53 protein-coding genes, 1 tRNA gene and 1 pseudogene are annotated in these 52,764 nt (G+C 63.4%); 36 read left to right on the forward strand and 19 right to left on the reverse strand.

Features of this window, described 5'->3' with window-relative positions; genetic code table 11:
- A pseudogene (locus tag L981_RS19705) lies at positions 1 to 315 on the reverse strand (tRNA (adenosine(37)-N6)-threonylcarbamoyltransferase complex transferase subunit TsaD); the annotation flags it as partial.
- Positions 316 to 389: 74 nt separating this feature from the next.
- Here L981_RS19705 and hemC point away from each other — a divergent pair.
- From hemC to L981_RS19735, 6 genes are all read left to right on the forward strand, one after another.
- Entirely contained in the window at positions 390 to 1,319 is a 930-nt protein-coding gene (gene hemC, locus L981_RS19710; protein ID WP_043619941.1) for a hydroxymethylbilane synthase, read from the forward strand.
- 4 nt (positions 1,320 to 1,323) lie between these two features.
- Positions 1,324 to 2,037, forward strand: coding sequence for a uroporphyrinogen-III synthase (locus L981_RS19715; RefSeq protein WP_043619945.1), 714 nt, complete (start codon positions 1,324 to 1,326; stop codon positions 2,035 to 2,037).
- Positions 2,038 to 2,139: 102 nt separating this feature from the next.
- Positions 2,140 to 3,423, forward strand: a complete 1,284-nt coding sequence (locus L981_RS19720; RefSeq protein ID WP_043619946.1) for a mitofilin family membrane protein — start codon at positions 2,140 to 2,142, stop codon at positions 3,421 to 3,423.
- Positions 3,424 to 3,434: 11 nt separating this feature from the next.
- Complete coding sequence (locus tag L981_RS19725; RefSeq protein WP_043619949.1) at positions 3,435 to 5,081, forward strand: heme biosynthesis protein HemY; 1,647 nt, start codon at positions 3,435 to 3,437, stop codon at positions 5,079 to 5,081.
- Between the two features lie 26 nt (positions 5,082 to 5,107).
- Entirely contained in the window at positions 5,108 to 5,590 is a 483-nt protein-coding gene (locus tag L981_RS19730; RefSeq protein WP_043619950.1) for a TerB family tellurite resistance protein, read from the forward strand.
- Position 5,591: 1 nt separating this feature from the next.
- Complete coding sequence (locus tag L981_RS19735) at positions 5,592 to 6,323, forward strand: glutamine amidotransferase (protein WP_371258898.1); 732 nt, start codon at positions 5,592 to 5,594, stop codon at positions 6,321 to 6,323.
- A gap of 23 nt (positions 6,324 to 6,346) precedes the next feature.
- Here the strand turns inward: L981_RS19735 and L981_RS19740 are convergent, their stop codons facing one another.
- Complete coding sequence (locus L981_RS19740) at positions 6,347 to 7,588, reverse strand: MFS transporter (RefSeq protein WP_043619952.1); 1,242 nt, start codon at positions 7,586 to 7,588, stop codon at positions 6,347 to 6,349.
- A 237-nt stretch (positions 7,589 to 7,825) separates the two neighbouring features.
- On the opposite strand from L981_RS19740, the gene L981_RS19745 reads away from it, so the two are divergent.
- Together L981_RS19745 and L981_RS19750 are read left to right on the forward strand one after the other, a co-directional pair.
- Complete coding sequence (locus tag L981_RS19745; protein ID WP_139108271.1) at positions 7,826 to 8,119, forward strand: YggT family protein; 294 nt, start codon at positions 7,826 to 7,828, stop codon at positions 8,117 to 8,119.
- 2 nt (positions 8,120 to 8,121) lie between these two features.
- Complete coding sequence (locus L981_RS19750) at positions 8,122 to 8,439, forward strand: DUF167 domain-containing protein (RefSeq protein ID WP_043619955.1); 318 nt, start codon at positions 8,122 to 8,124, stop codon at positions 8,437 to 8,439.
- A gap of 4 nt (positions 8,440 to 8,443) precedes the next feature.
- Here the strand turns inward: L981_RS19750 and ppa are convergent, their stop codons facing one another.
- A complete protein-coding gene (gene ppa, locus L981_RS19755) occupies positions 8,444 to 8,977 on the reverse strand; it encodes an inorganic diphosphatase (RefSeq protein ID WP_043619957.1) in 534 nt (177 codons plus the stop codon).
- A gap of 160 nt (positions 8,978 to 9,137) precedes the next feature.
- Here ppa and L981_RS19760 point away from each other — a divergent pair, with 160 nt between their 5' ends.
- Positions 9,138 to 9,737 carry a hypothetical protein gene (locus L981_RS19760; protein ID WP_043619958.1) on the forward strand — a complete coding sequence of 200 codons (600 nt, stop codon included), beginning with the start codon at positions 9,138 to 9,140 and terminating at the stop codon, positions 9,735 to 9,737.
- A gap of 33 nt (positions 9,738 to 9,770) precedes the next feature.
- On the opposite strand, the gene L981_RS19765 is transcribed toward L981_RS19760, so the two are convergent.
- From L981_RS19765 to L981_RS19775, 3 genes are all read right to left on the reverse strand, one after another.
- A complete protein-coding gene (locus L981_RS19765; protein ID WP_043619960.1) occupies positions 9,771 to 10,277 on the reverse strand; it encodes a GNAT family N-acetyltransferase in 507 nt (168 codons plus the stop codon).
- A 207-nt stretch (positions 10,278 to 10,484) separates the two neighbouring features.
- The gene (typA, locus tag L981_RS19770) at positions 10,485 to 12,311 is read right to left on the reverse strand and encodes a translational GTPase TypA (protein WP_043619962.1); all 1,827 of its coding nucleotides are present in this window, start codon (positions 12,309 to 12,311) and stop codon (positions 10,485 to 10,487) included.
- 201 nt (positions 12,312 to 12,512) lie between these two features.
- Positions 12,513 to 14,075 carry an alkaline phosphatase gene (locus L981_RS19775; protein ID WP_043619963.1) on the reverse strand — a complete coding sequence of 521 codons (1,563 nt, stop codon included), beginning with the start codon at positions 14,073 to 14,075 and terminating at the stop codon, positions 12,513 to 12,515.
- Positions 14,076 to 14,151: 76 nt separating this feature from the next.
- On the opposite strand from L981_RS19775, the gene L981_RS19780 reads away from it, so the two are divergent.
- The gene (locus L981_RS19780) at positions 14,152 to 15,645 is read left to right on the forward strand and encodes an amidase (protein WP_245281671.1); all 1,494 of its coding nucleotides are present in this window, start codon (positions 14,152 to 14,154) and stop codon (positions 15,643 to 15,645) included.
- A 159-nt stretch (positions 15,646 to 15,804) separates the two neighbouring features.
- Here the strand turns inward: L981_RS19780 and L981_RS35920 are convergent, their stop codons facing one another.
- Together L981_RS35920 and L981_RS35155 are read right to left on the reverse strand one after the other, a co-directional pair.
- Positions 15,805 to 15,894: a twin-arginine translocase TatA/TatE family subunit gene (locus L981_RS35920; RefSeq protein ID WP_192450990.1), complete on the reverse strand. Its 90-nt coding sequence runs from the start codon at positions 15,892 to 15,894 to the stop codon at positions 15,805 to 15,807.
- A gap of 162 nt (positions 15,895 to 16,056) precedes the next feature.
- The gene (locus L981_RS35155; protein WP_192450991.1) at positions 16,057 to 16,218 is read right to left on the reverse strand and encodes a hypothetical protein; all 162 of its coding nucleotides are present in this window, start codon (positions 16,216 to 16,218) and stop codon (positions 16,057 to 16,059) included.
- A 243-nt stretch (positions 16,219 to 16,461) separates the two neighbouring features.
- Between L981_RS35155 and L981_RS19785 the strand changes: the two genes are divergently transcribed.
- The 4 genes from L981_RS19785 to L981_RS19800 all read left to right on the forward strand — a co-directional run bounded on the left by L981_RS19785 (position 16,462) and on the right by L981_RS19800 (position 20,605).
- Complete coding sequence (locus tag L981_RS19785) at positions 16,462 to 16,965, forward strand: hypothetical protein (RefSeq protein ID WP_043620019.1); 504 nt, start codon at positions 16,462 to 16,464, stop codon at positions 16,963 to 16,965.
- A gap of 161 nt (positions 16,966 to 17,126) precedes the next feature.
- On the forward strand, positions 17,127 to 18,260 hold the full coding sequence (locus L981_RS19790) for a PspA/IM30 family protein (RefSeq protein WP_082006096.1): 1,134 nt from the start codon (positions 17,127 to 17,129) through the stop codon (positions 18,258 to 18,260).
- A 5-nt stretch (positions 18,261 to 18,265) separates the two neighbouring features.
- Positions 18,266 to 18,895, forward strand: coding sequence for an OB-fold-containig protein (locus L981_RS19795; RefSeq protein ID WP_043619967.1), 630 nt, complete (start codon positions 18,266 to 18,268; stop codon positions 18,893 to 18,895).
- 33 nt (positions 18,896 to 18,928) lie between these two features.
- On the forward strand, positions 18,929 to 20,605 hold the full coding sequence (locus L981_RS19800) for a flotillin family protein (RefSeq protein ID WP_043619969.1): 1,677 nt from the start codon (positions 18,929 to 18,931) through the stop codon (positions 20,603 to 20,605).
- A 116-nt stretch (positions 20,606 to 20,721) separates the two neighbouring features.
- Here L981_RS19800 and L981_RS19805 read toward each other — a convergent pair whose 3' ends face one another.
- Both L981_RS19805 and L981_RS19810 read right to left on the reverse strand, forming a co-directional pair.
- On the reverse strand, positions 20,722 to 22,125 hold the full coding sequence (locus L981_RS19805) for an RtcB family protein (RefSeq protein ID WP_043620021.1): 1,404 nt from the start codon (positions 22,123 to 22,125) through the stop codon (positions 20,722 to 20,724).
- Between the two features lie 767 nt (positions 22,126 to 22,892).
- Positions 22,893 to 24,449, reverse strand: coding sequence for a TROVE domain-containing protein (locus tag L981_RS19810; protein ID WP_043619971.1), 1,557 nt, complete (start codon positions 24,447 to 24,449; stop codon positions 22,893 to 22,895).
- Between the two features lie 209 nt (positions 24,450 to 24,658).
- Here L981_RS19810 and rtcR point away from each other — a divergent pair, with 209 nt between their 5' ends.
- Positions 24,659 to 26,263, forward strand: a complete 1,605-nt coding sequence (rtcR, locus tag L981_RS19815; RefSeq protein WP_043619973.1) for an RNA repair transcriptional activator RtcR — start codon at positions 24,659 to 24,661, stop codon at positions 26,261 to 26,263.
- Positions 26,264 to 26,389: 126 nt separating this feature from the next.
- Here rtcR and L981_RS19820 read toward each other — a convergent pair.
- Positions 26,390 to 26,479: transfer RNA gene (locus L981_RS19820), tRNA-Ser, on the reverse strand.
- A gap of 294 nt (positions 26,480 to 26,773) precedes the next feature.
- On the opposite strand from L981_RS19820, the gene rplU reads away from it, so the two are divergent.
- The 4 genes from rplU (at position 26,774) to L981_RS19840 (ending at position 28,792) form a co-directional block, all read left to right on the forward strand.
- Positions 26,774 to 27,148, forward strand: a complete 375-nt coding sequence (gene rplU, locus L981_RS19825) for a 50S ribosomal protein L21 (protein WP_034802644.1) — start codon at positions 26,774 to 26,776, stop codon at positions 27,146 to 27,148.
- 33 nt (positions 27,149 to 27,181) lie between these two features.
- Positions 27,182 to 27,451, forward strand: a complete 270-nt coding sequence (gene rpmA, locus L981_RS19830; RefSeq protein ID WP_043619976.1) for a 50S ribosomal protein L27 — start codon at positions 27,182 to 27,184, stop codon at positions 27,449 to 27,451.
- 127 nt (positions 27,452 to 27,578) lie between these two features.
- A complete protein-coding gene (locus L981_RS19835; protein WP_043619979.1) occupies positions 27,579 to 28,211 on the forward strand; it encodes a GNAT family N-acetyltransferase in 633 nt (210 codons plus the stop codon).
- Complete coding sequence (locus L981_RS19840; protein ID WP_043619981.1) at positions 28,208 to 28,792, forward strand: GNAT family N-acetyltransferase; 585 nt, start codon at positions 28,208 to 28,210, stop codon at positions 28,790 to 28,792. The genes L981_RS19835 and L981_RS19840 overlap by 4 nt, the downstream gene beginning before the upstream one ends.
- Before the next feature lie 43 nt (positions 28,793 to 28,835).
- Here the strand turns inward: L981_RS19840 and L981_RS19845 are convergent, their stop codons facing one another.
- The gene (locus L981_RS19845; RefSeq protein WP_043619983.1) at positions 28,836 to 29,696 is read right to left on the reverse strand and encodes an endonuclease/exonuclease/phosphatase family protein; all 861 of its coding nucleotides are present in this window, start codon (positions 29,694 to 29,696) and stop codon (positions 28,836 to 28,838) included.
- A gap of 136 nt (positions 29,697 to 29,832) precedes the next feature.
- On the opposite strand from L981_RS19845, the gene obgE reads away from it, so the two are divergent.
- The 10 genes from obgE to L981_RS19895 all read left to right on the forward strand — a co-directional run bounded on the left by obgE (position 29,833) and on the right by L981_RS19895 (position 40,207).
- Positions 29,833 to 30,855: a GTPase ObgE gene (gene obgE / locus L981_RS19850; protein ID WP_043619985.1), complete on the forward strand. Its 1,023-nt coding sequence runs from the start codon at positions 29,833 to 29,835 to the stop codon at positions 30,853 to 30,855.
- A gap of 1 nt (position 30,856) precedes the next feature.
- A complete protein-coding gene (gene proB / locus L981_RS19855) occupies positions 30,857 to 32,026 on the forward strand; it encodes a glutamate 5-kinase (protein ID WP_043619987.1) in 1,170 nt (389 codons plus the stop codon).
- Positions 32,019 to 33,302, forward strand: a complete 1,284-nt coding sequence (locus tag L981_RS19860; protein WP_043620023.1) for a glutamate-5-semialdehyde dehydrogenase — start codon at positions 32,019 to 32,021, stop codon at positions 33,300 to 33,302. Before proB ends, L981_RS19860 begins: the two co-directional genes overlap by 8 nt.
- 37 nt (positions 33,303 to 33,339) lie before the next feature.
- On the forward strand, positions 33,340 to 33,927 hold the full coding sequence (locus L981_RS19865; RefSeq protein WP_052201894.1) for a nicotinate-nucleotide adenylyltransferase: 588 nt from the start codon (positions 33,340 to 33,342) through the stop codon (positions 33,925 to 33,927).
- 102 nt (positions 33,928 to 34,029) lie between these two features.
- Positions 34,030 to 34,461, forward strand: coding sequence for a ribosome silencing factor (gene rsfS, locus L981_RS19870; protein WP_043619991.1), 432 nt, complete (start codon positions 34,030 to 34,032; stop codon positions 34,459 to 34,461).
- Between the two features lie 362 nt (positions 34,462 to 34,823).
- Positions 34,824 to 35,306 (forward strand): 23S rRNA (pseudouridine(1915)-N(3))-methyltransferase RlmH, encoded by a 483-nt coding sequence (rlmH, locus tag L981_RS19875; RefSeq protein WP_043619993.1) that lies wholly within the window; start codon positions 34,824 to 34,826, stop codon positions 35,304 to 35,306.
- Between the two features lie 159 nt (positions 35,307 to 35,465).
- Positions 35,466 to 36,860: a murein hydrolase activator EnvC gene (locus L981_RS19880; RefSeq protein WP_043619995.1), complete on the forward strand. Its 1,395-nt coding sequence runs from the start codon at positions 35,466 to 35,468 to the stop codon at positions 36,858 to 36,860.
- Positions 36,850 to 38,172, forward strand: coding sequence for a S41 family peptidase (locus tag L981_RS19885; protein WP_043619997.1), 1,323 nt, complete (start codon positions 36,850 to 36,852; stop codon positions 38,170 to 38,172). Before L981_RS19880 ends, L981_RS19885 begins: the two co-directional genes overlap by 11 nt.
- Before the next feature lie 246 nt (positions 38,173 to 38,418).
- Positions 38,419 to 39,633: a divergent polysaccharide deacetylase family protein gene (locus L981_RS19890; RefSeq protein WP_043619999.1), complete on the forward strand. Its 1,215-nt coding sequence runs from the start codon at positions 38,419 to 38,421 to the stop codon at positions 39,631 to 39,633.
- 52 nt (positions 39,634 to 39,685) lie between these two features.
- On the forward strand, positions 39,686 to 40,207 hold the full coding sequence (locus L981_RS19895; RefSeq protein WP_043620001.1) for an RNA pyrophosphohydrolase: 522 nt from the start codon (positions 39,686 to 39,688) through the stop codon (positions 40,205 to 40,207).
- A 76-nt stretch (positions 40,208 to 40,283) separates the two neighbouring features.
- Here the strand turns inward: L981_RS19895 and bfr are convergent, their stop codons facing one another.
- The 5 genes from bfr to L981_RS35630 all read right to left on the reverse strand — a co-directional run bounded on the left by bfr (position 40,284) and on the right by L981_RS35630 (position 47,198).
- Positions 40,284 to 40,775 carry a bacterioferritin gene (gene bfr, locus L981_RS19900; protein ID WP_043620003.1) on the reverse strand — a complete coding sequence of 164 codons (492 nt, stop codon included), beginning with the start codon at positions 40,773 to 40,775 and terminating at the stop codon, positions 40,284 to 40,286.
- Positions 40,741 to 41,052: a (2Fe-2S)-binding protein gene (locus L981_RS19905; protein ID WP_034803108.1), complete on the reverse strand. Its 312-nt coding sequence runs from the start codon at positions 41,050 to 41,052 to the stop codon at positions 40,741 to 40,743. Before L981_RS19905 ends, bfr begins: the two co-directional genes overlap by 35 nt.
- A gap of 359 nt (positions 41,053 to 41,411) precedes the next feature.
- A complete protein-coding gene (locus L981_RS19910; RefSeq protein ID WP_043620004.1) occupies positions 41,412 to 44,780 on the reverse strand; it encodes an error-prone DNA polymerase in 3,369 nt (1,122 codons plus the stop codon).
- Positions 44,777 to 46,360, reverse strand: coding sequence for a DNA polymerase Y family protein (locus tag L981_RS19915; protein WP_245281673.1), 1,584 nt, complete (start codon positions 46,358 to 46,360; stop codon positions 44,777 to 44,779). Before L981_RS19915 ends, L981_RS19910 begins: the two co-directional genes overlap by 4 nt.
- Positions 46,245 to 47,198, reverse strand: coding sequence for an ImuA family protein (locus L981_RS35630; protein ID WP_043620006.1), 954 nt, complete (start codon positions 47,196 to 47,198; stop codon positions 46,245 to 46,247). Before L981_RS35630 ends, L981_RS19915 begins: the two co-directional genes overlap by 116 nt.
- A 169-nt stretch (positions 47,199 to 47,367) precedes the next feature.
- Between L981_RS35630 and L981_RS19925 the strand changes: the two genes are divergently transcribed.
- The gene (locus L981_RS19925; RefSeq protein ID WP_043620007.1) at positions 47,368 to 47,802 is read left to right on the forward strand and encodes a metallopeptidase family protein; all 435 of its coding nucleotides are present in this window, start codon (positions 47,368 to 47,370) and stop codon (positions 47,800 to 47,802) included.
- Between the two features lie 281 nt (positions 47,803 to 48,083).
- On the opposite strand, the gene L981_RS19930 is transcribed toward L981_RS19925, so the two are convergent.
- A complete protein-coding gene (locus L981_RS19930) occupies positions 48,084 to 48,290 on the reverse strand; it encodes a DUF1737 domain-containing protein (protein WP_043620008.1) in 207 nt (68 codons plus the stop codon).
- Complete coding sequence (locus L981_RS19935; RefSeq protein WP_043620009.1) at positions 48,287 to 49,192, reverse strand: CoA ester lyase; 906 nt, start codon at positions 49,190 to 49,192, stop codon at positions 48,287 to 48,289. The genes L981_RS19930 and L981_RS19935 overlap by 4 nt, the downstream gene beginning before the upstream one ends.
- Before the next feature lie 125 nt (positions 49,193 to 49,317).
- Here L981_RS19935 and L981_RS19940 point away from each other — a divergent pair, with 125 nt between their 5' ends.
- The 6 genes from L981_RS19940 (at position 49,318) to L981_RS19965 (ending at position 52,738) form a co-directional block, all read left to right on the forward strand.
- Positions 49,318 to 49,572, forward strand: coding sequence for a hypothetical protein (locus L981_RS19940; protein ID WP_043620010.1), 255 nt, complete (start codon positions 49,318 to 49,320; stop codon positions 49,570 to 49,572).
- Positions 49,573 to 49,781: 209 nt separating this feature from the next.
- Positions 49,782 to 50,198, forward strand: coding sequence for a glyoxalase/bleomycin resistance/extradiol dioxygenase family protein (locus L981_RS19945; RefSeq protein ID WP_043620011.1), 417 nt, complete (start codon positions 49,782 to 49,784; stop codon positions 50,196 to 50,198).
- A gap of 155 nt (positions 50,199 to 50,353) precedes the next feature.
- Complete coding sequence (leuD, locus tag L981_RS19950) at positions 50,354 to 50,959, forward strand: 3-isopropylmalate dehydratase small subunit (RefSeq protein ID WP_034802725.1); 606 nt, start codon at positions 50,354 to 50,356, stop codon at positions 50,957 to 50,959.
- Between the two features lie 9 nt (positions 50,960 to 50,968).
- Positions 50,969 to 51,349: a RidA family protein gene (locus L981_RS19955; protein WP_034802728.1), complete on the forward strand. Its 381-nt coding sequence runs from the start codon at positions 50,969 to 50,971 to the stop codon at positions 51,347 to 51,349.
- 103 nt (positions 51,350 to 51,452) lie between these two features.
- The gene (locus L981_RS19960; RefSeq protein WP_043620012.1) at positions 51,453 to 52,292 is read left to right on the forward strand and encodes a MoxR family ATPase; all 840 of its coding nucleotides are present in this window, start codon (positions 51,453 to 51,455) and stop codon (positions 52,290 to 52,292) included.
- Positions 52,289 to 52,738 carry an NUDIX domain-containing protein gene (locus tag L981_RS19965; protein ID WP_043620014.1) on the forward strand — a complete coding sequence of 150 codons (450 nt, stop codon included), beginning with the start codon at positions 52,289 to 52,291 and terminating at the stop codon, positions 52,736 to 52,738. The genes L981_RS19960 and L981_RS19965 overlap by 4 nt, the downstream gene beginning before the upstream one ends.
- Positions 52,739 to 52,764: the final 26 nt, after the last annotated feature.

The following is a 52,764-nucleotide window of genomic DNA, read 5'->3' on the forward strand; positions in this document are numbered from 1 at the left end:
CGCCTTGCCGGTCATCAACCCGACGATCAGGCCGCCGATCAGACCGGGACCACTTGTCGCAGCAATGGCGTCGATGTCGGAAAGCGTGACACCGGCGCGGAGGAGCGCTTCCTCGATCAGCGTATCGAGCGCCTCCACATGGGCGCGCGCGGCGATCTCCGGAACCACGCCGCCATAGGCGCTGTGCTCTTCCAGCTGGCTTAAGACCACGTCGCCGAGGATATGGCCCTTGCCGTCGGAATCGCGCAAAATGACGGAAGCAGCGGTTTCGTCGCAGCTTGTTTCTATGCCGAGGATGCGCAGGGGCGGAGACATCAGGGTTTACTCAAAGATTGCGGTCGCACCGAAAGGTGGGTACACGGAACTCCGGTAACAATGGATAGCCTTTGATGCAAACAAAACCTTTCCGGATCGGCACGCGCGGCAGCCCGCTGGCGCTCGCTCAAGCCCATGAAACGCGCGATCGCCTCGCAGCGGCGCATGGTCTTTCGCCGGAAATGTTCGAGGTCGTCATCCTCTCGACCAAGGGTGACCGGATCACCGACCGCTCGCTCGCCGAGATCGGCGGCAAGGGCCTGTTCACCGAAGAGATCGAGCAGCAATTGCTGTCGGGCGAACTCGATTTCGCCGTGCATTCGTCCAAGGACATGCCGACGAAACTGCCTGACGGGCTCTGTCTTTCCGCCTTCCTGCCGCGTGAGGACATTCGTGATGCCTTCATCGGCCGGACGGCAAAAAAACTGATGGAACTGCCACAGGGCGTGACCGTCGGCTCATCGTCGCTGCGCCGCCAGGCGCTGATCCGCCGGCTGCGTCCGGATATCAATGTCATCACCTATCGCGGCCAGGTGGAGACGCGGCTGCGGAAGCTCGCCGAGGGCCAGGTGGATGCGACGCTGCTCGCCTATGCGGGCCTCAAGCGGCTCGGCATGACCGACGTTCCGACCGAACTTCTCGACCCCGACGATTTCCCGCCGGCCCCCGCGCAAGGCGCGATCTGCATCGAGAGCCGCATCGGCGACAGCCGCATCAACGACCTGCTCGCCGCCATCGACGATCAGCGCACCCACGAGGCGGTCGCCTGCGAGCGTGGTTTCCTCGCGACGCTCGACGGCTCGTGCCGCACGCCGATCGCCGGTCTCGCCACCTCGGACGGCACGCATCTCAGCTTTTCCGGCATGATCCTCACGCCCGACGGCCAGACCCATCATCGGGTCACGATCGAGGGCAAGGCCACCGACGCCGAAGCGCTTGGGCAAAAGGCCGGCGAAGAGATCCGCACCAAGGCCGGCCCCGGCTTCTTTGCAAGCTGGACCTGAAGCCATGCGCGTGCTCGTCACCCGGCCGCTTCCGGCCGCCGAGGCGACGGTACGCCGGCTGGAGGCCGCCGGACACCGGCCGATCCTGCTGCCCTTGATGCAGGCAACCCATCTTGCTGCCGCCGCCATCACCGCGCTTGAAGTGCCGCATGCGGCGATCGTGCTCACCAGCGCCGAAGCCATCCGGGTGCTCGTCTCGTCCGATGCAGACCTGTCACAACATCTGGCGACCCCGTGCTTCTGCGTCGGCGCGGCCACGGCGCAGGCGGCAGCCGGGCTCGACTTCACCGATCTGCGCATAGCGGAGGGAACCGGCCAGTCCCTGGCGAAACTGATCGGCGCGACCATCGACACGCTGCCGCCGCTTCCCCTGCTCTATCTCGCAGGAACGCCGCGCTCCGAAGGGCTGGAAATGGGCCTGAGGCAAAACGGCATCGAGCACCGGACGGTCGAGTGCTACCGCATGGAGCCGATCGTCCATCCGCGCGCCGCGATCGAAGATCTGCGGCAAAGCAACCGTCCCGACGCCGTGCTTTTATACTCGCGGGAGACCGCGCGACAGTTCGTTCGCCTGCTTTCCGAAGCCGGTGTCGATGCCGCTTCCTTTGCGCCGCGCTACCTCTGCCTCAGCCCCGTGGTGGCCGAGGCGCTGCCGGGTAACGTCGTGGCAGAGACCGCCGCAAAGCCCGATGAAGACAGCCTTTTCAGTCTTCTCTAACATCGAATTCATCCAAAAACGGAACGGAGGGGCTTTCCCTCACCGTTCCGGCTGACTAGGTTTGAAGGAAGAGCCGACAGGCACCAACGGTAAGAGGTCACCATGGTATCGGAAAACCCGCCGCGCCGCTCGAAGTCCGAGAAGGAACCGCTGACGATCGACCTCGAAGCGGAGAAAACCGTTGCGGAACCGGCCGGCCCGGAAGCAACCGGCGAGACGCTGGCAGATGCTGCGACCGAAAGCGCATCGAACAAGACCGAGACGGATGAACCGGTAACGGACAGCAGCGACAACAGCGCCGCCGGATCCCGCCTGGACGAAGAAATCGAGGAGCAGCGCGCCGATGCCGCCGCCGACGCGGCCGCGGCCGCCTTTGCCGAAGAACCGCCGCACGTCGTGACGCGTGACCCGGAACCGACGCCACGGCCCAAACCGGTCTCCAATTCTGGAGCGCTTGCGGCCGGCATCGTCGGCGGTCTCGTGACGCTGCTCGGCTTCGGCGGCCTGCAATATGCCGGCATCGTCCCCGGGCTCGGGCCGACCCGCGGCGTCGAGCAGAACATTTCCGGCGAGCTGCAAGCCCTGCGCGACCAGATCGCGGCGCTGCCCACGCCCGCAGCCGTCGTCGACAACACCGCGCTCGAAGGTCGTATCGCCGCGCTCGAGCAGTCCGCCTCCCAGCCGGCCACAAACGGCGCACGCAGCGCCGAGGTCGAGACGCTGAAGGCGGAAGTCGACAATCTCACCAAGGAGCTTGCAGGCCTGAAGACGGCGCTCGCCGACGCGCAGCAGGCGGCAACCGCCGAGAAAGCGGAACTGACGAGCCGCATCGAGACCGCCGAGCAGAAGCTCAACGAGCCAGTCAACGATATCCAGATGGCGAAGGCCGTTGCGGTCACCGCACTGAAGTCGGCGATCGATCGCGGCGGGCCCTTCCTCGCCGAACTCGACGCGCTGCGCAGCATCGCGCCGGACGAACAGGCCGTCGCCGCGCTCGCCCAGGATGCCCAGGTCGGCGTGCCGACCCGCACGGATCTGCGCCGCGAATTCCCGAAAACCGCCGACGCCATGCTCGACGCTCTCAACCAGCCCGATCCGAACGAGGGCATCTTCGACCGGCTGGTGTCCAGCGCCATGTCCGGCATCCGCGTGCGTCCCGTCGGCAGCGTCGAGGGCGAAACACCCGAAGCCATCATCGCCCGGATCGAGGACAAGCTGAACAATGGCGACCTCAAGGGTGCCGCTCTGGAATGGGATGGGCTGCCGGATGCGGCCAAGCCGGTGGGCGAGGCGTTCAAGGCCAAGCTCGACCAGCGTTTGCGGGTCGAAGCCGCGATCGATGCCGCCGTCGCTGCGACGATGGCAAAACCAGGCACGGATGGCTGAGGGAACCAGATATGATCCGCATTCTGATTTTCATCCTGATCGTGCTTGGTCTCGGCCTCGGCTTCGCCTGGCTCGCCGACCGGCCGGGTGAACTCTCGGTCGTCTGGCAGGGCCAGTTGATCGAGATGAGCCTGATGCGTGCCGCATCGCTGCTGATCTCGCTGATTGCCGCAGTGCTGATCGTCGTCTGGCTGGTGCGCACCATCTGGCTCTCGCCGCACACGGTCACCCGCTATTTCCGCGCCCGCAAGCGCGACCGCGGCTACCAGGCCCTTTCGACCGGCCTGATCGCCGCCGGCGCCGGCGACGCCAATCTTGCCCGCAAGATGACTGCCCGCACCCGCGGCCTGATCAGCGCCGACCAGGAACCGCTGATCCACCTGCTCGAAGCCCAGACAGCCCTGATCGAAGGCAAGTACGACGACGCCCGACGCAAGTTCGAGCTGATGGCCGACGATCCGGAGACGCGCGAACTCGGGCTCCGCGGCCTCTATCTGGAAGCCAAACGCCTCGGCGCCCATGAGGCCGCCCGGCAATATGCCGAGCGCGCTGCCGAAAAGTCGCCGCACCTGCCCTGGGCAGCCCTTGCGACCCTCGACAGCCAGAGCCAGGCGGGACAGTGGGACGATGCGCTGCGCCTGCTCGACCAGAGCCGTGTCGCCCATGTGGTCGACCGCAAGGAGGCCGACCGCAAGAAGGCGGTGCTCTTGACCGCCCGGGCCATCAGCAAGCTCGACGGCGACATGAAGGCGGCGCGCGACGACGCGCTTGCCGCGCTGAAGCTCGACGAACATCTGGTGCCGGCGGCGCTGACGGCCGCCAAGGCGCTGTTTCGCGAGGACAACCTGCGCAAGGGCACCTCGATCCTGGAGAAGAACTGGAAGCACGAACCGCATCCTGATGTGGCGCGGCTCTACGTGCGCGCCCGCGGCGGCGACACTGCGGTCGACCGGTTGAAACGGGCGCGCAAGCTCGAAGCCTTGAAGCCCAACAATGCCGTGGCGATGGCTGCCGTCGCCGAGGCAGCACTCGAAGCGCGCGAGCTGCTTCTGGCCCGCACCAAGGCGGAAGCCGCCGCCCGGCTCGACCCGACCGAGAGCATCTTCCTGCTGCTTGCCGACATCGAAGAGGCCGACACCGGCGACGAGGGCCGCATCCGTCACTGGATGGCGCAGGCGCTGAAGAGCCCGCGCGATCCCGCCTGGACCGCCGATGGCGTGACCTCGCCGACCTGGCTGCCCGTCTCGCCGGTCAGTGGCCGTCTCGACGCCTTCGAATGGAAGGCACCGCCGCATATGCTTTCGGCCACGGTCGACCACGATCAGTCGAATGCCGACGAGGCGATCCGCAGCCTGCCCGCCGTGGTGGAGGCGCATGTGCACGAGCCGGCACCCGCAGCCCGGCGCAGCGAGGCGCCCGTGATCCTGGAGGCCGAGCGCGAGGAACCGCGTCCGGCGCCGCAGCCGATCAAGGTCGCCGAGCGCAAGGCGCCGGAACCGGTCGCCGACAAGCCTCCGGTCAAGGCGGAAAAGGAAGAGGGCGCGAATGGCGAGCATATGCCCGATCCCTTCTTCGGCCGTCCGCCGGATGACCCCGGCGTGCGCGATCCGGCCGCCGGTGAGAAGGCGCCGGAAAAGACGACTTTCCGATTGTTCTGAGTTCTCAAGGGGCTGTGGCAAAATACATGTTAGAACGCTTACGGACGTTTCTCGATGGCCTGACCGGCCCGGCGAAGCGCATAGAGCATGGCGATCCGCGCGTGGCGGTCATCGCTCTCTGTTTCCAGGTGATGGAGGCCGACGGCCGGATCCTCGCGTCCGAGCGGCGCAAGATGCGCAAGGTCGTGAAGGAGCACTACAAGCTCGACGATGCCTCGCTCTCCGCCTTGATCGAAGCCGGCGAGACTGCCGAAAGCGAGGCGATCGACTTCTATCAATTCACCGCCGAACTCAAGCGCCACCTCTCCGAGGAGCAACGCGTCGAACTCGTGGGCATGCTCTGGGACGTCGTCTATGCCGACGGCGAGCGCAGTGAGATGGAAGATCACGTGATCTGGCGTATCGCCGATCTGCTCGGCGTTTCCGGTCGCGACCGGGTGCTGCAGCGCCAGGAGGCGGCGGCCAGAAGCGACACGGTCGAGAAAGCCGAGTCACAACAGGATAACTGAAATGCCGATGCCCGACGACAGCGCGCGAAAACCCGTCCTGATCATCCTGCATCAGGAGCGATCGAGCGCCGGCCGCGTCGGCCAGATACTCGAACAAAAGGGTTTCGGGCTCGACATCCGTCGCCCGGCGCTTGGTGACGACCTGCCGGAAACGCTGGAACGGCACAGCGGCACGATCGTGTTCGGCGGCCCAATGAGCGCCAACGACGAGGAAGAGTTCGTCCGCCGCGAGATCGATTGGCTTTCCGTGCCGCTCAAGGAAAACAAGCCCTATCTCGGCATCTGCCTCGGCGCGCAGATGCTGGCGCGCAACCTCGGCGGCTCGGTGGCCCCCCATCACGAGGGCATGACCGAAATCGGCTGGTATCCGTTGGTTGCGACCGAGGCGGGCAAGGCGCTGATGGACTGGCCGGCCATGGTCTACCATTTCCACCGCGAGGGCTTCGACCTGCCTTCCGGCGCCGAGCTTCTCGCAACCGGCGACACCTATCCCAACCAGGCCTTCCGCTACGGTGACAATGCCTGGGGCATCCAGTTTCACGGCGAGCTTACCCGCGCCATGATGCACCGCTGGGTCGTGCACGGCGCGCACCGCTTCGAGATGCCCGGTGCCCAGGTGGGCAAGGCCCATCTCGACGGCCGCATGCAGCACGACGGGCCGCTGCGCACCTGGATGGAAAACTTCCTGGAACTGATCTTCTTGCGCAATGAACGAAAGGCGGAAAGCGCGTAACGCGCCGTCCGCCCCCCACCCGTCTACTTGTGGTGATCGGGCACGTCGAGCGTGTCGATCTTGCGCAACTGCGGAAAGCCGAGCGCCCAAAGCCCTGAGACGAGCAGCGTGCCCATGCCGCCGAAGACGACGGCAAAGACCCCGCCGAAACCGGACGCCATCATGCCGGCGCGGAATTCGCCCAGCTCGTTCGACGCGCCGATGAAGACCATGTTGACCGCGTTGACGCGGCCGCGCAGCTCGTCCGGCGTCCAGAGCGTGATCAGGGTCTCGCGCACATAGACCGAGATCATGTCGGCAGCGCCCATGACGACGAGGGCGGCAATCGACACCCAGGGGGTTGCCGAAAGGCCGAAGATAACGGTGCCGAGGCCGAAGAGCGCCACGCCGACGAACATGTAGAAGCCGGCCCGGTGGCGGATCGGGTGGGCCGCCAGCCAGATGGCCATGCTGACCGCACCGATACCGGGTGCCGCCCGCAGCAGGCCGAGCCCCCAGGGGCCGAGGTCGAGGATATCGCGGGCAAAGACCGGCATCAGCGCCACGGCGCCACCAAGCAGCACCGCAAAGAGGTCGAGCGATATAGCACCGAGCACCACCTTCTCCGCCTTGATGTAGCGGAAGCCGGCGGTGATCGTTTCCCAGCTCTGGGCGGATGGCGCGGTGCGCGTCGCCGGCTTCGGAATGGCAAAGACCATGAATGCGGAGGCGAGGAAGAAGCCGAAGCCGATGGCATAGGGAAAGACCGCACCGAGCGCATAGATGAGACCGCCCGCGACGGGGCCGACGATCATCGCCGTCTGCCAGGAGGTGGAGTTCCAGGCGATCGCGTTGGGTAGGTCCTCCGGTGGAACGAGGTTCGGCGCCAGCGATTGCGATGCCGGCGCAAGAAACGCGCGTTCGATGCCGAAGACCACGAGAACCGCATAGACCGGCCAGGGCGAAAACAGCCCGCTGACCGTGAGTGCGAGCAGCGCCGCCGCGCAAAGCGTGCTGACGATCATGCAGACACCCATGATCATGCGCCGGTTGTAGCGGTCCGCCACGGATCCGGTGACGAGGATCAACACCAGCGACGGCAAAAACTGGAAGAGACCGATCAGGCCGAGATCGAAAGGATCGCGCGTCAGATCATAGATCTGCCAGCCGACGGCGACAGAGATGATCTGGATCGCGAAATAGGCGAGGAAGCGCGAGAAGAAGTAGCGACGATAGCCGACATGCCGAAAGGCGGCAAAACGATGCGAGGCATGGACGGCGGACATGAGGAAGTCGCTCCTGAAGCGGGTCGCGCAAAACTGGGTCGCGGTTTTGCGATAACGATAAGTGAAACGTCAATATTCAAAAGGCAGGCAGCGCATCTGAAGGATCGCGACACGCTTTCGTCGGCACCGACTGTCGAGCGGCCACACGTTAAACATGATCGCGCCCGATAAACCGGCGTACTTGCTCGTTTAGGTCTCAATGTCTACATGTCTGTCAATAACGATTTGGAGACCGGCATGCTTGCTGTTATCGGCACCTTGAACTTCATCATCAACATCGCGTGGTTTCTGGTCATCGCGTCGGCCATCTTTTCCTGGCTCTACGCGTTCAACGTCATCAACGTGAACAACCAGGCGATCAACATGATCGGCCGTTCGCTCTACCAGCTGACCGAGCCGCTCTACCGTCCGATCCGCCGCGTGCTGCCGGACATGGGTGGCGTCGACCTGTCGCCGCTGGTGGTGCTGGTGATCCTCTATTTCATCCAGCTCTTCCTCAACACCACGATCGCGCCGGCCCTGCTCGGCTGACGATGGCCAATCCGGCCGTAACCGCGCACGGCGACCACGTTCGCCTGACGGTGCGCCTGACGCCGAACGGCGGCCGCGACGCCATTGATGGCCTGGAAGCGGCTGCCGATGGAGAAGCACATCTGAAAGTGCGTGTCAGCGCGGTTCCGGAGAAAGGCAAGGCCAACCAGGCGCTGGTTGCCTTTCTCGCGAAGAAGCTCGGGCTTGCCAAGAGCAAGCTCTCCCTCATCTCAGGCGATACGCAGCGTAAAAAAATCCTCCGGATCGAGGGCGACCCGGAGGATTTGATGAGGCAACTTGCCGAGCTGGTCGGCAAGTAAAAGATTACTTGGCGCCCTTGGCGCGTTCGACAGCTTCGGCGATCAGCTGCTTGGCGACGGAAGCATCCTTCCAGCCGAAGATCTTTACCCACTTGCCGGGCTCCAGATCCTTGTAGTGCTCGAAGAAGTGCTCGATCTGCTTCAGCGTGATTTCCGGCAGGTCGGTGTATTCGTGCACCTTGTCGTAGCGCTGCGTCAGGTGAGCCGACGGAACGGCAATGATCTTTTCGTCCTTGCCGGAATTGTCTTCCATCATCATCACGCCGATCGGGCGCACGTTGATGACGCAGCCCGGAACCAGCGGACGGGTGTTGCAGATCAGAACGTCGATCGGGTCGCCGTCGTCCGAAAGCGTGTGCGGGACGAAGCCGTAGTTGCCCGGATAGGTCATCGGCGTATAGAGGAAGCGGTCGACAACCAGCGTGCCGGCTTCCTTGTCCATCTCGTACTTGATCGGATGGCCGCCGACGGGAACTTCAACGATCACGTTGACATCTTCTGGTGGATTCTTTCCGATGGAAATCGCGTCGATGCGCATGGATCTACTCCAGGGTCGGTTTGAGAAGTTTGCCCGTCGGATAAAGGGAAACATGCCGCGATGCAACATAACTTTCGTCCGTAGCGCAGATTCAACCGGTCGTTTCGCGCCTGTCGATCGATCGCCAAGGGTCTGCCAATCGCGTTTGAGGGAGTTTCGTATGAACGGAAGGGTTGCATGCCTGACGCTGGTGCTTTTGTCCGCCGGCCCCGTCTTGGCCAATGAGAGCGTCTATACCGACCTAGGCCGCGACACGTGCAAGACGATCGCCGAAGAAGAGGGCATGTACGCGCTGATGACCTGCCCCGGTCATGCGGACTACCCCGTCCGCTTCAAGGAAGCCGACATCCGCCAGAGCGTCTCGTTCGGTCACCTGAACCAACGCTATGCCGACGATGCTTTCGAGAGTTTCATTCCGTTCAACCACGCCGGCACGACCGTGGAGTGGCGGATTGCCAAGGATGGCAAGGCCGTCGCGACGATCCTGCGCTGGTTCATCGAGAACACCGACGCGTCCGGCGCTTCGGTTCCTGCACTTCAAGGGCAAGTGCTCGTCATCTCCAAGGTGGCCGAGAAGGATGACGGCAAGGGCTGCGTCGCCGCCTACGTCGATGCGCTTGCCAATCCCGATCCGAATGCGCTCGCCCGCAAGATCGCCGACGAGGTGGCACCGACCTTCCGCTGCGGCATCGACAAGCCCGCCTATCACGGCACGCGGGGCGACAAGGCGGCCGCCCCCAACAACCAACTGCCTGAATAACTCTTTGATTTCAGTGTTGCGAAGGCATCGCGCCTAGTTCCAGGCGAAGCCGACCTTCTTCAGGTGCTTGTCGCCGAAATCTTCCATGCCTTCGGCGATATCAGTGCCGCCGGCACCCTGGAAGAACTGGTAGGCATGCTCGCTGTCCTCGAGGCACCAGACGACGAGGCCACGGCAGCCGAGCGAACGCAGCAGGCTCTTGGCCTCGCCGAAGAGGATGCGCCCGAGGCCGATGCCCTGGTATTCCGGCCGAAGGTAGATCTCGTAGACCTCGCCTTCCTGCGGCAGCGCCTTGGCGCGGCTGAGGCCGAGCGTTGCATAGCCGGCGATGGTTCCGGCCACGTCGACGACGAGCAGCGTGGCAGGCCCGCGGGTCGCCTTGCGCCACCAGGTCTCGTCGCGGCGATTGACCATCTGAACGAGCGGACGATGGGGGATGAGACCGCCATAGGTCTGCAGCCACGAAACGCGGTGCACATCGGCAATTGCCGACGCTTCCTGCGGCTCCCCGGGCCGAATCTCTATCGAAACAGTCTTCATGACTCGCGACTCTAAACACACACAAGGCGAACAGGAATCCCGCCCGGATGCCTGCCTGCGTTAACCCACAGGCAACTTTAACGGCACCCAATGGAAGGTTAACGCCTTTTTAACTTTATCCGCAAGTCGCCCATCGGTGGCACACACAGCAAAAAACCCCGGATCGCTCCGGGGTTTTCTGAAAGTTATGGGATCGGTCAGGATCGATCAGGCAGCGCCGGCCGTGCGGGCCTTTTCGAAGCGCTTGCGATCGTTCGGGTCGAGGTGCAGCTTGCGCAGACGGATCGACTTCGGCGTCACTTCGACGAGCTCGTCGTCCTGGATCCACGAGAGCGCGCGCTCGAGCGTCATGCGGATCGGCGGCGTCAGGCGAACAGCTTCGTCCTTGCCGGCGGCGCGCATGTTGGTGAGCTTCTTGCCCTTGAGAACGTTCACTTCGAGGTCGTTGTCGCGGGTGTGGATGCCGATGATCATGCCGGCATAGACCTTCTCGCCGGCGTCGATGATCATCGGGCCACGGTCTTCCAGGTTGAACATCGCGTAGGCAACCGATTCACCGGCGTCGTTCGACAAGAGAACGCCGTTGACGCGACCACCGATCTCACCCTTGTAGGGCTGGTAGGCGTGGAACAGGCGGTTCATGATCGCCGTGCCGCGGGTGTCGGTCAGAAGTTCCGACTGGTAGCCGATGAGGCCGCGGGTCGGAGCGAAGAACACCAGACGGACGCGGTTGCCGCCGGACGGACGCAGCTCGACCATTTCGGCCTTGCGCTCCGACATCTTCTGCACGACGACGCCCGAATGCTCTTCGTCGACGTCGATGACGACTTCTTCGATCGGCTCGAGCAGCTGGCCGTTGTCATCCTTGTGCATGACGACGCGCGGACGCGAAACGGCAAGTTCGAAGCCTTCGCGGCGCATGGTTTCGATCAGAACCGCAAGCTGCAGTTCGCCGCGGCCCGATACGAAGAAGGAGTCCTTTTCCGAGGATTCTTCGATCTTCAGCGCAACGTTGCCTTCGGCTTCCTTGAACAGGCGATCGCGGATGACGCGGCTCGTAACCTTGTCGCCTTCGGTGCCGGCGAGCGGCGAGTCGTTGACGATGAAGGACATGGTGACGGTCGGCGGGTCGATCGGCTGCGCGGTCAGCGCTTCGGCGACCGACGGGTCGCAGAAGGTGTCGGCGACGGTGCCCTTGGTGAGGCCGGCGATGGCGACGATGTCGCCCGCATGCGCTTCCTCGATCGGCTGACGCTCGATGCCGCGGAAAGCGAGGATCTTCGAGATGCGGCCATTTTCGAGCAGCTTGCCGTCCTGACCCAGAACCTTGACGGCCTGGTTCGGCTTCAACGTGCCGGAATGGACGCGGCCGGTGATGATGCGGCCGAGGAAGGGGTTGGCTTCAAGGATCGTGCCGATCATGCGGAACGGGCCTTCGGCAACCGTCGGCTCCGGCACGTGCTTGAGCACCAGGTCGAGCAGCGGCGCCATGCCCTGGTCCTTCGGACCTTCCGGGTTGACGTTCATCCAGCCGTCGCGACCCGAACCGTAGAGGATCGGGAAGTCGAGCTGCTCGTCGGAAGCGTCGAGGTTGGCGAAGAGGTCGAAGACTTCGTTGATGACTTCTTCGTGGCGACCATCCGGGCGGTCGATCTTGTTGATCGCGACGATCGGCTTCAGACCGACCTTCAGCGCCTTGCCGACGACGAACTTCGTCTGCGGCATCGGGCCTTCGGAAGCGTCGACGAGAACGATGGCGCCGTCCACCATCGACAGGATGCGCTCGACTTCACCGCCGAAGTCGGCGTGGCCGGGGGTGTCGACGATGTTGATGCGCGTTCCCTTCCACTCGACCGAGGTCGCCTTGGCGAGAATGGTGATGCCGCGTTCTTTTTCGATGTCGTTGGAGTCCATGACGCGTTCGGCAACGCGCTGGTTTTCGCGGAACGAGCCCGACTGCTTCAGGAGCTCGTCAACAAGGGTCGTTTTCCCATGGTCGACGTGCGCGATAATCGCGATGTTACGAATGCTCATTTTTCGTCTCGGAAGGTTCAGGGCAAGCCCCGATGGGCCACGCCGCTTTTTCAATGGTCGCGCTCATACAGGTTTTTTTGCGATTGCGAAAGGGGGGCGCACGCATGAGCGTCGTGGGCAAATGCCGGTAGGCCATGGGTTTGCACTCGCCAGGGGTCTCGCGAACGCCGTTTGGAAAGCTGTTGGCCGCAACCGAATTCCTCATGCAATTGCGGCCGGATCGAGCGTCACGCGCCAGAGTTCCTGGTCCTGCCGGTCCATCAGCCGCACCGTCATTTGCTGCGTCTGGCCGTTGATATCGACGATGCCGAAGAACTGCAGGCCGGCCGACGGCGGCAGGTTGCTGTCGATGCCGCCGCCGGACGCCTTGATGAAGCGAACCTCCGGCCCGAAGGTCATGTCGAGCTCCTTCGGCCCGTAGGTGCCGGAATGCAGCGGCCCGGACACGAACTCCCAGAACGGCGTGAAATCCTTGAAGGCGGCGCGCGCCGGATCGTAGTGATGCGCGGCCGTGTAGTGCACGTCCGCGGTCAGCCAGACGAGATTGTCGATGCCGTTGTCGCGGATGAAGCGCAGAAGATCGGCAAACTCGCGCTCGCGCCCCGTGGGCGGACCGTTGTCGCCATTGGCGATCGCGTCCGAACCGCGCCGGTTGGTGTAATCGTCCCAAACGACGAGACCGATCGGCATATCGCAGGCAATCACCTTCCACGTGGCCCGCGAGGCAGCCAGCTCGCGCTTCAGCCAGTCGACCTGCCGCCAGCCGAACAGCGCGCCGCCGCCGTCTTCCTGGTTGGCGCCGCGATAGGATCTGAGATCGACGAAAAACACGTCGAGCAATGGGCCATAGGCGATCTTGCGAAAGATGCGGCCGGGCTGCGTCGCAACGTTGCGGATCGGCGTCATCTCGTTGAACGCCCGCGCCGCCCGCTCGGCATAGACGGCGACATCCTTCTCCGGATAGCGGGCATCGTCGCGAAGGTCGGTCGAGGCCGACCAATTGTTCAGCACCTCGTGGTCGTCCCACTGGTAGAATGTGGGGCACACGGCGTTCAGCTGTCGCACATGCTCGTCGAGCAGATTGTATTTCCATTGCCCGCGATATTCTTCCAGCGTGCGCGCCACGTCGCGCTTTTCATGCGTCACCACCCGGTTCTTCCAGGTGCCGCCATCGCGAAGCTTGATCTCGTCGGGGATAGGGTTGTCCGCATAGATCGTATCGCCGGAGTGAATGAAGAAATCCGGCTCGTGCTGGCGCATCGTCGAATAGGTCTTCATGCCGACATCGTCGATGCCCCAGCCCTGCCCGGCCGTATCGCCAGACCAGACGAAGCGGATCGAGCGCTTGCGCAAGGGGGCCGTGCGGAACCGGCCGGTGACCGGCTCGGAGACGCGGTTCACGTCGTAGAGATCCGTGGCGGTGAAGCGATAGAAGATGTCCTGGTCCGGCAACAACCCATCGAGCGAGCACTTGACCGCACAGTCCGTCTGCGGAGTCGCGGTCAGATCGGCAAGGCGAAAGGGGTTGGTGAAGCTCTCGGTGGTCGAATATTCGACCGACACCTTCGACGGGCGATCGGCCCGCGCCCAGATCATGCCAGACGACGTGTCGACATCGCCCGATTGCACGCCATGAATGAATTCCGGCCGACCGTAGCCGCGCGCATAGAAGGGAGTCGCGAGACCGGATGAGGCCACGAAGCCCGCGGCACCGGCGGAAAAGAGGAAAGAACGCCTTGAAAGCGTCTTGAGGATATCGGCCAAACAGACCTCCGATTCGGCAGCGCCACCGCGCGTGCCGGACCTTTGGTCATCTGGGTGTCAGCGACGTAACAGGGCCATGAAACTATTTGAACGGTTTGGCGACAGTTTGGTGAAGGTCGGCGCCGGCCGCGGCGACAATGGCACGATGGCAATCGCCACCAATGCTGCTATCAAGGTGACCGTCGTTGACCTCGGTGAACCCAGGCAACGACCCCGCCCCTGCCGCCGATGGCGGCCCCCTATTCGACAGGTGATCATCGTGCCCCACGCCGCCAACGTCTCCGTCCGCGACCGCCTGGAACAGATCCTGAGCCGGCTCAACGATCGCCGGCACGAGGAAAAGGCTTTCGTCCGCCTCTATGAAGAGAGCGCGCGCCGCGAGGCCGACGCAGCCGACCGTCGCCGGCAGGCGGGGGACAGCCTTGGGCCGCTCGACGGCAAGATCATCTCGATCAAGGACCTGCTGGATGTCGCCGGCGAACCGACGCTTGCCGGCTCCATCATTCGCCGCGATGCGCCGCCGGCCCAAAAAGACGCGCTCGTTGTCCAGCGGCTGCGTGCTGCCGGCGCCGTGATTATCGGCAAGACGCATATGACAGAGTTCGCCTTCACGGCGGTCGGGCTCAATCCGCACTACCCCGTTCCCGGCAACGCCGCCGACGAAAGCCTGATCCCCGGTGGCTCATCCTCTGGCGCCGGTGTCTCGGCGGCCGAAGGCACCTGCGACATCGCCATCGGCTCCGACACCGGCGGCTCCATCCGCATCCCTGCGGCGCTGAACGGCATCGTCGGCTTCAAGCCGACGGCGAACCGCATCCCTCTCGACGGTGCCTTTCCGCTCTCGCCGGTTCTCGATTCGCTCGGACCACTCGCCCGGACCGTTGCAGATTGCGTTGCAGCTGACGCCGTGATGGCCGGCGAGCAGCCAAAACCGCCCGTCGGCCGTTCGATCGCAGGCCTACGGATCGGCATCCCCCGCGGCAGGTTGTTTGAAGACCTCTCCCCCGAAGTCGCCGATGCCTTCACCGCAAGCCTCGACCGGTTGGAGAAAGCGGGTGCTGAGATCGTCGACTGCACCATCGACGACTTGATCGAGAAACTCGGCGAAGCGACACGCATCGGCTCGATTGCGGGCCTGGAGGCAAGCCGTGTCCACGCGGACTGGCTGGGCGACGAGACAGCCCCCGTCGATGACAAGGTCCAAGTCTCGCTTCGCCGCCGCATTTTGGTGCCCGATGCGGCAATCTTGGCCCTGCTGCAAACCCGGCTTGCGCTTGCAGCCGCCATGGACGAGCGGCTCTCGCCCTATGACCTCATCGCACTGCCGACGACGCCGATTGCCGCCGTGTCGATTGCCAGCGTCGACAACGACGCCAAAGAATACGACCGCGTGGAAAGTCTGCTGCTGCGCAACTGCCAGGTCGCCAACCAGTTCGATCTCACCGCCATTACCCTGCCGATGCCGGGCCTCGTGCGTCCGGCTGGACTGATGCTGGTGGGGAGAAACGGAACCGATGCGACGGTTCTATCCGTCGCTCTTTCGGCGGAAGCGTTGCTGCAGGAAAACTGAGCAGCAGCCGCTGGTCATGCCACGGCCCGTCGGCCTGTAAGCAGGCCGGGGCGGCAGTCGTTACGGACAAGGGTGCGGGAGTGACGATCGGGCCGTCCAAACAGGATCCGCAAAGCCTTGTCCTCTGCAGCCGCGCTGCCCGCATGCGGGCGCATCGCGTCAACGCTTCAGGGCGCGAAGGATCAGCCAGACGGGCACACCGATGACCAGCAAAATCACCACCCAATGCCAGATAGAAATTGTCATCATGCGCCTCCACCCCTTGCGCTAGCGACGCGCATTCCGAGCTCTCTCGAAAAGGTCGACACGTCGCCGGTTAGAACCGGGCGAAGATAGGATGTTTCCTCGCCGATTCGCAACCGATGGTGGATCAGCCCGGAGGGGTAGCCCGCCGGGGAGACGCGCCCTGCTTCAATGCATCGTTTCGCCGGAGATCTCGTCGCTCAGGATGCGGAAGGCATCTTCAAGGGCAGCGACCAGCACGTCGGTCAGTTCGTCGCCGTCATTGTTCGCGAGATAGAGGGCAACCATCGAATCGGATGGATCGCGGTAATGCTCGATATCGTTTGACATATCATTGTCCTTTATTCGCCGTGTCACATCCCGGCCATTGAGGTGACGATAGGCGAAGGGACTTGCGTAAAGCTGGATGCATGATGTCCGGCAAAGGGCATCCTGCACGCAACGTTGCGTTACTCTCCCTGCGTTCCCTAATGAGGTCGGCCGACAAAGGATAGAGGATAGCGACCTATTTCGCTCGCGCCGGGCGGCCGAGCACGCTAGAGCATGTCGCGGACGATCGGTGCGGGAATGAGCATGTCGAAGAAAACCAAGAGCGACGAAACCGCGGACGTGCAGCGCCTGAAGCTCGATTTCCCTGATATCCATGCGGATCTCATCGCCGGGCGCATCCCGTCGCTGCGCAAGGCGCTTATCGTGGCAGGGCTCAAGGACGAGCGCACGCGCCTCGACAAGCTCAAGAATTCCTGGACCAAGGCAAGCCCGGCCGAGCGTGAAACGTTCCTCAATTGGCTGAGCAGCAACGGCGCCGCGGACGGGCTTGCTCCGCGCGCTCAGATCGATCCACCGCTTGCATCGCCCCCGGCGATTGCCAGCGGTCGCTACCTGCTTCCCGAAACGATCGCCGAAATCCGCGCGATCATGAACCGCCGCCGGATGCGGGCGAACGACATCATGGCCGAGATGGGATTTGCCGGCGACGACCTGTCCCTCACCCGCGCCCTGTCGAAGGGCGCGAGCCTGCGGCTCTCGGTGATTGCCGCGCTGGAAACCTGGCTGCGCAACAACGCGGCGGAATAAAACCCACCGGTCAATCGTCCGCGGTCAACGCCCCATTTCTCCGCCGCTGCAACCCGCATTGCCGGCGCCGCGACCGTTGCGCGCGTTCAGCAAAAGAAAATTGCAACTTAAACCTGAGCAGATCCTTGAAAGCACGAAAGCGGTGCTTTATGTTATTGCTCATGGCTCAGAGCAACCACACGTCGATCTTGTGCTACGACCTCGCGCCGGACGCAGACGCCAGACACGCGCTGGAAGAAACCTTCGTGGCCTACGCCGACATGCTGGCGATGCTCGATGAACTCGCCGGCGAAAAGGCCGGCGCCAACCTCGTAACGCTGCATGAACTTGCCTACGAAACGGTCCGGGAGCGCACCGGGCTTCCGGCACGCATGGTCACGCTCGGATTGCGTGACTTCGCCGCAAATCGCGGACAGCAGGCCAATGCCGGCCGGCTGCCGCTGGACGACAAGCTTTTTGCAATCAAGGGACCGTCGGATCTGACCGTTGCCACCGTGCGCGGTCGCGTCGCGATCCCATACGACGTCGCCGGTTATACGTCCGGCACCCTGAATATCTTCGCCGCCCAGCTCGTTGCGCAGGACGGCGGCTATCAGATCCACATCGGCGTCACCCCGCATTCCGACCGAACGGAGAAGAAAATGATGACGAATGAAGGCATCCTATCCCGCATGGGCCGCTTGATCGCCGGTCTCGCCAATGCCGCCGTCGACAAGGCGGAAGGCAGCAACAAGATCGTGATCGTCGAGCAGGCACTCCGCGAAATCGACGTGGCCGCCGAAGGGGCCCGCGTCGATATCGGCCAGGCGCGCGCCGAGGAGTATCGCATCCTCAGCCGCCGCGACGAAATCGGCGCCGATCTCGAAAAGCTGGACGAAAAGATCCGGACCGCGATCTCCGCCGCGCGAGAGGACCTCGCCAAGGCCGGCGTCGCCCGCCAGATCGACCTGGAATCGCAGCTGGCCGCGCTGGACAAGGCGCTTGCCGGCGCCCGCACTGATCTCGAAGAGGGCCAGCAGGCGCTGCAGGCGGTGCTCGCCACCCGCCGCGAGGCCGAGGCGCGGCTTGCCGATCTCAAGCGCAGCATCGCCCAATTCCCCGACAGCAAGGTTTCGGGCCTGGCGAAGCCCAGCCCGGTGGACGGTGCGGCCCGCGCCGCTGCCGCCGTCTCCCGCGCCACGGGGGTACCGGGCGGAGAACACAGCAGCAGCGCCGAGCTGGACGAACTCGACCGCCTGCATCGCGACCAGGCGATCGAGGCAAGGCTGGCCGCGCTCAAGGCAAAGCAGCACTAACGCCCATGCTGTTCTTCCTCGCCCCGGAATCCCTACCCTTCGCGGTTGCGGCGGTGATGTTGGCCGCCTTCACCGGCATCGAGCTCCTTTGCCTGCTGCTCGGCTTCTCGCTGGGCGAGGCGATCGACAAGGCCTGGCTGGACGACCACAACGCATTGGGCGGACTGATGTCCTGGTTCAATGTCGGCGGCGTGCCGCTGCTGGTCCTCCTGATGCTTTTCCTCGGCCTCTTCGCGATGACCGGCTTTGTCATCCAGGCGGTGGCCGGGGCCCTGTGGGCGCCGTTGCCGGCCCTTGTCGCGGCGCTGCCGGCCCTCGCCGTCTCGCTGCCTGCGGTTCGGATGTCGAGCCGATGGGTGGCAAAGATCGTGCCGCGTGACGAAAGCTATGCCGTCGATCTCGGTGACTTCGTCGGCCGCAGCGGCGAAGTCACCGTCGGCCCGCTGGACCAGGGTCTGCCGGGACGCATCCGCCTCAAGGACCGCCACGGCAACTGGCATGTGCTGCGCGCACGCGCCGCCCGCAACGAGCAACCGATCGCCATCGGCGCGCAGGTGCTCGTCGTCGATCGCGTTTCCAACATTTTCATTGCGATATCGGCGCCGGCAGACCTGCTGACGCCGCCCAATCCTTAATATTCCCTCGTCTTAAAGTCTCACGGAGCAACCATGTTTTATGAACTCTTGGTGCCGGCCGGCATCGGCATCGTCCTGATCCTCGGCATCGGCTTTGTTCTTGCATCGCTCTATACCCGCTCGAGCCGCGACGAAGCCTATGTGCGCACCGGCCTCGGCGGCCAGAAGGTGGTCCTCGACGGCGGCTCGATCGTGCTGCCGATCTTCCACTCGATCGCCCGCGTCAACCTCAAGACGCTGCGCCTCGAAGTCCGGCGCGGCGAAGGCGATGCGCTGATTACCAAGGACCGCATGCGCGTCGATATCGGCGCGGAATTCTACGTCCGCGTGAAGCCCGATGCCTCCTCGATCGCGCTGGCAGCCCAGACGCTCGGCGACCGCACCAACGACGCCGAGCAGCTGCGCGTGCTGATCGAGGCCAAGTTCGTCGACGGCCTGCGCTCGGTTGCCGCCACGATGAGCCTCGACGCGCTGCAGGAACAGCGCATGGATTTCGTCAAGGCGGTGCAGGAAGCCGTCGGCGCCGACCTGCAGTCGAACGGTCTCGAACTCGAATCCGTTTCGCTGACACGGCTCGACCAGACGGATATCAAGCACTTCAACGCCAACAACTTCTTCGACGCCCATGGTCTCGCAGCGCTGACCCGCATCACCGAGGGCCGCAAGAAGGAGCGCAACGAGATCGTGCGCGATACCGAAGTCGCGATCGCCCAGAAGGACCTGGAAGCCCGTCAGCAATCGCTGACGATCGAGCGCACCAAGCGCGAAGCGGAACTGAACCAGGAACGCGACATCGCCAACAAATCGGCCGCCACGCGCGCCGAAACCGCGCAGCAGGAACAGGCGGCCAAGCGCGCCGAGGAAGAAGCCCGCATCGCCGCCGAGCAGGCGATCGCCGAACGCGAGGCGCTTGCCAAGCAGGCGCGTGAAAGCGCCAACATCGACGCCACCCGCGCCGTGCAGCAGCGCGATACCGAAGCCCGCCGCGACCTGCAGATCGTTTCGCAGGAAAGCGCGATTGCCGTTGCCAACAAGAGCCGGGAAGAGTCCGAGGCCAAGGCCCAGGCTGAAACCGCCCGCGCGCTCGCCATTGCCGCGGAAGAAAAGGTGGAGACGGCAAAGGCCGTTGAAATCGCCGAACGCGAACGCCAGATCGCCGTCATCGACGCCCGCAAGAACGCCGAAACCGAAGCGACGGCCGTGACCGTTGGCGCGGAAGCCGAAAAGCAGGCGGCCCTCGACCAGGCCGATGCGATCAAGACGCTTGCCACCGCTGAGGCCGACGCCGCCATCATCAAGGCCAAGGGCGTACTCGAAACCGGCAAGGCCGCGGCCGAAAGCGAGGCGCTGCTCAACGACGCCCGCAACAAGCTGAGCTCCGCCATCATCGAGTTCGAGATCCTGCGCGAACGCATCCGCATCATTCCCGAAGCACTCGCCGAAGCGGTCAAGCCGATCGAGAAGATCTCGGACATCCGCATCTTCGACACCGGCGGCATGCTCGGCCGCAACGGCGGCGGCGACGGTGCTGCGAACGGCATCGGCCTTGGCGACGGCCTGGCGGGCCAGCTCCTGTCCTACCAGGCCAACAAGCCGATCGTCGACCAACTGCTGAAGGAAGCAGGCTTCAACGGCGAAAACGCGATCTCGTCGCTTCTTGGCAACCTACAGGCCCCGGCAGCACCGGCGGAGAAGACACCGAAGAAATGATGTGATCTGGCCTTCCCTGATCGATCTGACGGTCGGAGGGCAAAGCCGAACGGCCCGATCCTTCGGCAAAATGGAAGGAAGGCGGCAATCGCCGCCTTCCTCCTCGACATCTGATGCTAGCGGCGCTTCTTGCGCCAGGGCGCATCCTTCTGCCAGTCGCCCGCCATGATGCATCCGTAAGGGATCACCTCGTCGACGATGTCGGCAAGGCCGTACTCGGCGATCTGCTCCCGAACGGCCGCCGCGTTCTTGTAGGCGCTCGGCAACTCGGAGACGTCGGGGTGGCCGGAAAAGAAGCGTGCGTCGAGGCCGACGGTCTCGCGCTCCATGACGGCAGCGATGTTGTTCGGGCTGAGCCCGCGACCGTCTGCACCGAAATCGTCGCCGAGCCGGCGCATATGTGCCGTACGCGAAAAATTCCGACCGGCCCCGTGCGGCGAAAACCCGAGCCCGTGAGCCGCATTGGACCCGCGCACGATCAGGATCGGCTCCGCCATGTTGAGCGGAATGATCGTCAGATCGGTCGCATCGCCAGCCCACCCGTCAAAGGCGGGCGTTGCCCCCTTGCCGTGATAGAACAGGCCGTCGGATTTTCTGAAAACGAAGTTATGCTCGTTCCAGAAGCGATCGCCGACACGCGTAGCCAAGCGTTCCGCCGTCATGTCATGGATCGCGTAGTGGTTCTCCTTCGTCCACTGGCGGATCGTCTGCAATGCCGACCAGTACATTTCCCCCTCGTCGCTGTCGGCCGGAATCCAGGCATTGTCCCGGAGCGTTTCGGGCGACAGCTCCTCGCGGAACCGGTTGGCGATCTTCATGCCGCGATCGTAGAGCCGCGCGCCGGGGGCACGCGATCCGTGATGCGTGACGAGCGCCGTCTCGCCGGTCGACTTCATCTGTCCGACATAGGCAAAGTGGTTGCCGTCACCCTGGGTGGCGAAGTGGTCGATGCCGATGCTGATGAAATCCTTCAACAACGGGTTTTCCTCAAACGCCGACAGGGTCGCTTCCGAAGGCTTGATCTGGGAGCCGCGCGGACGACCACCCGGACCGAAATGCGTCACCGCATGCACGGCATCGAGCAACGCCTTCGGGGCCACGCCCGGAAAGATGGAGATCGCCATCGAGCAGCAGATATCGGCCGAATGCATGCCCGGATGGATCGCTTCGGACGCGACCACGCCGCCAACCGGGATCGTTCCGACCGGCCCGGACGGGCAGGCGTCAGGCATGATCGCCGCCGACCGCACGACCGGCGTGCGGGCGAGCTCGCGCATGGTCGCGCGCACCTTTTCGATATTCTCCTGTTCGTGGGCGTTCTCGGCGCGGATGTTCATGTGGATCGGCACGTCGTTGGCGGCCTTCAGCGGCAGGGTCGGCCCCGGCTGATAGCCGCGAGCGATTTCCAGCGCAGCGGTCATGGAGCTGCCGGCGCTAAGCGCCCTGTTGGCGGCGTCCAGCGCATCGCGAAACCACTTGCCCTGGCTCATGCCGGCATCGATCAAATCCTGTCCGCTCATTATCTCGGTCATCTTCTTTTCTGCGTTCGCAGTCCTTCTGTGCTCTTTGTTTCATCTTGTCCCCAACCGACAAACGTAGGCCGGAAACATTGCCGCTCGCATTCCACGGTCGTGGCGCGATGCGACCCAACTGTGTCTCCAGCGGCATTCGCCGTGGGTCGTCTCCCGGCGACGAGTTTTGGCAGGACGGTTTGCTGAGCTACGCTCCGCCTTTCGGGGAAGCGGGATGACTTGAACATCCGACCTGCCCGCCGAAACCGGCGAGCCGCTCTACCTGTAGTCCTGCCGGCATTCGCCGGGCATTTCACGCCCGCGAGGCGGGCGTCATTGAAAGCCATGCAGCGGCGACGAGGGTGGACGAAACCGGATGGCCCCGCTCGTGCCAGAGAGCGTATGCCGAGGAGGAGTCGAACCTGCCAGGCCATCCAGTTGTGGTGGCGATGTAGTTCCGTCCGGCATTCGCCGCTGCATTCGGCCATGGCGACAAGTGATTGAGAAACGCCCCGCTACCGAAGGGATGCGTGATCCCTTGCAGGATTCGAACCTGCCGCGGCCATGTAGTTCCTCTTGCATTCGCCATGTCTGTGGTCCGTGACGACGAGGTGTGGTGAAACGTCCTGCTCTATCCGCTGAGCTACGGGTCCACAAAGTGGGGGACCCGACGGGATTCGAACCCGCGACCTGGAGATTAACGATCTGTAGTTTCAACCGGCATTCGTCACGGTCCCCCGCGCCGTTCACGGCGGCGCGAGGGTATTGCCTTGTTTTTAAAGTTCGGTCGCCTCGATGGTTTTCACCCAACCGTCCGCTCCGTTGGTGCCGGCAGCAAAGGACGCGATGACCCCATAGACGGCATCCGAGAAGCCGCCGATGTTGAGAACGTCGTCCCGTGTCGGCGCCTGCGTCGTGGCATAGGGCTGGATGTCGAGGCAGACCAGCTTCGCAGCCGGGTTGACCCGCTTGATCCTTGCCCATTCCTCCATGACCGCCGTTGCATGACCGCCCCGGGTCGCATCCACCCAGGATTCGTTGTCCGAGATGAAAACGACGAGATCGACCTCGGCCTTCTCATTTGCGAGCGCCCTCAACGGTGCGGAGCAGTTCGTTCCGCCACCGCCGACGGCAACCAGTTTCTCGGCATTGGTCATGACCGTGTCTCGCCGGTTGAGGCTGACGTTCACCACGTTGTTCGCGAACGGCAACACGCGTGCTTGCGGGTTGCGCTGCAGGAATGCGGCCGTCATCAGCGCGGCAACGTCGATGCAACGAACCGCGGATGTGGCGCCCTGGCGGTAGCCGGTGACGGACGAACCCATCGAGCCGGAAACATCCGGGCACAACACCACATGGCCGGCGAGCGACGGCACATTGCCGATGGCGATGTCCATCGCGTCCTGCAATGCGTCTCGCACGACTTCCGGCACCTGACCGTCGACCATCTTCCACGCCATCATCAACTGATAGGGGAAGACCTTCGACCTATGGATCTCGTCCGGATCCGCCAGGCGCCGAGCGATCGCCTCGGCGACCCCTTCCACCTCGAACACGCCGTTGCGCGCGAAGGTGTTGAGGTTCTGCCGCAGCATCTGCCAGCCGCCCTTGACTGCGATCTCGACCCAATGCTCCCGCGTCAGGGCAAGAGACGTCAGCAACTGGAACGGAACGTCCGGCAGCGGCTGTGTCTGGTCGCGCCTGAAGGCCTGCAGCGCTTTCACCACGTCCGGCAGCGCCGCGTAATCGTGCGGCTTGCCGAGCGCCCAGGCATAGAACGCCTGTCGCTCCGGCGTGGCCGGCCGCGGGTGAACCATACGGATCACATCGGCCAAGGATGGATCGTTGCCCACCATCGCCCTGAGGACCTGCATCGTGCTGGCGTGCTCCAGCCAGGCCTGCACCGCCTTCTTCGGCCGCGTGCCGAGCGACTTGCGCCCTGCCGCGCCCGAACGCATCACCTGTACGAAGCCGCGCAGCATCTTGCCGCTCTTGACCACACGCGGGAATGCGCAGGCAAAGACGTCGCTTTGCAGGCTCGAAAGCAGGGACAGCAGCATCACCGGCATATCCTTCATGTGACCACGCTCGGCGGCATAGACTGCCACCTTGGCAACGAATTCCGGCTCGACCTCGACTGCCAGCGCCCTGACCGCCTCGAGCTGTTCTGCGCCGTCAGCGTAAAACGTGCCGTTGAAGGTTCCCGTCACCGCATACTGCGCCAGCGCTTCGCGCGGGGTCAGCCTATAGGCCGGCGCGGCTGCGTGGTTTTTCGTGTCCGTGCCCGGAAGCAATTTTCCGAGATAGGTTTTGAAGATCGCCTTGTTGACCATGACGGCACCTCTTGTTCGTTTCATGCCAGATACAATTCAAGAGGCGTGCCAGTTTCAAAAACTCCGCAGAAAAATCGGTCTCCGCTTATTCATGGCATTGTTTTAAAACGATAAAAATTTTCGGCGGCGAATTTCGACGAAAATTTGCGAAACGACGCAACGCAAGATATCTTATCCAAAAATATACGCTTTTATAAACTTGGATAACAATGAAACGTCGTGTCGTCATCAGCATCCTGGGAACCACGCTCGACGTGGGCAAATGGGAGGACCGCTGGAACCGCTGGCGGCCCAATGTCGGGCTATGCCAACAGCCCGGGCTTTTCGTCGACCGACTGGAACTGATCCACGACAATCACGCCTCGCCGCTGGCCCGGCGGATCATCGGCGACATCGAAACCGTATCGCCGGCCACGCAAGTGCGCAGCAACACAATCAATTTCCGCGATCCCTGGGATTTCTCGGAGGTCTATACCAGCCTCAGGGACTTTGCCCGCAGCTATGCCTTCGACCCGGATGCCGAAGACTATCTCATCAACATCACCACCGGCACGCACGTGGCGCAGATCTGCTGGTTCCTGCTCACCGAAGCCCGCATCATTCCCGCCCGACTGCTTCAATTGTCGCCACCGCGCGACCGGGAGCCGGGCCAGGATTTCGCCGGCACGCACCGGATCATCGACCTGGACCTGTCGCGCTACGACGAGATCGCCAAACGCTTTGCCTCGGAACGTGAGGACGCCGCCTCTTTCCTGAAATCGGGCATCTCGACCCGCAACGTCGCCTTCAACCGGATGATCGACGAAATCGAACGCGTGGCGATCCGCTCGACCGCGCCCGTTTTGCTGACCGGACCGACCGGCGCCGGAAAATCGCAGCTTGCCCGCCGTATCTATGAACTGAAGAAATCGGAGCGGAAGGCCAGCGGCGCCTTCGTCGAAGTCAATTGTGCGACACTCAGGGGCGACCAGGCGATGTCGACCCTGTTCGGGCACGTGAAAGGCGCCTTCACGGGGGCCGCCACCGAACGGGCCGGCCTGCTCAAATCGGCGGACCAGGGCGTGCTCTTCCTCGACGAGATCGGCGAACTCGGCCTCGACGAACAGGCCATGTGCCTGCGGGCGATCGAGGAGAAACGCTTCCTGCCGGTCGGGGCCGACCGGGAAGTTTCCGCGGACTTCCAGCTTCTCGCCGGCACGAACCGCGACCTCGGCGCGGAGGTCGCCAAGGGGAGGTTCCGCGAAGACCTCTATGCGCGCCTCAATCTCTGGACATTTCGACTGCCGGCCCTGCGCGAACGCCGGGAGGATATAGAGCCCAATCTGGAGTTCGAACTGAAACGCTTTCTCGAACGCGAGGGCGAGAACATCACCTTCAACAAGGAAGCCCGCGAACGCTATCTGGCCTTTGCAACCGGGCCTCAGGGCGTCTGGAATGCCAATTTCCGCGACCTCTCGGCCTCCGTCACCCGGATGGCAACGCTGGCGCCACACGGACGCATCACGACTGATGTCGTCGATGACGAAGTCCAACGCCTGAACGCGTTCTGGCACACGTCATCGGTCAAGGACGCAAACGATGCAACCCTTCAGGACCTGCTCGGCACGGAAGCCGCCGCTCGCCTCGACCGCTTCGACGCCGTTCAACTCTCCGCCGTCATCCACGCCTGCCGCGAACACCCGACGCTCAGCGCCGCCGGCCGCGCCCTGTTCGCTCAGTCACGGCTGGAAAAGAAAAGCAGCAACGACGCCGACCGCCTGAGCAAATACCTGGCGCGCTTCGACATCAGATTCGACGACCTAAGACGGAGCTAGGTGGTTGCGGGCGAAACATTACGGCGCCCTCAGGCATGCGCGCGGCAGACCAGTAAGAACCACATATTCAAGAACAAAGGAGATTGCCGCAGAGGCATCAAAAAACTCCGAAACCGGAGTTCAGCATGGCGGAGAGGGTGGGATTCGAACCCACGGTACGGTTGCCCGTACGCCGCATTTCGAGTGCGGTGCTTTCGACCACTCAGCCACCTCTCCGCTTTGCTGGTCGGCGCTTGTTCGGCGCGGTCGGGTTCATAGCGGCAGATTCGGGTGCTGGCAAGGGCCTTGTTTGAAGAATATGTAACGGCCCCGTTGCTTTCGCCTTGACACACCTGTGCAAATCCTTGTAATCCGCGCAATGAAGTGGTGTGGCCTAGCTCACCGCATCGGGTGTGATTTGCGCCCATTCACCGGTGGATATCCGAAAAGGAGATCCACTCAACTGTCGACTGAGAAAAAGACGGCCTTGTCTTCGGGCAGAGAGCCGGATCGAACATGAAAGGATAAAAAATGTTCGCAGTCATCAAGACCGGCGGTAAGCAGTACCGCGTGGCCGCCAACGACGTCCTCACCATCGAAAAGCTGGAAGGCGTTGCAGGCGACAAGATCGAATTCACCGAGATCCTGATGGTCGGCGTCGGCGCCGATGCAACCATCGGTGCTCCGTTCGTTGAAGGCGCCGTAGTCAGCGCTGAAGTTGTTGAGCAGGGTCGCGCCAAGAAGGTCATCGCCTTCAAGAAGCGTCGCCGCCAAAACTCCAAGCGTTCGCGCGGTCACCGCCAGCACCAGACGACCGTCCGCATCCTGGACATCGCTGCTGCCGGTGGCAAGGCAAAGAAGGCTTCGAAGAAGTCTGAAGCTGCCGCTGAAGCCGCTGCAAACTGAGTTCAGGGATCTAAGGTTTAAAGGAGAACACCAATGGCACACAAAAAAGCTGGCGGTTCGTCGCGTAACGGTCGCGATTCTGAGTCCAAGCGCCTTGGCGTGAAGAAGTTCGGCGGCGAGCAGGTCATCGCCGGCAACATTATTCTGCGTCAGCGCGGCACCAAGTGGCATCCGGGCGCCAATGTCGGCCTCGGTAAGGACCACACGATTTTTGCACTTACGGCCGGCAACGTGAACTTCCGTACGAAGGCCAATGGCCGCGTGTACGTGTCTGTAATGCCGAAAGCCGAAGCAGCGGAATAAGCCGGTAGCGCTCTAAAACAGCCGGCGTCTCATCGACCCGGCTGACGCACCTGATGGTTCCAAGCCAGACTTCAAAGGGGAGATGGGGCAATACCCAACTCCCCTTTTGTCGTTTCTGGAGGAAACCATGCAAACCGAACTGTTGAGGGAAGACCAATCACGGTCTCCCGAACAAAGGCTGCGGCCCCAACGGTCAAGGACCGATTGCCCGATATTGTTGTCACCCCGGCTCGTTCTGCGCGCGCCCCATGAAGACGATATCGACGCCCTTGCCCATCTTGCCAACAATGCCAATGTCGCGACCATGGTTTCGCGCATGCCGCACCCGTATACGACGGCCGACGCCGCCGACTTCGTGCGACGCGCGAAAGCCGGCACGATTGGCAAGTGCGTCTACGCGATTACCAAAGCGGACAATGGCGCATTTCTCGGTTGCTGCGGTATCGAGCCGCATCCCGACGGCAAGACGGCGGAACTCGGCTACTGGCTGGGCGAGCCTTACTGGAACCAGGGTTATGCCACCGAGGCGGCCCAGGTCCTGACCGACATGGCCTTCCGCACCCGCGACATCGACCAGATCGATGCGCGCTGCCGGGTCATGAACCTGGCATCGCGCCGGGTCATCCAGAAGTGCGGCTTCCAGTTCCAGGGAAGCGGCATGGTCGGCAGCCTGGCACTCGGCGGCTCGATATCAGTCGAATGGTACCGGCTCGACCGCAAGACCTGGGTCTCCTTGAGAAGCTGGGGAGGCATGCGATGAACGCGCTCGCTTCCGAACGCCAGCGGGTCGTTGCCCGCCCCGGTCCCGGCCCCTGCCCGGTCATCGAGACCAAGCGCCTGGTCCTGCGCCCGCACCGACGCAACGACGCCGAGGCGATCGCCCAGTCGCTCGGCGATTTCCAGGTGGCGCGCATGCTGGCGCGCGTTCCGGCACCCTACGATCAGCAGGACGCGCTCGACTGGTTGACGGCGCAGACCTCGGGGCTGACGCCCGACTGGACCTTCGCCGTCACCACCGGTGACGACGTGCATATCGGCTGCGTCGGCATCGAGCTCCGTCACGGCCAATGGCACGTCGGTTACTGGCTGAACCGCTTCTACTGGGGCAAGGGCTTTGCCTCTGAGGCGGCCTATGCGGCCGTCGAGCGCTTCTTCCGTCGCATGCCCGAAACGACCCTGCATTCCGGCGTTTTTGCCGACAATCCGGGATCGCTGAAGGTGCAGGAGAAGATCGGCTTCCAGATCACCGGCTGCACTCAGGTCTATGCGCTCGCGCGCAACGCCATGGTTGCCCATATCGAGACGCGGCTGACCGCCGCCGATCTGCGCCGACCGCACTGAAGAACATCCCCGCGAAGCTCGGGCTTCGCGGGGACTTTTTCTGTCATGCGAGCGTGAAACCGACAGGCAGGTGGTCGGAACCCTTGGCCTCATAGTCGGTCCAGGCATCGGCGAGACGGGACGCAAGGCCCGCGCTTACGAAACAATAGTCGAGATGCATGCGTTTTTCGGGGTTTTCGGGATGGATCCAGCTATAGCTTTCCGGTGTCAGTCGGCCGAGATGGGCAGCCGCATCGACCGGGTTTTCAAGTCGAAGCGAGCGGCCGTAGAAGGCGTCGCGCGAACCGGCCATGGCGCAATATTCCGGGCTCTCCGGCTGCATGTTGAAGTCGCCCATGACGACGAAATCTTCGGGGTGCGGCGGCTCGGCAAGGCCGAAGTCGGCTGCTCCGGTGATCGCGCCGCCTTCGAGCGGATAACCGAGCAGCCGATCCTTCATGTAGCGGATCTGGGCGATGCGTTCGGCCGGCAGCACGTGATCGAGATGCACGGAATAGACCCGAAGCGGACCAGCGGGGGTCACGATCAGCGCTTCGGTCGCCCCGCGCTGCAGGTTCATCGGGCTGATCGTGCGGGTGCGCGGCAAGGGGATGAGCCTCGTCGCAAGGATTGGCCAGCGCGACAGGATCATGTTGCCGAACTGGAAGCGGCGGCTGACGGCGCGTCCATCCTCGATCGCCGAACCGATGTCGATGTCGCAGGGCGCATGGAAGGCGGAGAAATGGCCGGGAAACAGCCTTTCGAAGCGGGTGACGAGATCGACATGGCCGTTGCGGTGAAAGCCACGCGTCACTTCCTGAAGCGCAATGATGTCGGCGTCCCCGATCGAAGCGGCGATCCGTTCGGGATCAAAGCGGCCGTCGAGGCCGATGCCGTATTGGATGTTGTAGCTGACGAAGCGCACGATATTCTTTGACCTCCGAATAAACCGCCTATATCGATGGCGGCAAATTACAGCGCCGTGCATCCTTTAGGACCTGCAAAGGTCGCTGTAACACTTTCTAAGACCACGCACTTACACCGAACCAGATGGCAGCCCAATGAAATTTCTCGACGAAACGAAAGTCTATATCCGCTCCGGCGACGGTGGCGCAGGCGCCGTCTCGTTCCGGCGCGAGAAGTTCATCGAGTTCGGCGGACCGGACGGCGGCGACGGCGGCCGTGGCGGCGATGTCTGGGTGGAGGCCGTCAACGGCCTCAACACCCTCATCGACTTCCGCTACCAGCAGCACTTCAAGGCCAAGACCGGCCAGCACGGCATGGGCCGCAACCGCACAGGTGCCGGCGGCGACGACGTGACGCTGAAGGTACCGGTCGGCACCCAGATCTTCGAAGAAGACAACGAGACCTTGATCGTCGACATGGTTGCCGAAGGCCAGCGCTACCGGCTGGCCGCCGGCGGCAACGGCGGCTTCGGCAACGCTCATTTCAGGTCTTCGACCAACCAGGCGCCGAACTGGGCCAACCCCGGCCTCGAAGGTGACGAGAAGACGCTGTGGCTGCGGCTGAAGCTGATCGCCGATGCCGGTCTCGTCGGGCTGCCGAACGCCGGCAAGTCGACCTTCCTTGCCGCCTGCACCCGCGCGCGGCCGAAGATCGCCAACTATCCGTTCACGACGCTGCATCCCAATCTCGGCGTCGCCACCATCGACGGCAACGAGTTCATCATCGCCGACATTCCGGGCCTCATCGAAGGCGCGCATGAGGGTGTGGGCATCGGCGACCGTTTCCTCGGTCATGTCGAGCGCACCCGCGTGCTGCTCCATCTCGTCTCCGCCCAGGAAGAAGATGTCGCCAAGGCCTATAAGACCGTCAGGCACGAACTCGAAGCCTATGGCGGCGGCCTCGAAGACAAGCCGCAGATCGTGGCGTTGTCGCAGATCGACGTGCTCGACGAGGACGAACTGAAGGTGAAGGCCAAGGCGCTGGCGAAGGCCTGTGGAGAGCAGCCCCTGCTGCTGTCCGCCGCGGTCGGCAAGGGCATGACCGAAGCGCTGCGGGCATTGCGCAGCGTCATCGTCGCCGCCAAGGCCGGTGAAGGCTTCGGCGAGGAGAACCTCTGAGATGACCAAGACCCGCAAGCCGCTTTTGAAGTATCGCCGGGTCGTCATCAAGATCGGGTCGGCATTGCTGGTCGACCGCGCCACCGGGCTGAAGAAAGCCTGGCTCGACGCCATGTGCGCTGACATCGCCGGCCTCAAGGCCAAGGGCGTCGAAGTGCTGGTCGTCTCCTCGGGCGCAATCGCGCTCGGCCGCACCGTACTCAATGTGCCCTCGGGCGCACTGAAGCTGGAGGAAAGCCAGGCCGCCGCCGCCGTCGGCCAGATCGCCTTGGCGCGGGCTTGGTCGGAGAGCCTTTCGACCGATGCCATCGTCGCCGGCCAGGTGCTTTTGACGCTGGGCGACACGGAAGAGCGCCGCCGGTATTTGAACGCCCGCGCCACCATCAACCAGTTGCTGAAGCTCGGCGCCGTGCCGATCATCAACGAGAACGATACGGTCGCCACCACCGAAATCCGCTATGGCGACAACGATCGCCTCGCCGCCCGCGTCGCCACCATGGTCGGCGCCGATTTGCTGGTGCTGCTCTCCGATATCGATGGGCTCTACACGGCCCCGCCGCATCTCGACCCGGACGCCCGCTTCCTCGAAACGATCGCCGAGATCACGCCCGAAATCGAGGCGATGGCCGGTGGTGCGGCATCCGAGCTTTCGCGCGGCGGCATGCGCACCAAGATCGATGCCGGCAAGATCGCCACGACCGCCGGCTGCGCCATGATCATCGCATCGGGCAAGCCCGACCATCCGCTCGCGGCGATCGAAGACGGTGCCCGCTCGTCCTGGTTCGCCCCATCAGGCTCGCCGGTAACCGCGCGCAAGACCTGGATTGCCGGGCAATTGCTGCCGGCCGGAACGCTCCGCGTCGATGCCGGTGCCGAAGAGGCGCTGCGCTCGGGCAAGAGCCTGCTGCCGGCCGGTGTCCGTGACGTGACGGGCAGCTTCAGCCGCGGCGACACGATCGCCATTCTCGGCACCTCCGGCCGCGAGATCGCCCGTGGTCTTGCCGGCTACGATGCCGACGAGGCCCGCCAGATCGCCGGCAAGAAATCGGCCGAAATCGCCGCGATCCTCGGCTACGCCGGCCGCGCCGCCATGGTGCACCGCGACGATATGGTGATGACCGGAAAACGCGCTGAGGCCGAGAGCAGCCGGAAGGATGAAGTCCATGCTTGACGAGGCGAAGAACAGGCAAGACGTCGAAAGCGTCATGCTGGAGATCGGCCGCAACGCCAAGGCCGCCAGCCGACCGCTCGCCATCGCCAGCGCCGAACGCAAGCATGCCGCCCTGATCGCCATGGCCGACGCGGTCGTCGCCCGAACGGACGCAATCCTGGCCGCCAATGCGATCGACCTTGAAAACGCCCGCGAAAGCGGCGTTGCCGCCTCTTTCATCGATCGCCTGACGCTGAGCGAAAGCCGCATCCGCGACATGGCGAGCGGCATTCGTGCGATTGCCGAGTTCAAGGATCCGGTCGGTGACGTCATTGCCGAATGGGATCGCCCGAACGGACTGCATATCGAGCGCGTGCGCACGCCGCTCGGCGTCATCGGCGTCATCTATGAAAGCCGGCCCAACGTGACGGCTGACGCCGGCGCGCTCTGCCTCAAGGCCGGCAATGCCGTGATCTTGCGGGGCGGGTCCGACAGCTTCCATTCTTCGGGCGCGATCCACGCCTGTCTAGTCGAGGGGCTGAAGGCCGCCGGTCTGCCCGAACATGCGATCCAGATGGTCCCGGTCGCCGACCGCGCCGCCGTCGGCGCCATGCTTTCGGGTCTTGGCGGCACGATCGACGTCATCGTTCCCCGCGGCGGCAAGAGCCTGGTGGCTCGCGTGCAGAACGAGGCGCGCGTGCCGGTCTTTGCCCATCTCGAAGGGCTCTGCCACATCTATGTCGACGCCTCGGCCGACCTTGCGATGGCGGAGAAGATCGTCGTCAATGCCAAGATGCGCCGCACCGGTATCTGCGGTGCTGCCGAAACGCTGCTGATCGACCGCAACGACGCCGACCGGCTGGTCAAGCCGTTGCTGAACGCGCTGCTGGCAGCGGGCTGCGAAGTCCGCGTCTCCGACGAACTCGCAGGCACCGTCGACGGGTTGAAGGCGGCCAAGGACGAGGACTGGGCGACGGAATATCTCGACGCGATCATCTCGGTGAAGCTGGTCGATGGCATTTCGGGCGCCATCGAACACATCACCACCTGGTCGTCGGCACATACGGAAGCGGTGATTGCCGAGGACCCGGAGGTCGTCGAGCGCTTCTTCTCGGAAATCGATTCCGCGATCCTCTTGCACAACGCCTCGACCCAGTTTGCCGATGGCGGCGAATTCGGCATGGGCGGCGAGATCGGCATCGCCACGGGCAAGATGCATGCGCGCGGCCCGGTCGGCGTCGAACAGTTGACCTCCTTCAAGTATCGGGTGCGTGGTGCTGGACAGGTCAGGCCCTGAGGTGACGGCGGGCAAGGTCAACGCCCGCTACCTGCGCATGCCCCATGTCGAAGACGGCATGGTGGTCGGCCTTTTCGGCGGATCCTTCAATCCGCCGCATGAAGGCCATGTGCTTGTTGCCGACACCGCGATCCAACGGCTCGGGCTCGACCAGCTCTGGTGGATCGTCACGCCCGGCAATCCGCTGAAAGACCACAACAATCTGGCGCCGCTTGCCGACCGCATCGCCATGAGCGAGGAGATCGCGCGTAACCCGCGCATCAAGGTGACCGCTTTCGAAAAGGCGCTTGGGCAGAGCTATACCGCCCGCACGCTCGAGATCGTGCAGGCGCGCAACCGCGACATTCGCTTCGTCTGGATCATGGGCGCCGACAACCTGAAAAGTTTCCACCGCTGGCAGAACTGGCAGAAGATCGCCCGCACCTTCCCGATCGCCGTCATTGATCGGCCGGGCTCGACGCTCGCCTATCTCTCCTCGCGCATGGCGAAAACCTTCGACTATGCCCGCATCGACGAGGACGATGCGCGGCGCCTCCCCTTCCACCGCGCGCCCGCCTGGACCTTCATCCATGGACCGCGCTCATCGATGAGCTCGACGGCGCTGCGCGCCGCCGGTGGAGTATGATTTCCTGGGATTCAGTTCTGCTGTCTTGAAACAGCTACGGTTTGATGCCTACATTCATGGACGGTTCGATCTTTGTTCGAATCGAAAGTGCCTGTTCTGTTCATGTGGAAAGGAAAGACCCTGACAACAGCACACGCCAAGGGATATGCGATTACCGCATTCCCGCGCAGCACGGGATCTAGCGACGAAGCCGCTGTCCGTGCGCTTCAACTGGTCCTCGAGAGCCTAGAGGACTCGAAGGCAGAAGACATCGTCAGCATCAACATTGCCGGTAAGTCGGCGCTGGGAGACTTCATGGTCGTTGTCTCCGGGCGATCGAACAGGCATGTGATGGCCATAGCCGATCACCTGACGACCGACCTGAAAGACGGGGGCTTTGGCAATGCCCGTGTCGAAGGTCTGGAAGGTGGTGACTGGGTGCTGATCGACACCGGTGATGTGATCGTTCACATCTTCCGGCCGGAAATCCGGGAGTTCTACAACATCGAGAAGATGTGGGCGGCTCCCGAGATCGAGGACGGCACCTTGCATTGAGACCGACCGGGTCGCCGCGCAGCTAAATGCCGGACGAGCCGAGTTGCGGTCATGCATGAATGTGAAGGGCTGGCGCCGCCTTGGGCGGCGTTGTCAGCCGGATGTTTGTTGCGACTGATCGTAACTTTCAGGCCCGTCAACCGGACAAGGCGCGCAGCGGCGCTGCAAGGCTCCAGGAACGCGGCATAAGATTTTCCTTGAATCGACCCGATTTCAGGAACTATGCAGTGCGCGTTGCAGCACTACAGCGCCGCGCGTCTTGTCGGACGCGCAAAGGACGCTGTAGCACTTTGAATCGCTTCATGTTTCCTTTAATCGGCTGCGACTAAAGGAAACATGCAGTAGCGAGGACGGACAAGGTCATGCGTATCGGACTTTTCGCAGTCGGCCGCCTCAAGGCGGGGCCGGAAAAGGATCTTGCGGCCCGTTATCTCGATCGCTTCTCCAAGGCCGGTCCAGCGATCGGGCTTGAGCTTTCCCGCGTCGTCGAGGTCAACGAAAGCCGCGCTTCGAACGCCGAGACGCGCAAGCGCGAGGAAGCCGCACAGCTCGAAAAGGCGCTGGCCGAAGGCAGCCTGCTCGTGCTTCTGGACGAACGCGGCAAGGCGCTGGATTCGGAAGGCTTCGCATCGCTTCTCGGAACATTCCGCGACAGCGGCAAGCGCGACCTGATGGTCGCGATCGGTGGCGCCGATGGTCTCGATCCGAGCCTCCACGCCCGCGCCGATGCGGTGCTCAACCTTGGGAAGATGACCTGGCCGCACCAGCTCGTGCGCATCCTGATCGCCGAACAGCTCTACCGCGCCGTCACCATTCTCTCCGGTCACCCCTATCATCGGGTCTGAAGCGACGGGACCGCCGCGCCGGAAGCGGCAACCGCTACACGCCGCGATAACGAGAATATGCTTGGTCGTGCGCGCCAAATCAGATTAGGTTTTTTCCTCATATTTTCGGATGGACGCACGCAACGGATGACGCCCCGAGGCAGGACCAGCGTTTTCGGCATGGGAAGAGACGACGCAGGACGGCTTGCCCGTAGAGCGGCGGCCTTTGCGCTTGCGCTTGCAATCGGCCTGCCGGCGAGCGCCCAGGAGGCCACGCCGCCCGCCGCCGGGACCGGTCAGGAACAGGGGCCACCCGATCCCGCCGCCGACCTCACGCTTCGCCGCAACAGCACGCGCAGCGAACTGGATGCGCTCTCCAAGACGATCACGCTTTCCCAGGAGCGCGCCAATGCGCTGACGGAAACCATTGCCGAGATCGACAAGACCAACGAGGCGCTGCGCGCCGCGATCGTCGAGTCCGCGAAGAAGCGCCAGGATCTCGAACAGCAGATCGTCGACGGCGAGAAGAAACTGAGCGACCTGAGAACCAAGGAAGATACGGTCCGCCGCTCGCTGCGCTCCCGCCGCGGTGTGCTTGCCGAGGTGCTCGCCGCCCTGCAGCGAATGGGACGCAACCCGCCACCGGCGATCCTGGTGACGCCCGAGGATGCGCTCGGCTCCGTGCGTAGCGCAATCCTGCTTGGCGCCGTCGTGCCCGGCCTGCGCAAGGAAACCGAAAACCTGGTGGCCGACCTCAAGGCGCTCGCCGATATCCGCGCCGGCATCGACCGGCAGCGCGAAGACCTGACGGCGGCCATGACCGCCAATGTCGAGGAAGAGCGCCGCATGTCGATGCTCGTCGCCGAGAAGGAGAAGCTGCGTCAGTCGAGCGCCACCGAGCTTGCCGCCGAGCAGCGCAAGGCGCAGGAGCTGGCCTCGCAGGCGACCAATCTCCAGGGCCTGATCGGCTCGCTCGAGGATCAGATCTCCTCCGTTCGCGAGGCCGCCGAAGCGGCCCGCGCGCAGGAGGAAGAACGCCGGCGCATGAGCGAGGCCGAGCGCGAAGCGGCACGGGAATTGGCCCGCAACGCGGTGCCTGACAAAAACCGCATTGCGCCCGCATATGTGTTTTCGGAGCTGAGGAACAAGCTTGCCTATCCGGCTGCGGGATCGCTGTTGCGCAAATTCGGCGATGCAGACGGCACGGGGCATTCCCTGCAAGGGATCATGTTGGAAACCAATCCCGGCGCGCTGGTGACCGCGCCGTCAGATGGCTGGATCGTCTATGCAGGCAATTTCCGCAGTTATGGACAGATGATCATTCTCAACCCGGGCGACGGCTATCACGTCGTGCTTTCGGGGATGGAGAAGGTGAGCGTGCAGACTGGGCAGTTCGTCGTGGCCGGAGAACCGCTGGCGACGATGGGCGCAAAAAGAGTGGCGAGCGCTGCGGCCTTGGCGCTGGAAACGGACCGGCCGACGCTTTACATTGAATTCCGAAAAGACGGAAAACCGGTTGATTCCCGACCTTGGTGGACCGCAGCAGAGGTTGGAAAGGCGCGAAATGATACGTAGGGCTTCACTTGTTCTGGTCGGGGCGCTGATGGGCGCGACCGCGATGGGCGTGGTTTATTCGGCTGTCGTTCCGGCCGTCGCTGCCAACACCTCGACCTACCGCGAACTGGCAATCTTCGGCGACGTTTTCGAACGCGTGCGGGCGCAATACGTGACGCCGCCGCAGGACGACAAGCTGATCGAGAACGCCATCAACGGCATGCTTTCCTCGCTCGACCCGCATTCGAGCTACATGAACTCGGCCGACGCCGAGGACATGCGCACCCAGACCCGCGGTGAATTCGGCGGCCTCGGCATCGAAGTGACGATGGAAGACGATCTCGTCAAGGTCACGAGCCCGATCGACGACACGCCCGCAGCGCGCGCCGGCGTGCTTGCCGGCGACTTCATTTCCAAGATCGACGGTGCGGATGTTCGCGGCCTGAAGCTCGAGGACGCGGTCGAAAAGATGCGCGGCGCCATCGGCACTCCGATCAAGCTGACGATCCTGCGCAAGGGCGCGGACAAGCCGATCGAACTGACGATCGTCCGCGACGTCATCGCCGTTCGCGCGGTCAAGTTCCGCACCGAAGGCGACGTCGGCTACCTGCGCGTTATCTCGTTTACCGAGAAGACCTACGATGACCTGAAGAAGGGCATCGAGAAGATCAAGGCGGAAGTGCCGGCCGACAAGCTGAAGGGCTACGTGCTCGACCTGCGCCTCAACCCGGGCGGTCTGCTCGACCAGGCGATCAACGTCTCCGACGCCTTCCTGGAGCGCGGCGAAGTCGTTTCGACCCGCGGCCGCAACCCGGACGAGACCCGCCGCTTCAACGCCACGCCGGGCGACCTGACCGATGGCAAGCCGGTGATCGTGCTGGTCAATGGCGGCTCGGCTTCCGCTTCGGAAATCGTTGCCGGCGCGCTGCAGGACCTGAAGCGTGCGACCGTGCTCGGCACTCGCTCCTTCGGCAAGGGTTCGGTCCAGACGATCATCCCGCTCGGCGAAGCCGGTGCGCTGCGTCTGACGACCGCGCTCTACTACACGCCGTCGGGCAAATCGATCCAGGGCACGGGCATCACGCCCGACATCAAGGTCGAACAGCCGCTTCCGCCGGAACTGCTCGGCAAGGTCGAGGCTCAGGGCGAGTCCGATCTGCGCGGCCACATCCAGGGCCAGAGCGAAACCGACGAAGGCTCCGGCTCGGTCGCCTATGTTCCGCCGGAAACCAAGGACGACCTGCAGCTGAACTACGCGCTCGACCTTCTGCGCGGCAAGAAGACGGACCCGTCCTTCCCGGCGAGCCCCGAACAGGCGCAGCTGAAGAAGTAAGCCTGACAGACACGAAACAAAGCGCCGCATGTTCACCCGAACATGCGGCGCTTTGCGTTTGGCCACATGGCTGGGCCGGCCGATGCACTGGTCAAGCCTTCGCCACTAAATTATAGGGTTAGCAAGCGCTGCCGCGGCCACTGATTCTTCGAAGGCATACGGCGTGCGACGGGAGAGGATCGGCACGCGTCCTGGCGCCGGCCTCGCTCCAGCGGCAACATCCCACAGCTCGACCGAGGCTCCGTTTTGGGAACTGATCTCAATGCACCGCTCGGCCAGAACCGGCGGGCCAAGCCAGCGTCGAAGCGCAATCCCCGGCGGCTGCTCGGGTTTTCTCTTGCCGGCCTTTGCATCGCCGCGGTGATTGGCCTTTCCGCCTGGAACACGCTTTTGCCGGACGGTTTGCGGCGTAATCCCGCGTCGCCGGTCGCAACCGTCGAGAAGGCGAAGAGCGCGGGCGACAAGGCATCCAACCCGGAAAGCGGGCGGACGGGCGTCGGCTCCGGAACGATGACGCCGGGAACGGCCTATTCCGGCGCCGATGTCGAGCGCACGCTCACCGACGACGGCTCCACCGTCACGACGTTCTCGCCACGCAGCCGCGACGGCAAGGGCCCCGCACTGATCAATGTCGGTCCGATCCGCGGCCAGGATCCGCGCATGGCGGCGATGCCCAATGACGACCTGCTGGAAGAAAGCCCCGCCGGGCGCCTGCCGATCATCGGCCCCGACGGTCTGCGTCCGCTCGATCAATATGCACGCCCCTGGTCGGGTGCGCGCGGCACGCGCATCGCACTCGTCGTCGGCGGGCTCGGCCTCAGCCAGACGGGAACGCAGAAGGCGATCCGTGACCTGCCGGGCGAGGTGACGCTCGGCTTTGCCACGGCCGGAAACAGCCTGCAGCGCTGGATGCAGGAAGCACGCCGAAGCGGCCACGAGATCCTGTTGCAGCTTCCGATGGAGCCGTTCGACTATCCGGCCAACGATCCCGGCCCCAATGCGCTGCGCGTCGGCCTGAGCGAAAAGAAGAACCTCGCGGAACTGCACCGCAACCTCGCCGAGATCACCAATTATACCGGCGTCATGAATTATCTTGGCGGCCGCTTCCTGTCCGATGCCGATGCGCTGGAGCCGGTTATGCGCGATCTCGGCAAGCGCGGCCTGCTGTTCCTCGACGATGGCACCTCGGCGCAGTCGCTGTCCGGCAAGCTTGCCGGCGCCTTCGACGTGCCGCACGGCTTTGCCGACCTGACGCTCGACAGCGAACTCAGCCGCGGCGCGATCCTGCGCAAGCTCGACGAACTCGAGCGCATCGCGCGCCGCAACGGTACGGCCATCGGCGTCGCTTCCGCCTTCGACGAAAGCGTCGGTGCGATTGCCTCCTGGGTCAGCGAGGCGCAGGCCCGCGGCATCGAGATCGTCGGCGTTTCCGCGCTCGTCAAGGATCCGCAACAGAACTAGCTTAAAGCCGTCCCGATGGGACCAATCGACGTTTGCAAAGAAGAGGCAGCCGATGAGCAAGGACAAGAAACTGAAGGCGGACGACCTTCCCTATCGCCCCTGTGTCGGCGTGATGGTGCTGAACCGGTCGGGCCTCGTCTGGGCCGGCCATCGCATCGCCGTCGGCAATTCCGAATATGACGGCTCGCCGCAGCAATGGCAGATGCCGCAGGGTGGCATCGACAAGAACGAAGATCCGCTGAAGGCGGCCTATCGCGAGCTTTACGAAGAGACCGGCATGAGCACCGTTTCGCTGCTTGCGGAAGCGCCCGGTTGGATCAACTACGATCTGCCCGAACACCTGATCGGCATCGGCCTCAAGGGCAAGTATCGCGGCCAGACCCAGCGCTGGTATGCCTTCCGCTTCGAAGGCGAGGAAAACGAGATCGCCATCAACCCGCCGCCGGGCGGGCACGAGCCGGAATTCGACGCCTGGGAATGGAAGCCGATGCGCGACCTGCCGGAGCTAATCGTGCCGTTCAAGCGCAAGGTCTACGAGGAAGTGGTCGCAGCTTTCACGCATCTGGCGCCGTGAACCCGCGCTGCGCGCTCCTGAAACGACAAAGGCCGGCGAGATCGCCGGCCTTTGTATTTCTAGGCTTTCACCAGGCTCAGTCGGCTTCGGCCTCGTTGGCAGGCGACGCATTGAGCTGGCCGTATTTCTCTTCGCCGATCTTGTCGAGCAGCTCGAGCTGGGTTTCGAGGAAATCGATATGGCCTTCCTCGTCAGCGAGCAGCTCTTCGAAGAGCTTCATGGAGACATAGTCTCCGGCGGCGTGACAGATGTCGCGGGATTTCTTGTAGGCGGTGCGGGCGTCGTATTCGCCGGCGAGATCCGCCTTCAGCACTTCCTTGACGTTCTGGCCGATACGCAGCGGCGCAACCGTCTGCAGGTTGGGATGGCCTTCAAGGAAGATGATGCGCGCGACGAGCTTGTCGGCATGCTGCATCTCCTCGATGGATTCGGCCCGCTCCTTCTTGGCGAGAAGCGTATAGCCCCAGTCTTCGAGGAGGCGGTAATGCAGCCAATACTGGTTGACGGCACCGAGTTCGAGATAGAGCGCTTCGTTAAGCTGCTCGATGACTTTTTTGTCGCCTTTCAAGATCCGCCCTCCGGTTGTCGTCGTGGAATTGTCTGAGGCGGGTCATGAAATCAAATATCTCTGCGTCCGTCGAGTCGCGGTGCGCGTGATATTGCTCGGTGGTGCGGATGATGATGTCGACGACATTGGGGAAACAGCCGCAGCAACGGCCACGTTTTTCCATCGCGTGGTAGACTTTCGCCGGCACGATCAGCTGCCAACAGTCCTCGTCGAGGAGACCAATGATCGTGTCCTCGATCTCTTTTTCCGTGATGAAATTGCAGCTGCAAACCAGCATGTCGTCTCGCCTGTCGTACGCAACGCCCTGTATCAGCGCATAAAGCAAAACAGGACATTTAGTGTCAACTAAAAACTCCGCGAGCGGAAGTTGCGGGTGGATTAGAACGACTCTAAACTTGACAAAAAACTTCGCCTTTTCAGAATTTTAGAGATTCCTGAGCGACTGATCTTGCAAACCCTGAATGGGTCACGAGGCGCGCAGCCTGCGACATTTTTACACACCTTCGATCACGACCGCGGGAAATCCTACCCGTGACCTGCGCCGGAAGCATTCCATGGAATCCTTCCGGCGACCCGGCAGCGCTTTTCCAGACAGCCCCACTCACTTGAGAGGCGGCAAAGCCTAACCGGAGCCTTTCAATGGAAATTGCGCCCCTTCGGCATCACGTCGGCCACCTCGGCTGTTGCCCGATTCGGATTACTGGAATTGCTGCCGGAGTGGCGGGGCATCGGTAGGCGCTGGTCGCCTTGCGCCCGCTTCATGCGCGCGTCACCGGTCGGTCTCAGCGCCTCGTCGGAACGCTCGTTTGCGCCGAACCGCCGCGCTTCCTTGCGCAGCAGCCCGAGCATCGGCGTGATGTCCTCGATGTGTTCGGCGACCACATGGATGACGCTGCTTTCGCGCTGCAGCCGGCCGCGAATCTTGACCAGACGCGCGCCCATGACCACCGGCCGATAGGTCGCAAACACCTTCGGCCAGACGATCGCATTGGCAACACCGGTCTCGTCCTCGATGGTCATGAAGATGACGCCCTTGGCCGAACCCGGGCGCTGGCGAACGAGCACCAGCCCGGCAACGGTCACCCGCCGCCCGACCGGGGCGGTCGCAAGCATGCGGCTCTGCACGATCCCCTGTGCGGCAAGCGTATCTCTGAGGAAGGAAACCGGATGCGCCTTCAGCGAGAAGGAGAGATAGCGATAGTCGTTGATCACCTGCTCGCCCGCCAGCATCTCCGGCAGGACCATCGCCGGCTCGGGCCGCAACTCCTCTTTCGCAGCCCCCTCGAAAAGCGGCAGCCGCTCGGCAGCGCTTTTTTCGTCGAGCGCCTTCACCGCCCAAAGCGCCTTGCGACGATCGAGCCCGATCGAGCGGAAAGCATCCGCATCGGCGAGCCGTTCGAGCGCTGAACGCGATAGCCCCGACCGCAGCCAGAGATCGCGCACCGTTGCGTAACCGGCGCCCCGGTTGGCGACGAGCTTATCCTCGAGTTCCCTTTGGTTCAGCCCTTTGATCGAATTGAAGCCGAGGCGCATCGCCTTCGTCGTCCTGATCACGTCCTCCATCTCGCGGTGGCGCGGCTCGATGGCGTTTCGATCCAGGCCCCCATCTTCGAGATCGGCATCCCAGACCGAGTGGTTGATGTCGACAGGCAGCACCCGGACCCCATGCTCGCGCGCATCGCGCACCAATTGCCCGGGCGCGTAAAAACCCATCGGCTGTGAGTTCAGGAGCGCCGCGCAGAAGACATCGGGATAATAGGTCTTGAGCCAGGAGGAGACATAAACGAGCAGCGCGAAGGACGCGGCATGGCTCTCGGGAAAACCATATTCGCCGAAGCCTTCGATCTGCTTGAAGCAGCGCTCGGCAAAATCGCGCGGATAGTTGTTGCTGACCATGCCCTCGATCATCTTTTCATGGAAGGTATGAATGGTGCCGGTGCGTTTGAAGGTCGCCATCGCCCGCCGCAACTGATCGGCCTCGCTGGGCGAGAAACCGGCAGCAGTGATGGCAATCTGCATCGCCTGCTCCTGGAACAGCGGCACGCCAAGCGTCCGCTTCAAAACGACCTCTAATTCAGGGCTCGGATACTCGATGGGAATCCTGCGATCCCGCTGCTCCCGGCGTTTCAGATAGGGATGCACCATGTTTCCCTGGATCGGTCCGGGCCGGACGATCGCCACCTCGATGACGAGGTCATAGAAGATACGCGGTTTCAGCCGCGGCAACATGCTCATCTGCGCCCGGCTTTCGATCTGGAAGACGCCGATCGTATCGGCGCGGCAGATCATGTCGTAGACGGCGTCCTGATGATCCTTGAAGAGCTGATGCAGGTTCTTCTGCTCATTGTAATGCCGATCGAGCAGACCAAATGCCCGGGCGATGCAGGTCAGCATGCCGAGCGCCAGAACGTCGATCTTCAGGATCTTCAGCGTGTCGAGGTCGTCCTTGTCCCACTCGATCATGTAGCGGTCGGGCATCGCCGTGTTCATGATCGGCACCACCTCGTCGAGCCGATCGCGGGTCATGACAAAGCCGCCGACATGCTGGGAGAGATGGCGCGGGAAGCTCATCAGCTCGGTGGCGTAGTCGAGCACCTTCACGGTGGTCGGGTCCTTCGTATCGAGACCGGCGGCCTGTGCCTCGCGCTCCGAGAGATCGGCAACCGACCAGCCCCAGACCGAACCGGCAAGCGCCGATTGCACGTCTTCCGAGAACCCGAAAGCCTTGGCGGTCTCGCGGCCGGCGGAACGCGCCCGGTAGCTGATGACGGCGGCCGTCAGCCCCGCATGTTCCTTGCCGTAAGTACGGTAGATGTGCTGGATCACCTCTTCCCGCTTCTCATGCTCGAAATCGACGTCGATATCCGGCGGCTCGTCCCGTTCGGTCGAGAGGAAACGATCGAAGAGCAGGGTGGTCGAAAGCGGATCGACTTCGGTGATCCTCAGACAGTAGCAGACGGTGGAATTGGCCGCCGAGCCGCGACCCTGGCACAGGATCTGAGCACTGCGCGCAAACTGCATGATATTGCGCACCGTCAGGAAGTAGGGCTCGTAACGCTTGCTGGCGATCAGTTCGAGCTCATACTCGATCTGCGTCGAAACCTTCTTGGGGATCTCACCGGGATACCGCTCGCGCGCGCCTTCCATGGTCAACCGCCGCAGGGTCTGCGTCGGCGTCTCGCCGGGAATGCTCTCATCCGGGTATTGATATTCGAGATCCGACAGCGAGAACTTCAGGCGTCCGAAGAAATGCCCGGTATTGGCGATCGCTTCCGGATAGTCGCGAAAGATGCGCGCCATTTCGGCGGGCGTCTTCAGATGCCGCTCGGCATTGGCGTGCAGCCGATAGCCTGCCGAGGCGATCGTCACATGCTCGCGGATGGCGGTGACGACATCGGCAAGCGGCCGTCGATCGGCGGCATGGAACAGCGGACTGTTGGTGGCGACGAGCTTGACGGACGCATGGCGGGCAATGGTCGCGAGCCCGGCAAAGGCGAACTGGTCGAAGCCGTCGTAACGCGGCACCAGCGCCAGATAGAGCCGATCGCCAAAATGCGGTTTCAGCCGCTTGAGGAAATCGGCAAGCAGGGTTGCCTCCGGCGCACCGATGACAGGACCCGGCAGTACCGCAAGCAGCAGATCCTCGCCCCATTCGATGAGATCGGTCTCGTAGAGCGTACAGGTGCCCTTCTTGGCGCGCAGGTTTCCAGCACTCAGCATCCGGCAGAGATTGCCCCAGCCGCGGCGGTTTAGGGGGTAGGCGAGCACGTCGGGCAGGTCTTCGGCAAAGGAGAGCCGCGCACCGGGCTGGAAGGCCGACTTCTCCACCTTGGCCTGCGCATGGGCGCGCACCACGCCGGCGACCGTGTTGCGATCGGCGATGCCAAGGCCGCCGATACCGAGGCGGCTCGCCGCAACCACCATCTCACCCGGATGGGAGGCACCTTCGAGGAAGGAGAAATTCGACCAGGCGCCGATCTCGAAATAGGGGGCAGCGTCGCTCATGCGAAGACTCCATGCATGAACCAGCGCGGCGGGGCGCTCGCGCCATAATGACCCTCGCGAAACAGCCAGAACCGCCGGCCGCTATCGTCCTCCACCCGGAAATAGTCGCGCTCCAGCGCCGGCTCGCCATCGAGCCACCATTCGCCGGCGATCCGCTCCGGCCCTTCGGCCCGCGCGATGCGGTGCAGCGTGCGCCGCCAGCGAAAGCTTCTCGGCGGCCCCTCCGGCACCTCGGCCACCGCCTCCACCGGCTCGGGACTTGGAAAGAGCCGCTGCGGCCGGGCGGCAGCCGCAAGCAGGGTCACCGGAATGTTTTGCGCCGGTTCCTCAGCCTTGCCGATCAGCGCCAAGTCCGTGAGCGGCCGGAAGCTTGCCGCCCGCTCCGGCACATGGCTTTCCGAGAGCGCCGGCACCATGAGGCTTTCTGCGCCGAACCGCGCCATGACCCGATCGGCGAAGGCGGCAAGCGGACGCGCGCGATCCGGCGTGCCGGAGAAATCCTCCTGCATCACCTCGTATTTTTCGCTCTTCGGCACCGAAAGCCGGAGGATTTCAAAGCCGAAGCCGGCATCGAGATCGTCGTGCACCGCCTGCAGGCGCTCGCGGAAAAGACCGGCGACGCGCCGCGGCTCGTTGAGCGGCGCGGATGTGCCGGCGGCAATGCGGAAGACCGCACCATCGACACGGAAAAGCAGAAGCTCGAACAGGCGTCCGCCTTCCCCGCGCTTTTCCAGTTCCGACTTCAGCCGCAGTGCCAGTTCTTCCGTCAGGCCCAAGATATCGTCCTCGCCCTGGACCGGCTCGCCGAGACGGCGCTCTGCCGAAAGCGCGGCGACGGGCAGTCGCGGCGACAGCGGTTCGTCCTCCCGCCCCAGCGCCTGGTCGAGACGTAGAAGCAGGGTCGCGCCGAACCGGCGGGCAAGCGGCGCACGCGGCGCCTCGATGATATCGCCAACCTGCTTGAGCCCGACCCGGCCAAGTGTTTCGATCGTTTCCCGCGGCAGCCGGAGTGCTGCCATCGGTAACGGCGCCAGCGCCCGCGCCGCCTCGTCCTCGGCAAGGATAGCGTCGGAGCCGAAACGCGCCACCGCCCAGGAGAGCCCGGCGGACGAGGAGATCGCCGCCCGGGCCTCGACGCCCAGATGAAAAAGGCGGGCGAGCAGATCGTCGAGCAGCGCCTTTTCCCCGCCGAGAAGATGGGCGCAGCCGGTGATGTCGAGAAAGAGGCCGCTGTCGCCATCGAGCGCGACGAGCGGCGTGTAGCGACTGCACCAGTCCGCCAGCCCTGCAAGCAGCGCCCGGTCGGCGGCGGGATCGGCCGGCAGCACGTCGATCTCGGGACACATGGCCCGCGCTTCGGCGACACCCTGGCCGATGTGAAAACCACGCTTTTCAGCAAAACCATCGAGCGCAACGAGACGCATCGCGCTCTTCACCTTGTCGGCGAAGACGACGGGCGGATGCTCAGGACGCCCGCGGGAAAGCCACGAGTTCCCCCAGCGCTTGCGCGCGACCCGATCGGCCGGAAGATGCGGAAAGGCGAGCGACAGAATGCGCTGGTTGTGGATCTGCCGCAGCAGCGGCTGGTAGGGGCTCGACGGGGTAAAGGCGGCGGTCATGGGGGTTCCACTCCAGGAAGAAGCCGAGCGGCGCAGGAGCCCTGCTCTTCTCGGCAATGACGTGAAAGACGGGATGGCCGATGCTGCCGCGAAGCATCGATCCATCCGGTAGCGGTCGCTCGCGCGCCGGCGCCGGCTCGACGAGGAAGCGGAAGAAAGCGCTGCTTGCCTCCTCGTGTCCGGACTGGCGCAAAAGCAGAAGGGGGACGTGGCCGGCGCGCGAGCGCACATGCAGGCGCCGGCTCTCGCTGAGTGCCAGGGCAGCCGGGTTGCCGCGAATTTCGAGGATGACAGCGCAGAAGCTCGGCACGGAAAGTGCGGCCTCGGCGATCCAGAGCGCATCCTTTATCGTGCGCGGCAGGCTGAAGACGAGGCCGCGGACATCGAGACCAAAGGCCTTCAGACCCAGGCCATAGGGCATGCCCGCCTCGTTGGAAGCCATCGACTGGCTGATCCAGAGAACGGGGGCGGACGGCTCGCCCTTTTCAAGCCGCGCCCGTTGGCAGAGCACGCCGAGTGCTGCGGCAAAACCGGCGGCAGCACCCGCATCGCGCGTCTCGGCATTGCGGATTTCCGTCATGCCTTCGAGCGGCAGGCCGCCTTCGAGAAGATCGTCCAGATCGGGAACGCCGAGCGCCAGCGCCTTGCGGCCGGGCTCGTCTTCTTCCCGCTGACGGAAGCCGCCGGGATCGGCCGCCTTGGCGGCGCGCACGACGCCCGGAAGCCGACGGTTTTCGATCCTGGCTATGGTTTCTCGGAGCGAAAGTACCGTCTCCCGCTGCACGGCTGTGTCGGCCATGACGGTCAACTCCCATCAGTATGTTCATGTTATGTTCTATTAGATTCCAGAGCTTCCTAAATGAGTCAACAGCCAATTCTAAGAATTTATTCCTGTCCCTGTGGTCAAGGAATTCAACACTCGAAAAACAAAGGCAAAATCGCTATATGGAGGGCAACAAGGAGTGCCTATGGCCCGCATTGACCAGACCGATGATTGGCGGGAACGCCACGCACCGACGCTTACCACTTTCGAGCAGCTTGCGCTGGAGGCCTATGGCCACCTGCCGCAGGAATTCCGCCAGCTGACGACCGACCTTGTCATCGAAGTTGCCGACTTCCCGAGCGACGACGTTTTCGAGGACATGGCGCTGGAAACGCCCTTCGACCTGCTCGGCCTCTTCGAAGGCAGCGGCATCAGCGAACGCTTCACCATGGAAACCGGCCAGTTTCCGAACCGCATCACCCTCTATCGCCGCCCGATCATCGACTACTGGGCGGAGAACGAGGAGACGCTCGGCGACATCATCACCCACGTTCTGATCCACGAGATCGGCCACCATTTCGGCCTCTCCGACGACGACATGGAACGGATCGAGGCGAGCGTCGAGCACGTCGGCGGCTAAGCAATTCCAGGAAAGTTGAAGCGGTTTTCCGTCCGGGATTGCGTGACTTAAAGAGCAGGGCTTACCGTTTCGCTTTGCCCCTCATCCGGCCTGCCGGCCACCTTCTCCCCGCAAGCGGGGCGAAGGAGACTCGCGGCACCCACTCGCCTCAACAATACGCCCCCGACATCCCGCCGACGGCAACTCCGTTCCGCGACATCGTGAGCTGGCACGTCCCCTCTCCCCGCCTGCGGGGAGAGGGCTAGGGTGAGGGGCAGCCGCCGATACTGACGGCAGCGCCACTACTGTTCCGACAGCTTGATATCCGGGGTGTAATCCTTGCCCTCGACCTCCTTGACCACCGCCTGGCCGCACTGCATGTGCTGCGTATCGGCATTGAAGGCATAGGTGGGCGAGCCGTGCAGGCTCCAGCCCTGGTTCAGCGCCGCCGTCACCTTGTGGCAGAAGGTGGCGTCGTCGGGACCGGTCAGGAAGCGGTAGAGTTTCAAGATCTTGTCTTTCGTTGTTCGATGAGGTCCGCCTTGGCGGCAAGCATTACGGCCTGGTCGAGATGCAGCCGCTCGACCATGCGTCCGCTCAAATTGATGACGCCCTTGCCGGCATTTTCCGAGAGCGCAAAAGCGGCAATGATCGCGCGGGCCTCGTCGACGGCGATCTGCTCGACGCCGAAGCGCTCGTTCGCCGGGCCGATCTGCGCCGGATGGATCAGCATCTTGCCGTCATAGCCCATGTCGCGGCCCTGCCGGCATTCTTCGTCAAAGGTGGCAGCGTCACGAAAATCGTTGAACACGGCATCGATGACATCGAGCCCGCCGCCACGCGCGGCAAGCAGGATCTGCATCAGCCAGGGGATGAGATAGGGCCGGCCCGGACGATCCGGAACGCCGGTCTCCTTGCGCAGGTCGTTGAGGCCGACGACGAAACAATCGAGCCTGCCGCTGAAGGTGCGGCCGGCCTCGGCGATAAGAGGCGCGTTGATCACCCCGCGCGGCGTCTCGATCATCGCCCAGAGGCGCAACGTCTCCGGCGCATCGTTCTCGTCGAGCCAGTCGGCCGCCGCCTGGATATCCGCCGGGCTTTCGACCTTCGGCAACAGAATGGCGTCGGGATTGGCCGCAAGCGCTGCAGCAAGATCGCCCTGACCATAGTCCGAGCCGATCGCATTGATGCGGATGACGATCTCGCAATCCGGCCGGCTTGTCGTCAGATACTGCACCAGCGCCGCACGCGCTTCCACCTTGCACTCGGGCGCTACCGCATCCTCGAGATCGAAGATCGCAGCATCCGTCGCAAGTTCCGCGACCTTGGCAAGCGCGCGGGCATTGTCGGCCGGCACGCAAAGCACCGAGCGGCGCAGGCGTACCGGGTGATGTTCGCTCGATTTGTTCATGCTTCAGTTGTGCCCGCCTTTGCCGCGTTCCGCAAGACGAGGCGAACCGCCGCACCCCTTTCGAGGGCCCGCCCCTTGCAAGTCCGCAGGCGAGCCCCCACATCGCCATCAGAAAGGTGACGATTATGCAAAGCATTCGCTCTGTTCTCTTTACGGCCGCAGCCCTGACCATCACGTTCGCGGCCTTTGTGCTTACCGCCTCGCTGGCGCTGGCCCTTGCCGGCATCGCCGCCGTTGTCGTGGTCGGCAGCGCCATTGCCACCCGGCTGAACTTCAGGCCAGCCCGCGCCACCGTGCGCCCGGCTGCCGCAGGCCCCGCCCAGGGCCAGCGCGAGATGCGCATCTGGAACGACGGTCGCGGCACGATCATCGACCTCTAATTCCCGGCGGTCGGAATCGATTTCCAGCGATCTTGGTACCCCGCAATCGGGCCGATCGACGATCGGCTCGAACCCTGTTTGCGTCCCTTGAAAACCGTCTTTCAGCCGGCTGCAATTTTTTTTCGACCCCATGTCGGATCGACCATTCCATGTCCGTCCTTGAGGCAGGCCAGCACGGTCCTGGCTCTTTAAACAGGATGGAGAACGATATGGATACCCAGACGCAGCAGCCGGCACCGGTCCTGAACGGCCTTCTGCCCTATCTTCAGGTCGATGGCGCCGCCAAGGCCTCCGAGTTCTACCAGCGCGCCTTCGGCGGCAAGGAAGTCAACCGGCATCCGCTCGACGAGCAGGGCCGCACGATGCACATCCATCTCTATATCAACGGCAGCTCGCTGATGCTGGCTGACGCCTATCCGGAATACGGCCATCCGCTGGAAAAGCCGCAGGCCTTCACCCTGACGCTGACTGTCGACGACATCGATGCCTGGTGGGATCGCGCCGTTGCTGCCGGCGCCGAGGTGGTGATGCCGATCGAACTGATGTTCTGGGGCGATCGCTACGGCCAGCTCCGCGACCCGTTCGGCGTTCTCTGGGCGATCAACAGCCCCGTGAAGGCGGGCTAAGTCCCTGCAGACAATCGAAATCCGGACGAAGCTCTCGCCGGGCGGGCATTTTCACCCACCCGGCGACGCCTATTTGAACAGATTTTCCTTCATTTCGGCGCAAAACTCATCTAAACGCTAGCGCAACATTCTTCTGAAATCGAAGGCCTGAAGTTATGGAAAAATTCGTCAAGCTCACCGGTGTCGCCGCCCCCCTCCCCGTCGTCAACATCGACACGGACATGATCATTCCGAAGGATTACCTGAAGACGATCAAGCGCACCGGCCTTGGCAAGGGCCTCTTCGCCGAAGCCCGCTACAATGAAGACGGCTCGGTCAACCCGGACTTCGTGCTCAACAAGCCGGCCTATCAGAACGCCAGCATTCTCGTTGCCGGCGATAACTTCGGCTGCGGCTCCTCGCGCGAGCATGCTCCGTGGGCGCTGCTCGACTTCGGCATCCGCTGCGTGATCTCCACGTCCTTTGCCGACATCTTCTACAACAACTGTTTCAAGAACGGCATCCTGCCGATCGTCGTCAGCCAGGCTGACCTCGACAAGCTGATGGACGACGCCTCGCGCGGCTCCAACGCCATCCTCTCGGTCGACCTGGAGTCCCAGGAAATCACCGGTCCGGACGGTGGCTCGGTCAAGTTCGAGGTCGATGCGTTCAAGCGTCACTGCCTGCTGAACGGCCTCGACGACATCGGCCTGACGCTGGAAAAGGCAACCGCCATCGACAGCTTCGAAAAGACCGTCGGCGCCGCGCGCCCCTGGGCTTAAAACGAAGATATGGCGCGCAAGCTCATCTCCTCGGGTTCACCCTTCGAAAAGACGGCAGGCTATTCGCGTGCCGTCGCGATGGGCGACTGGTGCTTCGTCTCCGGCACGACCGGCTATGACTACGCCACCATGACCATGCCCGAGACGGTGGAAGAGCAGGCGCGCAATTGCCTGAAGACGATCGAAGGCGCGCTGAAGGAAGCGGGCTTCTCGATGAAGGACGTTGTCCGCAATCATTACTACGTCACCGATGCCAGCTTCGCCGACCGGGTGTTCCCGATCTTCGGCGAAGTTTTTGGCGAGATCCGCCCGGCCGCAACCATGATTGTCTGCGACCTGATCCGCCCGGAAATGCTGATCGAGATCGAGGTCACCGCGCTTCGCGGCTGACCCCTTGATCGCACCTACCCTCAAAACGATTCCGATTTAAGCCATTATGCGATAGTCCATAGGGCATGACTTCGCCTGACTTACGCTGAACCGGAAGACGCCCATGCAATTTCAAGGCACCGCCGATTATATCGCCGACAAGGACCTGATGATCGCCGTCAACGCCGCGATCCGACTGGAGCGGCCGCTGCTTGTCAAGGGCGAGCCCGGCACCGGCAAGACCGAGCTTGCCCGCCAGATCGCCGCCGCCCTTGGCCTCGAACTGATCGAATGGAGCGTCAAGTCGACGACGAAGGCGCAGCAGGGCCTTTACGAATATGACGCCGTGTCGCGGCTTCGCGACAGCCAGCTCGGCGACGAGCGCGTCAACGAGGTCCGGAACTACATCCGCAAAGGCAAGCTCTGGCAGGCCTTCGAGGCCGATCGCCGCGTGGTGCTTCTGATCGACGAGATCGACAAGGCCGACATCGAGTTTCCGAACGATCTGTTGCAGGAACTCGACCGCATGGAATTCCATGTCTACGAGACCGGCGAGATGATCGGCGCCCGCCACCGCCCGATCGTCATCATCACCTCCAACAACGAGAAGGAACTGCCGGACGCGTTTCTGCGCCGCTGCTTCTTTCACTATATCCGCTTCCCCGACGCAGACACGCTCGCCCGCATCGTCGAGGTGCATTATCCCGGCATCCGCAAGACGCTGCTTTCGGCAGCGCTCGCCGCCTTCTACGACATCCGCCAGGTGCCGGGTCTGAAGAAGAAGCCCTCCACGTCAGAAGCGCTCGACTGGATCCGCCTGCTCGTCGCCGACGAGGTCGATCCGGCGGACCTCAGGGCCGACGCTAAGACCATGCTGCCGAAGCTGCATGGTGCGCTGCTCAAGAACGAGCAGGACGTCCACCTCTTCGAACGCCTGGCCTTCATGGCCCGCCGCGATCAATGATGCCGGATGCCCACAAGGTCCTGATCTACGGCACCTGGCAGGACAGGCTGCTGGTCTTCGACGAGCCGGACTTTCCCGAGATCGAGTTGCAGGTGCCCGGCGGTACGATGGAGCCGGGCGAGAGCCCGAAGACATCGGCTCAGCGAGAATTCATCGAGGAAACCGGGCTGACGCCACCGGAAGCGCTCACCCATCTCGTCACACAGGACTACCACTACCCGAAGGACGACAGGACAATCTGTCATCGGCGGCATTATTTTCACGTCGCCTTTGCCGGCGAGCAGCGGCAGACCTGGATCCATCGGGAAATGACGCCGTTTGGCGGCGGTGACCCGATCCGCTTTCGTTTCTTCTGGCTGGGTATCGATGAGGCGAGGAACCGGCTCGGCTATGGGATGCGGGACGCACTACACCTGCTGCAAAGTAGCCCCTCTCCTCGGGTTTAACCCGAGGACTAACCCTCTCCCCGCAG

This window comes from Ensifer sp. ZNC0028, assembly GCF_000799055.1.
In the GTDB taxonomy this organism is placed as follows: Bacteria; Pseudomonadota; Alphaproteobacteria; order Rhizobiales; family Rhizobiaceae; genus Ensifer.

Bases quoted from the DNA above. Each gene is read 5' to 3' on its own strand.
- hemC (WP_043619941.1), top strand. From the start codon at position 390: ATGCAAACAAAACCTTTCCGGATCGGCACGCGCGGCAGCCCGCTGGCG.
- L981_RS19715 (WP_043619945.1), top strand. From the start codon at position 1,324: ATGCGCGTGCTCGTCACCCGGCCGCTTCCGGCCGCCGAGGCGACGGTA.
- L981_RS19720 (WP_043619946.1), top strand. From the start codon at position 2,140: ATGGTATCGGAAAACCCGCCGCGCCGCTCGAAGTCCGAGAAGGAACCG.
- L981_RS19725 (WP_043619949.1), top strand. From the start codon at position 3,435: ATGATCCGCATTCTGATTTTCATCCTGATCGTGCTTGGTCTCGGCCTC.
- L981_RS19730 (WP_043619950.1), top strand. From the start codon at position 5,108: ATGTTAGAACGCTTACGGACGTTTCTCGATGGCCTGACCGGCCCGGCG.
- L981_RS19735 (WP_371258898.1), top strand. From the start codon at position 5,592: ATGCCGATGCCCGACGACAGCGCGCGAAAACCCGTCCTGATCATCCTG.
- L981_RS19740 (WP_043619952.1), bottom strand. From the start codon at position 7,588: ATGTCCGCCGTCCATGCCTCGCATCGTTTTGCCGCCTTTCGGCATGTC.
- L981_RS19745 (WP_139108271.1), top strand. From the start codon at position 7,826: ATGCTTGCTGTTATCGGCACCTTGAACTTCATCATCAACATCGCGTGG.
- L981_RS19750 (WP_043619955.1), top strand. From the start codon at position 8,122: ATGGCCAATCCGGCCGTAACCGCGCACGGCGACCACGTTCGCCTGACG.
- ppa (WP_043619957.1), bottom strand. From the start codon at position 8,977: ATGCGCATCGACGCGATTTCCATCGGAAAGAATCCACCAGAAGATGTC.
- L981_RS19760 (WP_043619958.1), top strand. From the start codon at position 9,138: ATGAACGGAAGGGTTGCATGCCTGACGCTGGTGCTTTTGTCCGCCGGC.
- L981_RS19765 (WP_043619960.1), bottom strand. From the start codon at position 10,277: ATGAAGACTGTTTCGATAGAGATTCGGCCCGGGGAGCCGCAGGAAGCG.
- typA (WP_043619962.1), bottom strand. From the start codon at position 12,311: ATGAGCATTCGTAACATCGCGATTATCGCGCACGTCGACCATGGGAAA.
- L981_RS19780 (WP_245281671.1), top strand. From the start codon at position 14,152: ATGAAACTATTTGAACGGTTTGGCGACAGTTTGGTGAAGGTCGGCGCC.
- L981_RS35920 (WP_192450990.1), bottom strand. From the start codon at position 15,894: ATGATGACAATTTCTATCTGGCATTGGGTGGTGATTTTGCTGGTCATC.
- L981_RS35155 (WP_192450991.1), bottom strand. From the start codon at position 16,218: ATGTCAAACGATATCGAGCATTACCGCGATCCATCCGATTCGATGGTT.
- L981_RS19785 (WP_043620019.1), top strand. From the start codon at position 16,462: ATGTCGAAGAAAACCAAGAGCGACGAAACCGCGGACGTGCAGCGCCTG.
- L981_RS19790 (WP_082006096.1), top strand. From the start codon at position 17,127: ATGGCTCAGAGCAACCACACGTCGATCTTGTGCTACGACCTCGCGCCG.
- L981_RS19795 (WP_043619967.1), top strand. From the start codon at position 18,266: ATGCTGTTCTTCCTCGCCCCGGAATCCCTACCCTTCGCGGTTGCGGCG.
- L981_RS19800 (WP_043619969.1), top strand. From the start codon at position 18,929: ATGTTTTATGAACTCTTGGTGCCGGCCGGCATCGGCATCGTCCTGATC.
- L981_RS19805 (WP_043620021.1), bottom strand. From the start codon at position 22,125: ATGAGCGGACAGGATTTGATCGATGCCGGCATGAGCCAGGGCAAGTGG.
- L981_RS19810 (WP_043619971.1), bottom strand. From the start codon at position 24,449: ATGGTCAACAAGGCGATCTTCAAAACCTATCTCGGAAAATTGCTTCCG.
- rtcR (WP_043619973.1), top strand. From the start codon at position 24,659: ATGAAACGTCGTGTCGTCATCAGCATCCTGGGAACCACGCTCGACGTG.
- rplU (WP_034802644.1), top strand. From the start codon at position 26,774: ATGTTCGCAGTCATCAAGACCGGCGGTAAGCAGTACCGCGTGGCCGCC.
- rpmA (WP_043619976.1), top strand. From the start codon at position 27,182: ATGGCACACAAAAAAGCTGGCGGTTCGTCGCGTAACGGTCGCGATTCT.
- L981_RS19835 (WP_043619979.1), top strand. From the start codon at position 27,579: ATGCAAACCGAACTGTTGAGGGAAGACCAATCACGGTCTCCCGAACAA.
- L981_RS19840 (WP_043619981.1), top strand. From the start codon at position 28,208: ATGAACGCGCTCGCTTCCGAACGCCAGCGGGTCGTTGCCCGCCCCGGT.
- obgE (WP_043619985.1), top strand. From the start codon at position 29,833: ATGAAATTTCTCGACGAAACGAAAGTCTATATCCGCTCCGGCGACGGT.
- proB (WP_043619987.1), top strand. From the start codon at position 30,857: ATGACCAAGACCCGCAAGCCGCTTTTGAAGTATCGCCGGGTCGTCATC.
- L981_RS19860 (WP_043620023.1), top strand. From the start codon at position 32,019: ATGCTTGACGAGGCGAAGAACAGGCAAGACGTCGAAAGCGTCATGCTG.
- L981_RS19865 (WP_052201894.1), top strand. From the start codon at position 33,340: ATGCCCCATGTCGAAGACGGCATGGTGGTCGGCCTTTTCGGCGGATCC.
- rsfS (WP_043619991.1), top strand. From the start codon at position 34,030: ATGTGGAAAGGAAAGACCCTGACAACAGCACACGCCAAGGGATATGCG.
- rlmH (WP_043619993.1), top strand. From the start codon at position 34,824: ATGCGTATCGGACTTTTCGCAGTCGGCCGCCTCAAGGCGGGGCCGGAA.
- L981_RS19880 (WP_043619995.1), top strand. From the start codon at position 35,466: ATGGGAAGAGACGACGCAGGACGGCTTGCCCGTAGAGCGGCGGCCTTT.
- L981_RS19885 (WP_043619997.1), top strand. From the start codon at position 36,850: ATGATACGTAGGGCTTCACTTGTTCTGGTCGGGGCGCTGATGGGCGCG.
- L981_RS19895 (WP_043620001.1), top strand. From the start codon at position 39,686: ATGAGCAAGGACAAGAAACTGAAGGCGGACGACCTTCCCTATCGCCCC.
- L981_RS19905 (WP_034803108.1), bottom strand. From the start codon at position 41,052: ATGCTGGTTTGCAGCTGCAATTTCATCACGGAAAAAGAGATCGAGGAC.
- L981_RS19910 (WP_043620004.1), bottom strand. From the start codon at position 44,780: ATGAGCGACGCTGCCCCCTATTTCGAGATCGGCGCCTGGTCGAATTTC.
- L981_RS35630 (WP_043620006.1), bottom strand. From the start codon at position 47,198: ATGGCCGACACAGCCGTGCAGCGGGAGACGGTACTTTCGCTCCGAGAA.
- L981_RS19925 (WP_043620007.1), top strand. From the start codon at position 47,368: ATGGCCCGCATTGACCAGACCGATGATTGGCGGGAACGCCACGCACCG.
- L981_RS19935 (WP_043620009.1), bottom strand. From the start codon at position 49,192: ATGAACAAATCGAGCGAACATCACCCGGTACGCCTGCGCCGCTCGGTG.
- L981_RS19940 (WP_043620010.1), top strand. From the start codon at position 49,318: ATGCAAAGCATTCGCTCTGTTCTCTTTACGGCCGCAGCCCTGACCATC.
- L981_RS19945 (WP_043620011.1), top strand. From the start codon at position 49,782: ATGGATACCCAGACGCAGCAGCCGGCACCGGTCCTGAACGGCCTTCTG.
- leuD (WP_034802725.1), top strand. From the start codon at position 50,354: ATGGAAAAATTCGTCAAGCTCACCGGTGTCGCCGCCCCCCTCCCCGTC.
- L981_RS19955 (WP_034802728.1), top strand. From the start codon at position 50,969: ATGGCGCGCAAGCTCATCTCCTCGGGTTCACCCTTCGAAAAGACGGCA.
- L981_RS19960 (WP_043620012.1), top strand. From the start codon at position 51,453: ATGCAATTTCAAGGCACCGCCGATTATATCGCCGACAAGGACCTGATG.
- L981_RS19965 (WP_043620014.1), top strand. From the start codon at position 52,289: ATGATGCCGGATGCCCACAAGGTCCTGATCTACGGCACCTGGCAGGAC.